Annotated in this window: 42 protein-coding genes (1 of these 42 cut by a window edge); 30 read left to right on the top strand and 12 right to left on the bottom strand. The window is 70.2% G+C overall.

Annotated elements, in window-relative coordinates; all coding sequences use genetic code 11:
* On the bottom strand, positions 1–760 hold the start of the coding sequence (locus JDV09_RS05965; protein ID WP_221368174.1) for an AMP-dependent synthetase/ligase. It extends 1,043 nt beyond the left edge of the window; 760 of the gene's 1,803 nt are visible here — the first part of the coding sequence; the start codon lies at positions 758–760; its stop codon lies off the left edge, out of view.
* A 108-nt stretch (positions 761–868) separates the two neighbouring features.
* Between JDV09_RS05965 and JDV09_RS05970 the strand changes: the two genes are divergently transcribed.
* The 5 genes from JDV09_RS05970 (at position 869) to JDV09_RS05990 (ending at position 4,328) form a co-directional block, all read left to right on the top strand.
* Positions 869–1,267 carry a polyketide cyclase / dehydrase and lipid transport gene (locus JDV09_RS05970; protein WP_221368175.1) on the top strand — a complete coding sequence of 133 codons (399 nt, stop codon included), beginning with the start codon at positions 869–871 and terminating at the stop codon, positions 1,265–1,267.
* A 103-nt stretch (positions 1,268–1,370) separates the two neighbouring features.
* Positions 1,371–1,808 carry an SRPBCC family protein gene (locus tag JDV09_RS05975; protein WP_221368176.1) on the top strand — a complete coding sequence of 146 codons (438 nt, stop codon included), beginning with the start codon at positions 1,371–1,373 and terminating at the stop codon, positions 1,806–1,808.
* Entirely contained in the window at positions 1,801–3,087 is a 1,287-nt protein-coding gene (locus JDV09_RS05980; RefSeq protein ID WP_221368241.1) for an ArsA family ATPase, read from the top strand. The genes JDV09_RS05975 and JDV09_RS05980 overlap by 8 nt, the downstream gene beginning before the upstream one ends.
* Positions 3,084–3,503: a hypothetical protein gene (locus tag JDV09_RS05985; RefSeq protein WP_221368177.1), complete on the top strand. Its 420-nt coding sequence runs from the start codon at positions 3,084–3,086 to the stop codon at positions 3,501–3,503. The genes JDV09_RS05980 and JDV09_RS05985 overlap by 4 nt, the downstream gene beginning before the upstream one ends.
* A 99-nt stretch (positions 3,504–3,602) precedes the next feature.
* A complete protein-coding gene (locus JDV09_RS05990) occupies positions 3,603–4,328 on the top strand; it encodes a lysophospholipid acyltransferase family protein (RefSeq protein ID WP_221368178.1) in 726 nt (241 codons plus the stop codon).
* Positions 4,329–4,388: 60 nt separating this feature from the next.
* Here JDV09_RS05990 and JDV09_RS05995 read toward each other — a convergent pair whose 3' ends face one another.
* A complete protein-coding gene (locus JDV09_RS05995) occupies positions 4,389–5,669 on the bottom strand; it encodes a glycosyltransferase 87 family protein (RefSeq protein WP_221368179.1) in 1,281 nt (426 codons plus the stop codon).
* 84 nt (positions 5,670–5,753) lie between these two features.
* Between JDV09_RS05995 and JDV09_RS06000 the strand changes: the two genes are divergently transcribed.
* From JDV09_RS06000 to JDV09_RS06010, 3 genes are all read left to right on the top strand, one after another.
* A complete protein-coding gene (locus JDV09_RS06000) occupies positions 5,754–6,638 on the top strand; it encodes a hypothetical protein (protein WP_221368180.1) in 885 nt (294 codons plus the stop codon).
* Position 6,639: 1 nt separating this feature from the next.
* Positions 6,640–7,119 (top strand): polyadenylate-specific 3'-exoribonuclease AS, encoded by a 480-nt coding sequence (locus tag JDV09_RS06005; RefSeq protein WP_221368181.1) that lies wholly within the window; start codon positions 6,640–6,642, stop codon positions 7,117–7,119.
* Between the two features lie 100 nt (positions 7,120–7,219).
* A complete protein-coding gene (locus tag JDV09_RS06010; RefSeq protein WP_221368182.1) occupies positions 7,220–8,620 on the top strand; it encodes a class II 3-deoxy-7-phosphoheptulonate synthase in 1,401 nt (466 codons plus the stop codon).
* A gap of 21 nt (positions 8,621–8,641) precedes the next feature.
* Here the strand turns inward: JDV09_RS06010 and JDV09_RS06015 are convergent, their stop codons facing one another.
* Positions 8,642–9,865 (bottom strand): protein kinase domain-containing protein, encoded by a 1,224-nt coding sequence (locus tag JDV09_RS06015; protein WP_221368183.1) that lies wholly within the window; start codon positions 9,863–9,865, stop codon positions 8,642–8,644.
* Positions 9,866–9,930: 65 nt separating this feature from the next.
* Between JDV09_RS06015 and JDV09_RS06020 the strand changes: the two genes are divergently transcribed.
* Positions 9,931–10,332, top strand: coding sequence for an Rv2175c family DNA-binding protein (locus tag JDV09_RS06020; protein WP_221368184.1), 402 nt, complete (start codon positions 9,931–9,933; stop codon positions 10,330–10,332).
* Here the strand turns inward: JDV09_RS06020 and JDV09_RS06025 are convergent.
* The 4 genes from JDV09_RS06025 to JDV09_RS06040 all read right to left on the bottom strand — a co-directional run bounded on the left by JDV09_RS06025 (position 10,253) and on the right by JDV09_RS06040 (position 14,399).
* The gene (locus JDV09_RS06025; protein WP_221368185.1) at positions 10,253–11,857 is read right to left on the bottom strand and encodes an alpha-(1->6)-mannopyranosyltransferase A; all 1,605 of its coding nucleotides are present in this window, start codon (positions 11,855–11,857) and stop codon (positions 10,253–10,255) included. The genes JDV09_RS06020 and JDV09_RS06025 overlap by 80 nt on opposite strands.
* 4 nt (positions 11,858–11,861) lie before the next feature.
* Positions 11,862–12,941, bottom strand: a complete 1,080-nt coding sequence (gene idsA2 / locus JDV09_RS06030) for a bifunctional (2E,6E)-farnesyl/geranyl diphosphate synthase (RefSeq protein ID WP_221368242.1) — start codon at positions 12,939–12,941, stop codon at positions 11,862–11,864.
* Positions 12,942–13,051: 110 nt separating this feature from the next.
* Entirely contained in the window at positions 13,052–13,672 is a 621-nt protein-coding gene (locus JDV09_RS06035; RefSeq protein WP_372452853.1) for an LppM family (lipo)protein, read from the bottom strand.
* 109 nt (positions 13,673–13,781) lie between these two features.
* Positions 13,782–14,399: a GNAT family N-acetyltransferase gene (locus JDV09_RS06040; protein ID WP_221368186.1), complete on the bottom strand. Its 618-nt coding sequence runs from the start codon at positions 14,397–14,399 to the stop codon at positions 13,782–13,784.
* Between the two features lie 208 nt (positions 14,400–14,607).
* Between JDV09_RS06040 and JDV09_RS06045 the strand changes: the two genes are divergently transcribed.
* The 20 genes from JDV09_RS06045 to JDV09_RS06140 all read left to right on the top strand — a co-directional run bounded on the left by JDV09_RS06045 (position 14,608) and on the right by JDV09_RS06140 (position 36,345).
* Positions 14,608–15,012: an SCO2097 family morphological protein gene (locus JDV09_RS06045; protein ID WP_221368187.1), complete on the top strand. Its 405-nt coding sequence runs from the start codon at positions 14,608–14,610 to the stop codon at positions 15,010–15,012.
* Between the two features lie 303 nt (positions 15,013–15,315).
* A complete protein-coding gene (locus tag JDV09_RS06050) occupies positions 15,316–15,750 on the top strand; it encodes a division/cell wall cluster transcriptional repressor MraZ (RefSeq protein WP_221368188.1) in 435 nt (144 codons plus the stop codon).
* Positions 15,725–16,846 (top strand): 16S rRNA (cytosine(1402)-N(4))-methyltransferase RsmH, encoded by a 1,122-nt coding sequence (rsmH, locus tag JDV09_RS06055; protein WP_221368189.1) that lies wholly within the window; start codon positions 15,725–15,727, stop codon positions 16,844–16,846. Before JDV09_RS06050 ends, rsmH begins: the two co-directional genes overlap by 26 nt.
* Before the next feature lie 2 nt (positions 16,847–16,848).
* Complete coding sequence (gene ftsL, locus JDV09_RS06060) at positions 16,849–17,949, top strand: cell division protein FtsL (protein WP_221368190.1); 1,101 nt, start codon at positions 16,849–16,851, stop codon at positions 17,947–17,949.
* Positions 17,946–19,871, top strand: a complete 1,926-nt coding sequence (locus JDV09_RS06065; RefSeq protein ID WP_221368191.1) for a peptidoglycan D,D-transpeptidase FtsI family protein — start codon at positions 17,946–17,948, stop codon at positions 19,869–19,871. The genes ftsL and JDV09_RS06065 overlap by 4 nt, the downstream gene beginning before the upstream one ends.
* 67 nt (positions 19,872–19,938) lie before the next feature.
* Positions 19,939–21,489 (top strand): UDP-N-acetylmuramoyl-L-alanyl-D-glutamate--2,6-diaminopimelate ligase, encoded by a 1,551-nt coding sequence (locus JDV09_RS06070; RefSeq protein WP_221368192.1) that lies wholly within the window; start codon positions 19,939–19,941, stop codon positions 21,487–21,489.
* Entirely contained in the window at positions 21,486–23,000 is a 1,515-nt protein-coding gene (locus JDV09_RS06075) for a UDP-N-acetylmuramoyl-tripeptide--D-alanyl-D-alanine ligase (protein WP_221368193.1), read from the top strand. Before JDV09_RS06070 ends, JDV09_RS06075 begins: the two co-directional genes overlap by 4 nt.
* Positions 22,997–24,076: a phospho-N-acetylmuramoyl-pentapeptide-transferase gene (mraY, locus tag JDV09_RS06080; RefSeq protein ID WP_221368194.1), complete on the top strand. Its 1,080-nt coding sequence runs from the start codon at positions 22,997–22,999 to the stop codon at positions 24,074–24,076. The genes JDV09_RS06075 and mraY overlap by 4 nt, the downstream gene beginning before the upstream one ends.
* A 40-nt stretch (positions 24,077–24,116) precedes the next feature.
* Positions 24,117–25,613 carry a UDP-N-acetylmuramoyl-L-alanine--D-glutamate ligase gene (murD, locus tag JDV09_RS06085; protein ID WP_221368244.1) on the top strand — a complete coding sequence of 499 codons (1,497 nt, stop codon included), beginning with the start codon at positions 24,117–24,119 and terminating at the stop codon, positions 25,611–25,613.
* Positions 25,614–25,636: 23 nt separating this feature from the next.
* Positions 25,637–27,151 (top strand): putative lipid II flippase FtsW, encoded by a 1,515-nt coding sequence (gene ftsW / locus JDV09_RS06090; RefSeq protein WP_221368195.1) that lies wholly within the window; start codon positions 25,637–25,639, stop codon positions 27,149–27,151.
* Positions 27,148–28,329 carry an undecaprenyldiphospho-muramoylpentapeptide beta-N-acetylglucosaminyltransferase gene (murG, locus tag JDV09_RS06095; RefSeq protein ID WP_221368196.1) on the top strand — a complete coding sequence of 394 codons (1,182 nt, stop codon included), beginning with the start codon at positions 27,148–27,150 and terminating at the stop codon, positions 28,327–28,329. The genes ftsW and murG overlap by 4 nt, the downstream gene beginning before the upstream one ends.
* The gene (gene murC / locus JDV09_RS06100; protein ID WP_221368197.1) at positions 28,326–29,804 is read left to right on the top strand and encodes a UDP-N-acetylmuramate--L-alanine ligase; all 1,479 of its coding nucleotides are present in this window, start codon (positions 28,326–28,328) and stop codon (positions 29,802–29,804) included. The genes murG and murC overlap by 4 nt, the downstream gene beginning before the upstream one ends.
* Positions 29,801–30,766 (top strand): cell division protein FtsQ/DivIB, encoded by a 966-nt coding sequence (locus JDV09_RS06105; RefSeq protein ID WP_221368198.1) that lies wholly within the window; start codon positions 29,801–29,803, stop codon positions 30,764–30,766. The genes murC and JDV09_RS06105 overlap by 4 nt, the downstream gene beginning before the upstream one ends.
* Positions 30,767–31,008: 242 nt before the next feature.
* The gene (gene ftsZ, locus JDV09_RS06110; protein ID WP_221368199.1) at positions 31,009–32,169 is read left to right on the top strand and encodes a cell division protein FtsZ; all 1,161 of its coding nucleotides are present in this window, start codon (positions 31,009–31,011) and stop codon (positions 32,167–32,169) included.
* Positions 32,170–32,218: 49 nt separating this feature from the next.
* A complete protein-coding gene (pgeF, locus tag JDV09_RS06115; protein WP_372452854.1) occupies positions 32,219–32,959 on the top strand; it encodes a peptidoglycan editing factor PgeF in 741 nt (246 codons plus the stop codon).
* The gene (locus tag JDV09_RS06120) at positions 32,956–33,798 is read left to right on the top strand and encodes a YggS family pyridoxal phosphate-dependent enzyme (RefSeq protein ID WP_221368201.1); all 843 of its coding nucleotides are present in this window, start codon (positions 32,956–32,958) and stop codon (positions 33,796–33,798) included. Before pgeF ends, JDV09_RS06120 begins: the two co-directional genes overlap by 4 nt.
* Positions 33,795–34,448, top strand: coding sequence for a cell division protein SepF (locus tag JDV09_RS06125; protein ID WP_221368202.1), 654 nt, complete (start codon positions 33,795–33,797; stop codon positions 34,446–34,448). Before JDV09_RS06120 ends, JDV09_RS06125 begins: the two co-directional genes overlap by 4 nt.
* A gap of 111 nt (positions 34,449–34,559) precedes the next feature.
* Positions 34,560–34,850, top strand: coding sequence for a YggT family protein (locus tag JDV09_RS06130; protein WP_221368203.1), 291 nt, complete (start codon positions 34,560–34,562; stop codon positions 34,848–34,850).
* Positions 34,851–35,079: 229 nt separating this feature from the next.
* Positions 35,080–35,895 (top strand): DivIVA-like cell division protein Wag31, encoded by an 816-nt coding sequence (gene wag31, locus JDV09_RS06135; RefSeq protein WP_221368204.1) that lies wholly within the window; start codon positions 35,080–35,082, stop codon positions 35,893–35,895.
* A gap of 39 nt (positions 35,896–35,934) precedes the next feature.
* Positions 35,935–36,345 carry a hypothetical protein gene (locus JDV09_RS06140; protein WP_221368205.1) on the top strand — a complete coding sequence of 137 codons (411 nt, stop codon included), beginning with the start codon at positions 35,935–35,937 and terminating at the stop codon, positions 36,343–36,345.
* Positions 36,346–36,357: 12 nt separating this feature from the next.
* On the opposite strand, the gene JDV09_RS06145 is transcribed toward JDV09_RS06140, so the two are convergent.
* Entirely contained in the window at positions 36,358–37,032 is a 675-nt protein-coding gene (locus JDV09_RS06145; RefSeq protein WP_221368206.1) for a phosphoribosyltransferase, read from the bottom strand.
* A 124-nt stretch (positions 37,033–37,156) separates the two neighbouring features.
* On the opposite strand from JDV09_RS06145, the gene JDV09_RS06150 reads away from it, so the two are divergent.
* Positions 37,157–38,506 carry a TIGR01777 family oxidoreductase gene (locus JDV09_RS06150; protein ID WP_221368207.1) on the top strand — a complete coding sequence of 450 codons (1,350 nt, stop codon included), beginning with the start codon at positions 37,157–37,159 and terminating at the stop codon, positions 38,504–38,506.
* On the opposite strand, the gene JDV09_RS06155 is transcribed toward JDV09_RS06150, so the two are convergent.
* The 4 genes from JDV09_RS06155 to JDV09_RS06170 form a co-directional block, all read right to left on the bottom strand.
* Positions 38,488–39,219, bottom strand: coding sequence for a type 1 glutamine amidotransferase (locus tag JDV09_RS06155; protein WP_221368208.1), 732 nt, complete (start codon positions 39,217–39,219; stop codon positions 38,488–38,490). The genes JDV09_RS06150 and JDV09_RS06155 overlap by 19 nt on opposite strands.
* On the bottom strand, positions 39,219–40,451 hold the full coding sequence (locus tag JDV09_RS06160; RefSeq protein WP_221368209.1) for a serine hydrolase domain-containing protein: 1,233 nt from the start codon (positions 40,449–40,451) through the stop codon (positions 39,219–39,221). The genes JDV09_RS06155 and JDV09_RS06160 overlap by 1 nt, the downstream gene beginning before the upstream one ends.
* Positions 40,452–40,510: 59 nt before the next feature.
* Complete coding sequence (locus JDV09_RS06165) at positions 40,511–41,749, bottom strand: cytochrome P450 (protein WP_221368210.1); 1,239 nt, start codon at positions 41,747–41,749, stop codon at positions 40,511–40,513.
* 130 nt (positions 41,750–41,879) lie between these two features.
* The gene (locus JDV09_RS06170; protein ID WP_221368211.1) at positions 41,880–42,290 is read right to left on the bottom strand and encodes a CBS domain-containing protein; all 411 of its coding nucleotides are present in this window, start codon (positions 42,288–42,290) and stop codon (positions 41,880–41,882) included.
* Positions 42,291–42,663: the final 373 nt, after the last annotated feature.

Below are 42,663 nucleotides of genomic sequence, written 5' to 3' on the forward strand. Positions count from 1 at the left end.
AGCCGATCGTGACGCCGCTGGCGAAGGCGGTGAGGGACAGGGCGCGGGCCAGCACATGGGCCAGCGGCAGGAACACCAGCAGCCGCTCGCCCTTGCGCAGCAGGTCGGGGAAGCTCTCCGCCGCCCCGCGGGTCTCGTACAGCAGGTTGGCGTGGGTCAGCTGACAGCCTTTCGGGCGGCCCGTGGTGCCCGAGGTGTAGATCAGCGTGGCCGCGTCGCTGGATCGGATGGCGGCCAGTCGGCTGTCGAGTTCCCCGGGATCGGCCGATGCGCCCGACTCGGCGAGTACGTCCAGTGCCGAGGGCCCCGTGTACTCGATGACCTCCACCCTGCGCAGCGCCGGCAACTCGTTCAGCAGTTCCCTGACCATCAGCGCGTGCGCCTCGATCTCGACGAACGCCATCACCGCGCCGGAGTCCTCCAGCACCCAGCGGACCTGCTCGGGTGAAGAGGTCTCGTAGATGGGGACGGTCACCGCGCCGATCGAGAGGATCGCGTAGTCGAGGATGACCCACTCGTACCTGGTCGCCGACAGCAGCGCGACCCGGTCACCGGGCTGCACCCCCTCGGCGATCAACCCCATTGCCGCAGAGCGAATCTGGTCCGCAGCCTCCTTGCACGTCACGTCCGTCCAGCTGCCTCCGGTCAGCCGCTGGAAGATCACGTGGCCGGGATCGTCGCGCTCGTGCGAGTAGACAGAGCTGACGATGTTGTCGTGCTCGCCGATGGTGAATGCTGCGGGGACGCTGAACTCGCGCACGGTGTAGACCTCTCGTGATCGTCTGGCGGCTCGACAAACGTGGGCGCCATGTCCAGCGTAGTCGGCCGACATGGGCCGATGTATCGACATGTGTGAAGCTTGTCAGCCATGAACAGCATCCAGATCGCCGATGAGACGTTCGTCGCGGCCGACCCCGTCGCGGTCGGCGCCGCCGTCGCCGATCCGGCGAGCTGGTTGCGGTGGTGGCCCGACCTGCGGCTCACCGTGGTCGAGGACCGCGGTGAGGCCGGGCAGCGCTGGACGGTCACCGGCGCGCTGACCGGCACCATGGAGGTCTGGCTGGAGAAGGTCCGCGACGGCCCGGACGGCGTCGTCCTGCATTATTTCCTGCACGCCGAGCCCGCCGGGGCCGCCGCGTGGGAACTGGCGAAGATGAACCTGGCGAAGATGAACCATCGGCGCAGGGTCGCGGGCAAGAACATGGCCTTCGAGGTCAAGCGCACCCTGGAAGCCGATCGGCCGGTCGGGGTATCGCGGCCTGCCTAATCCGCATCCCGGGTACACGGGCCATCCGCCGGTACGGGGGCCATACCCATCGCAGGAGGGTAGATTTCTGGCCAGCGACAGACACCTAGCGGGGAAGAACTCAGTGGCGGACAAGACGGCGCAGACCATCTACATCGATGCCGATCGTTCGACGGTGATGGACGTCATCGCCGACATCGGCTCCTATCCCGACTGGGTGGCCGAGTACACCGACGCCGAGGTCCTCGAGGCTTACGACGACGGTTACCCGAAGGTGGCCCGGCTGGTTCTCGACGCCACTGTCCTCAAGGACAGCATGGTGCTGGCCTACGAGTGGCCCGCCGACCACAACTCGGTGACCTGGTCGTTGGTCTCCAGTACGCTGCTGAAAGCATTGGACGGAGCATATCGGTTGGTGCCCAAGGGATCTGGCACCGAGGTGACCTACGAACTCTCCGTCGACCTGGTGATCCCGATGATCGGCCTGCTCAAGCGCAAGGCTGAACGGCGGCTCACGGACACGGCACTGAAAGACCTGAAGAAACGAGTCGAGGCTGACTGAGCGCAACGATGCCGCCGACGCGGCCTGGGCGCCCGGGGAAACCCGGATCAGCCTCTTCGTCGGCAAGGGCGGCGTGGGGAAGTCGACGCTGGCGACCGCGACGGCGGTGCGCGCGGCGCGCGCCGGCATGCGGGTGCTGATCGTGTCCACCGATCAGGCGCACTCGACCGGTGACGTGCTGGGTACCCCGGTGACCCCGACCGGCCGGCGCGAACCGACCCGGGTGCTGGCCGACCTCGACACCGCCGATTCCGGGGGCGGATTCCTGGATGCGCTGGCCCTGGACACCCTGGCCCTGCTGTCCGAACGGTGGCGCCAGGTCGCCGGTCCACTGTCGGCGCGGTTCCCGGATTCCGATGTCGGAGACATTGCGCCGGAAGAGCTTTCGGCCTTGCCCGGGGTGCAGGAGGTGCTCGGCCTGCACGAGGTCGGCGAGTTGGCCGACTCGGGCCGGTGGGACCTCGTGGTGGTCGATTGCGCGTCCACCGCCGATGCGCTGCGCATGCTCACGCTGCCCGCGACCTTCGGCATGTACCTGGAGCGGGCGTGGCCCAGGCATCGGCGGTTGTCCAGCACCGACGACGCCCGCTCGGCGGCGGTCGTCGCGCTGTTGGAGCGCATCGCCGCGGGAACCGGGCAGCTTTCCACCCTGCTGACCGACGGGACGCGGGTCAACGCCCACCTGGTGATGACGGCCGAGCGGGTGGTCGCCGCCGAGGCGGTGCGGACACTGGGGTCGTTGGCGCTGATGGGGGTGCGGGTCGCCGAGCTCGTCGTCAACCAGATCCTGGTGCAGGACGAGTCGTTCGAGTACCGAAACCTGCCCGCGCACCCCGCGTTCGACTGGTACTCCGAACGGATCTCCGATCAGCGCGCGGTGCTCGACGAACTCGACCGGGTCATCGGCGACGTCCAGCTGGTGCTGGTGCCCCACCTGGCGGGCGAACCGATCGGCGCCAAGGCGCTGGCCGAGCTGCTGGACTGCGCGCGCCGCCGAGACGGCTCGCCTCCGCCCGGTCCGCTGCGCCCCGTGGTGGACCGGGAGTCCGGCACCGGGGTGGAGGCGGTATACCGGTTGCGCGTCGAGTTGCCACAGGTCGACTCGTCGGCCCTCTCGTTGGGTAGGGTCGACGATGACTTGATCATCGGGGTCGGCGGGATGCGGCGACGGGTGCGATTGGCGTCGGTGCTGCGCCGGTGCATCGTCATCGACGCCCAGCTGCGGAGCAGCGAGCTGACCGTGCGATTTCGACCGAATCCGGAGGTGTGGCCGGCGTGAGCGACCCCGGGGCCGGTGGACGGCATTCGGACATCGGGCCCGAGCTGCGCCAACTGGCCCAGTCGATCCTCGATCGTCTCGATCCCGCGGTGCGGCTGGCGGCCGCCCGGGTCCAGGGGGGCGGCCCCGACTCCGGCCGCTGTCAGCAGGTGTGGTGTCCGGTGTGCGCGCTGGCGGCGCTGATCTCCGGTGAGCAACATCCGCTGCTCGACGTCGTCGCCGAGCATTCCGTCGCGCTGCTGGCCGTGGTCAAGGCGCTCGTCGAGAACATCGACCCGGACGGCATGTCCCGGCCGCGGTCCGACGGTCCGCCGCCGGACGAGCCGCCGCCGCCGGACCCGGGCAGCCCCGATGGTCCGCCCGGTTCGCCGGGGCCGGGCCGCTACCAGCACATCCCGGTCACCGTGGAGGAGTGAGACGCACCTGTGGTCGCACGCACACGGCGTGGGTACAGTTGTCGCAGAGCACCGCGGTCGGGCATTCGCGTCGACGTGGTCGGGTGATCCGGAGGGTCCATGTGGTACTGGCTGTTCAAGTTCATCTTCATGGGGCCGCTGCTGACCCTGCTAGGCCGGCCGAAAGTCGAAGGGCTGGAGCATGTTCCGCAGTCGGGTGCGGTGATCCTGGCCAGTAATCACCTGGCCGTCGCCGACAGCTTCTACCTGCCGCTGGTGGTCAGCAGGCGGATCACCTTCCTGGCCAAGGCCGAGTACTTCACCGGCACCGGCATCAAGGGCTGGTTCACCCGCTGGTTCTACACGGTGGCCGGCCAGGTGCCGATCGACCGCACCGACGCCGACAGCGCGCAGAGCGCGCTGACCACGGCGGAGCGGATCGTCGCGGACGGCAAGCTGCTCGGGATGTATCCGGAGGGCACCAGGTCGCCGGACGGACGGTTGTACAAGGGCAAGACCGGGTTGGCGCGACTGGTGCTCACCACCCAGGTGCCGGTGATTCCGGTCGCGATGATCGGCACCGATGTGGTCAATCCGCCGGGCTCGAAGATGTGGCGGTTCGGCCGGGTGCAGGTCAAGTTCGGCGCACCGATGGACTTCAGCCGCTTCGACGGGCTGGCCGGAAATAGATTCATCGAGCGCGCGGTCATCGACGAGGTGATGTACGAGCTGATGCAGCTGTCCGGTCAGGAGTACGTCGACCTGTACGCCGCCGATGTCAAAGAGGGAAAAGGTGAGGGAGCGGTGAAACCGCCGGCGCGGCTCCCGGACGCGGCTGCCGGCTGAGCCGGCGATCAGACACCCGCCGGCTGAGCCGGCGATCAGACACCTGCCGGCTGAGCCGGTTCAGGCCTGCACAGCGGTGACGGGCGGTGCGTCCAGGGATGGCGCTTCCTCGTCGGCGGGGCGGGTCGACACGGTGCCGGCCACGACGATCACTGCCAGCGCCCACCACAGGTAGGAACCGCCGGCCAGTTGACGCCACAGTGAGGCCGCGGTCTCCTGGTGTTCGGGAAGCAGGGTGATCGGAGTCCAGATCATCAGCGCCAGCCCGATGGCCGCGACGGTCGCCAGCCCGCCGTGGCGCAGCCGCACCGCGAGCACGGTGGTCACCACCAGGGTGGGCAGCGCCCAGACCCAGTGATGCGACCACGACACCGGTGACACCGTCAGGCCGAACATCGCCACGCAGATCAGCGCGAGCACCGGCTGGCCGGCCCGCAGCGTCCGGCGCGCGGCCCAGACGGTGACGGCCAGCACCGCGAAGCATGTGGCGGTCCACACCACGAACCGGACGTCGGCGCCCAGTCCGAGGCGGGCCAGCGCCCCGGCGATGTTCTGGTTGGTGTTCAGCGTCGCCGTGCCGATCCGGTCGGTGTTGCCGACGGTTTCGGTCCAGTAGTCCCACGAGTCGCGCCAGGCGAGCGCGAAACCGGCCAGGGTGGCCACCGCCGCCGACGCGACCGCGGTCAGCAGCGCGCGGGTGTCGCGACGCAACAGGAAGTACAGCAGGAAGACCGCCGGGGTCAGCTTCAGGGCGATGGCCAGCCCCAGCAGCAGGCCGCGCGGCCAGGGCGTGCGGCGTGGCACGCAATCGGCGATGACCAGCGTCATCAGCACCACGTTGATCTGACCGAAGTCGAAGTTCGACCGGATCGGCTCGACGAAGATCACCGCGGGTGCGACGATCGCGGCGGCCAGCCAGCACCGCCGGACCCAGGCGGGTTCACCGGTGACGCCGGTGCTGGGCCACACGTCCAACCGGGTCAGGATGATCGCGGTCGAGACCAGCAGCAGGATCAGCGTGGTCAGCGTGATGGCCACGCTGGCCCCCTCCAGTGGCAGCAGCGCGAACGGCGCGAACGCCACCGCGGCCAGCGGTGGATAGGTGAACGGAAGATCGAGGCCACCACGGGTGTGGAACATCGCGCCGTCGGCGTAGAGGGGCCGGCCGTCCAGCCACGCCTGCCCGCCCATCCGGTAGACGTCGATGTCGATGCGGTAGGGCGTGTGGCCGAGGAGTCGCCACGCCGCCCAGGCCAACCCTGCCAAGGTCAGGAGCTGGAACAGCCGCCACGCCAGCGTGGGCACCCAACCAGCCCCACCGGGCGACCGCCAAGTACTCATCTCACCGTCCACCCTATCGGCACACTTCGGCGCGTCGGCGGGTATCCCGTCCATGACACGCGCAGGTCGGCGTAAGTTTTCTGGGTGCCCGCGTCCCTGGAGCTCGACTTCGGCTTCCCGCACTCCATCCCGTATTCGCGCCTGCCGCTCGTCTGCTGCCTGATCGCGTTCATCCTGACGTTCTTCGTGACCCGCACGATCGTGCGGTACATCCGCCGCAACGCGGGCAGCGACGCACCCCGCAGGTGGTGGCAACCGCGCAACATCTCGGCCGGCGGCGGGTTGCACATCCACCACGTGGTGATCGGTGTGATCTTGGTCATGGTCTCCGGGGTGACTATGGTGACGCTGGCGGTCGACGGGGGAGTACCCGAGTTCACGGCGGCGTCAATCTTTTTCGGAGTGGGTGCCGCGCTCGTGCTCGACGAGTTCGCGTTGATCCTGCATCTGTCCGACGTGTACTGGGAGGAGGACGGCCGGGCCTCGGTCGACGCGGTGTTCGTCGCGGTGGCCGTGGCCGGGTTGTTGATCATGGGTTTCAACCCGCTGTCGTTCTTCGACATCGACATCTGGCAGAGCGACCACTCGTTGGAGGCGCGTACGGCCGTGCTGCTGGGGGCGGCGGTGACGTTGCTGCTCGCGGTCGTGGTGCTGCTCAAGGGCAAGGTCTGGACCGGCCTGGTGGGGATGTTCATCACGCCGCTGTTGGTCGTCGGCGCGATCAGGCTGTCCCGGCCGCACGCACCGTGGGCGCGCTGGCGCTACACGTCCCGGCCGCGCAAGATGCATCGTGCGCTGGAGCGGGAACGGTGGCTGCGGCGCCCGGTGGTGCAGGCCAAGCTTTGGCTGCAGGATGCGATATCCGGTATGCCGAAGTTCCCCGACGACGCCACGGTCGACGAGCAGCTCGACCGCGAGATCCATGCCGCGCCGGCGCCCCGCGACCGGATCAAGCAGGAGATCGGCTGACGTGAAGTACTTCTACGACACCGAGTTCATCGACAACGGACGCAGCATCGAGCTGATCTCGATCGGCGTGGCCGCCGAGGACGGTCGTGAGTACTACGCCATCTCCACCGAATTCGATCCGGAACGGGCCGGGCGCTGGGTGCGCAAGCACGTGCTGCCCAAGCTGCCCTCGCCGGCCTCGCAGCTGTGGCGCTCCCGGCGGCAGATCCGTTCGGAGCTGGAGGACTTCTTCGGCATCGACGGCGACGAGCCGATCGAGTTGTGGGCGTGGGTGGGCGCCTATGACCACGTGGTGCTCTGTCAGCTGTGGGGCCCGATGACCGATCTGCCGCCGGCGATCCCGCGGTTCACCCGGGAGCTGCGACAGTTCTGGGAGGACCACGGCTGCCCGCGGATGCCCCCGCGGCCCCGGGACGCCCACGACGCCCTGGTCGACGCCAAGCACAACCTGGTCCGGTACCGGCTGATGACGGAGATGTGAGCCCGCCGCCGTACCCTCTTGGCGGCCCGCCGCCGTGCCCTCTTGGCGGCCCGCCGCCGTGCCGTGAAATGCGGTTTTGCGGCGCGGTTACCATATTTGGGTGAACTGGACCGTCGACGTACCCATCGACCAGCTGCCATCGTTGCCGCCGCTGCCCGAGGACCTGCGGCATCGTCTCGATGCCGCGCTGGCCAAGCCGGCGCTGCAGCAGCCGAGCTGGGACGCCGACCAGGCCCGGGCGATGCGCACGGTGCTCGAGAGCGTGCCGCCGGTCACCGTGCCCGCCGAGATCGAGCGACTGAAATCGCAGCTGGCCGATGTCGCCCGGGGCGAGGCCTTCCTGCTGCAGGGCGGTGACTGCGCGGAGACGTTCGTCGACAACACCGAACCGCACATCCGCGCCAATATCCGCACCCTGCTGCAGATGGCCGTGGTGCTGACTTACGGCGCGAGCATGCCGGTGGTGAAGGTCGCGCGCATCGCCGGTCAGTACGCCAAGCCGCGCTCGTCGGATGTGGACGCGTTGGGGCTGAAGTCCTACCGCGGCGACATGGTCAACGGGTTCGCGCCGGACGCCGCGGCGCGTCAGCACGACCCGTCGCGGCTGGTGCGCGCCTACGCCAACGCCAGCGCGGCGATGAACCTGGTCCGAGCGCTGACCGCGTCGGGCATGGCCTCGCTGCACCAGGTGCACGCCTGGAACCGGGAGTTCGTCCGCACCTCGCCGGCCGGTGCCCGGTACGAGGCGCTGGCGGGCGAGATCGACCGCGGGCTGCGCTTCATGAGCGCCTGCCGGGTGGACGACCGCAATCTGGACACCGCCGAGATCTATGCGAGCCACGAGGCGCTGGTGCTCGATTACGAGCGGGCGATGTTGCGCATGGACGTGGGTGATCCCACCACCGGTGAGACCACCCCCAAGCTCTACGACCTGTCTGCGCACTATGTGTGGATCGGCGAGCGCACCCGCCAGCTCGACGGTGCCCACGTCGCGTTCGCCGAGGTGATCGCGAACCCGATCGGTATCAAGATCGGGCCGACCACCTCGCCGGAGCTGGCCGTCGAATACGTCGAGCGCCTCGATCCGAACAACGAGCCCGGTCGGCTCACGCTGGTCAGCCGGATGGGCAACGCCAAGGTGCGCGATGTGCTGCCGCCGATCATCGAGAAGGTGCAGGCCTCCGGCCATCAGGTCATCTGGCAGTGCGACCCGATGCACGGCAACACCCACGAGTCGTCGACCGGGTACAAGACCCGCCACTTCGACCGCATCGTCGACGAGGTGCAGGGCTTCTTCGAGGTGCACCACTCGCTGGGAACCCACCCCGGCGGCATCCACGTCGAGATCACCGGCGAGAACGTCACCGAGTGTCTCGGTGGCGCGCAGGACATCTCGGACACCGACCTGGCCGGCCGCTACGAGACCGCGTGCGACCCTCGGCTGAACACCCAGCAGTCGCTGGAGCTGGCGTTCCTGGTCGCGGAGATGCTGCGCGACTGACCGTCGCAGGGGCGCTGCGGTTCAGAGCAGCGTGTCCAGGTTGGCGCCCAGCGTCCACGCCCCGGCGGCGGCCAGCCCGGCCAGGGTGATCACCGCGATCACCCAGAACAGCAGCACCCGCCGGGAACGTTGCCGCTCCCACTGGAACTCGGAAAGCTCGATGCCGGCGAAACACCCCTCCCGAGGCCGGTTCTCGTCATCATCGTCGGGCTGCTGGGGTTGCAGTTCGTCACGGCCGAACACCCGGGTCTGGCGGACCAGCGACGCCGCGGCGGCGTGCTTGTCGAGGTTTTCGGTGGGGCCGTGGCTTTCGCGCGCATCGGTGGGGATCTGCGCGGACTGGTGCAGCGCAGAGTTCCGCGGCGGGGGCACCCGGAAGTACGGTAGCCCGAGCTCGGCGGCGATGACGTCGAGCTGCTCGTCCATCTCCGCGGCGTCGGCGAAGCGGTGCGCCGGATCACGGGCGGTGGCACGGTGGACGAACTCGTCGAATTGCCTTGGCACACCGTGGATCGCCGTGCTGGGCGGGGGCACGTCGTTGTCCATCCGCTGGTAGGCCACGGCCAATGCGGTGTCCCCGGTGAACGGGGTGACGCCGGTCAGCAGCTCGAACACCAGCACCCCGACCGAGTACACGTCGCCGCGGGAGTCGGTCTCGCCGGTGGCGACCTGCTCCGGGGACAGGTACGCCGCGGTGCCCAGGATCACGCTGGTCGAGGTGATCTTGGCGTCGGCGAGCGCACGGACCAGCCCGAAGTCGGCAATCTTCACCTCGCCGTCGCCGCTGATCAGGATGTTCTCCGGCTTGACGTCGCGGTGCACCAGCCCGGCCCGGTGGGCCGCGGCCAGGCCGCCGAGCACCGGCCGCAGCACCGCGGCCACCGCGTGCGGCGGCATCGGGCCACGTTCGCGCAGCAACTCGCGCAGCGTGCCACCCTCGACGAGTTCCATCACCAGGAACGGGTGTCGGCCGTCAAGACCCTGGTCGTAGACCGCCACCAGGCCGGGGTCCTTCAGTCGCGCCACCGCGCGCGCCTCGCGCTGGAACCGGGCCAGGAAGTCGGTGTCACCCGCGTACCGGGAGTCCATGACCTTCAGCGCCACCGGTCGGTCCAGCCGCAGGTCCAGTCCCCGGTAGACCTCGGACATCCCGCCGGTGGCGATCAGTGTGTCCACCCGGTAGCGGCCGTCCAGCACCATGCCGGTCAGCGGCCCGGTCGCATGGTGGGTCGTCACCGGACACATGTTACGAGCCGTCCTGCCGGCGAAGCGCCCGTCCCCGCGGCCCCGGTGGACCTAGACTCGGTGCGGTGAGCAGCATTCCCACTGCCGACGACGTGCTGGATCCCGACGAGGCCGTATACGACCTACCCGCGGTCGCACGCCTGTTGGGAATCCCGGTGAGCAAGGTGCAGCAGCAGTTGCGGGAGGGGCATCTGGCCGCGGTGCGCCGCGCCGGATCGATCGTAGTGCCCCAGGTCTTCTTCGAGGGCGCCCACGTGGTCAAGAGCCTGCCGGGGCTGCTGGTCGTGTTGCACGACGGCGGCTACGGGGAGACCGAGATCATCCGGTGGCTCTTCACGCCCGATTCTTCGCTGACCATCCGTCGCGACGGGTCGACCGAGAGGCAGGCTAATGCCCGCCCGGTCGATGCGTTGCACTCGCATCAGGCCCGTGAGGTGGTTCGCCGGGCCCAGGCGATGGCGTACTGATCGGCGTCGCGGCCCGTTCGGGCGCCTTGTACAGCCAGTACCACGCACCCGCGGCGCAGGCCGATGCCAGCAGGACGTGCGGCCACGAGTACATGCCGTGCGCGCCGTCGGGTTTCCAGATCACCGTGATCCACGTCGACAGGCCGGCGATCAGCGCGATGGCGGGCCGGGACTGGGCCAGCGCGGCGACCACGGCCAGCGGCCAGGTGTAGTACCACGGCAGAGCGGCGGGCACGAACAACACCACGACGCCCATCAGCGCAGCGATGCCCACCAGTGCTTCGCGGTCGGTGTGGCGGAACCGCCACCACAGCAGTGGGGCGGAGATGGCGATCGCGGCGATGCCGAGGATCCGCATGGTCTCCAGCACGGCATAGAAGTTGACCGGGAAGAACAGCCCGCCGACCGCGTTGATCACATTGGCCGTGGCGGTGGGAATGGTCAGCCAGTTGATGATCTTCACCGAGCCGGCCAGCGCGGTCAGCCAGCCCAGCCCCACCCCGGCGAGCAGCGAGGTGGCGGCGAACACCACGACGAAGATCAGCAGCGAGGCCGCGGTCGCGGCCGCGAACGCCTTCACCGGTGGATAGCCGCGGCGCGCCCGCAGGCCCCGCATCCACACCCAGACCATGAACGGAAGGGCCAGCCCCGCTGTCGCTTTCACCGCAACGGCGACGGCGATCAGCGTCGTTCCCCACCCATTGCGGCCGCGGAACGACAGCGCGATGCCCGCCGTCATCAGGCCTACCATCAGCATCTCGTTGTGCACGCCGCCCATCAGGTGGATGATCACCAACGGGTTGAGCGCGCAGATCCACAGCGCGACGGCACCGTTGGCGCCGACATGGCGGGCGATCCGGGGCGCCGCCCAGATCAGCAGCGCCAATCCGGGCAGCATGCACAGCCGCAGCAGCATCGTTCCGGCCACGACGTCGTTGCCGACCAACATGGTGACGAACTTGGCCACCAGGATGAACACCGGTCCGTAGGGGGCCGTGGTGGTGGTCCAGATCGGGCTGACGTTGTCCAGCAGCGTGTTCGGGTTCTCGATGGGGCCGACGGCGTAAGGGTCGAACCCGTCCCGCAACAGGGCGCCCTGGGCCAGGTAGGAGTACGTGTCGCGACTGAACATCGGCACGCTGAGCAACAACGGGGCCAGCCAGAACCCGGTCGTCGCCACCATCGTGTACTCGGTCGCGGTGCGGTCGATGACGCGGCGGCCCAGCCAGAGCCAGGCCAACAACATCAGCGCCACCCCGCTCCACAGCAGCACCGAGGACAACACCAGACCGTGGCCGAACCGCAGCCAGGACAGGTGCATCGATTCCAGCACCGGGTCGTTGACCCGGGTGCTGCCCGCCCCGAGTCCACCGGCGGTGATCAGGGCGGCGCCGAAGGCTCCGACCAGCGCCGGCCGCCCCTGCGGTGACAGGATGAACTCCCTGAGTCGCTTCAGCTGCGGTACCAGTCGCTGCGAAAAACAGCCTGCTGGACCGGTTCTCGGACTCTGGGCCGGTGTAGTCATGCGCCTAGGCTGACCGGTTGGCGGCCAATCTGGCGAGGTCCGCGAGACCCGCCTTGGCCCTGATGTCGATCGGCGCCGAGTTGAGGATGTCCAGCGCCCGCCGGGTCAGCATGTCGATCCGGCTCTCGACGGCGGCCAGCGCGCCGACCGATTCGATCACCAGACAGACCTCCTTGACCTGTTCTTCGGTCAGCTCGGTGCCGATCGAGGTCCGGAGCAACTTGGCGCCCAGCGTGTCGTGCTGTTCGGCGAGTTCGACCGCCTCGGCCAGCAGCACGGTGCGCTTGCCGGAGCGCAGGTCGTCACCCGATGGTTTGCCGGTCACGGCGGGGTCGCCGAAGACCCCGAGCACGTCGTCGCGCAGCTGGAACGCCACCCCCAGGCTGGTGCCCAATTCGTGGAATGCCTCGAGGATCTCCGGGCAGTCCGCCGCCGCGGCGGCGCCGAGTTGCAGCGGCCGCGAGATCGTGTAGGACGCGGTCTTGTAGATGTTGACCGTCAACGCCGACGCGACCGTCTCGGCGCCGCTGGACTCGGCGACGATGTCCAGGTACTGACCGCCGAGCACCTCGGTGCGGATCGCACTCCACACCCGCTGCACCCGGCGGTGCGCATCGGCGTCGACCGCCGCGGTCGCGACGATGTCGTCGGCCCAGACCAGCGCGAGATCGCCGAGCAGGATCGCCGCCGAGAGCCCGAACTGTTCGGCGGATCCGTGCCAGTTGTTGGTGCGGTGGCGGTCGGCGAAGATCCGGTGCACCGTCGGCAGGCCGCGCCGGGTCGCCGAGGCGTCGATGACGTCGTCGTGTACGAGCGCGCAAGCGTGCAGCAACTCCAGTGCGGAGAACAGCCGGAGCACCTCGGGCCCGGGCTCGGTTCCCGCGACGGCGCGCCAGCCCCAGTAGGCGAAGGCCGGCCGGAGCCGTTTGCCGCCGCGCAGGACGAACTCCTCGACCCCCTCGGTCAGCACCGCGTAGTCCGCGCCGATGTATGCGGCGTCGCGGCGGCGCTCACGCAGGTAGTCCCGCAGCTGTTCGGTGACGGCCGTGGCCAGCTCGACGGCTGACGGTGCCGCTGCATCCAGGCTCAGCGGGCGCCCCTTTCTCGTCGTCAACTTGGCCCACCCGTTGTCATCAGCGTAGAGCCTGGGACCCGATATCGAGTAAGACAGTGCCTCTGGCGCCGCGTGGTCACCTACGACGGCTGCTCGGTCGGCTCGCCGGGGCGGGGTGACCGGTCGCGGCTGAGGTAGGCCAGCCCGCCGATGATGCCCGCGACGACGAATGAGGCCACCCCCAGCCAGATCGCCGCTCCGGTGAAGGAGCGGGCGCTGGGGTCGGTATAGCGGGCCTGGGCGTTCATCGTGCTCACCACGCCCGGACGCAGCTTCCACTCGACGACGTCGGAGGAGATCTGGTCACCGTTGGTGGAGGTCACCTCGCCGGGGAAGGAGACCGACAGCGACACGTCGGCGTCGGGGTCGCTGAGCGAGGTCAGATCGACCCGGCCTTCGAGGATGACCAGGTCACCGGCGCGCCGCAGCGAGATGTCGACACCGGCGGCATCCCTGTTCATGCCCGCCAGCTGCGGCAGTTCAGCGAACGTGAGGTCGGAGAACACCGCCTGCGAGCCCACATAGTCGTCGCGGCTGTACTCCGAGACCGCGACCTTCTGTGCGAACGGCAGGTTGTTCAGCAGTTGCGGACCCTTGTCGTTGTCGTCGCGGGGCTTGGCCGCGGCGACGATCTGTCCCGACACCCGATCGTCCGGCGATACGGTCAGCGAGGTCCTGATCCGCACGCAGCCGACCAGCATCGGCGCGGCCAGCAACAGCAGCACCGTCAGCGCGAACAGGCGTCTGCGGATGGGGTGACCGGTCGGCACCAGGTCATCGTGCCAGATGCAGTCCGGCGGTGCGGCGGCACTACAGGGGCAGCGACCGTCCCAGGATGGCGAACGCCCGGGGGTCGCCCGCGAAGTGGTAGCCGCGGATGACGTCGGTGAACCCGAGACGACGGTAGAGCCGCCAGGCCCGGTTGGCCTCACCGTTGATCTCGGGCGTGGACAGCAGCACATGGCTCTCGCGCCGGCCGTCGAGCAGTCGGCGGATCAGCGCCTCACCCAGGCCGCGACCCTGGGCGCGAGGGTGGATGTGCAGCTCGGTGAGTTCGAAGTAGCTGGTCATCAGCTCGGTGATGCGCGCGGAGTCGGTGCCGCTGCGGCGCAGCCCGGCGATCACCTGCTGTTGCCACCACTGGTCGGGAGCGCCACAGTAGCCATAGCCGACGCCGAGCAGGGGAGCGCTGGTCAGCGCGGTTTCCGGGAGGGTCGCGGTGCCGTCGGCACCGTCACCGGCGTCCGCAATGTCCTCAATGGCCGCAACGGCCTTCCAGCCCGCGCGCCGGGTGTGTTCGAGCCACATCGACGCCCGCTGATCCTCGGTGCCGCGCGGGTAGCGCATGGCGTCGACGTATACCGCCAGCGCATCGCCGAGTCGGCGCTGCATGTCGCTGGGCGACAGCTCGATGAGATGCGTCGCCACCTCTGTGGCACCTCCCGGCGGTGGATCGTGTGACGAGACCATTATCGGTGGGCGAGGCGGTGGTTCCCACCCGCGATGTGCGTCATAGAATCGGGCGGCGAAGTAGGTGGTACGGGTCAGATTCAGCTCGTATCATTATTGTTAAGTGTCCGTATACGCGGGCACATGTAACTTTGATTGACGCCCCCACGGCAAGAGGGAGGGACGAATGCCACTCTCCGATCATGAGCAGCGCATGCTCGACCAGATCGAGAGCGCGCTCTATGCCGAGGACCCCAAGTTCGCATCCAGCGTCCGTGGTGGCACCATGCGCGCGCCGTCCACCCGGCGCCGCCTGCAGGGTGGGGCGTTGTTCGTGGCCGGGCTCGCGATGCTGGTGTCCGGCGTGGCGTTCAAGGCCACCATGATCGGGAGCTTCCCGATCCTGTCGGTGATCGGTTTCATCGTGATGTTCGGCGGCGTCGTCTTCGCGATCACCGGTCCCCGGGTGACCGGCAATCGGGAGCGCACCGCCGGCGAGTCCGGTGGCACCCCGCGGCAGAAGCGCCCCAAGGGCGGTGGATCGTTCACCAGCCGGATGGAAGACCGCTTCCGCCGGCGCTTCGACGAATAGCAGTCAAGCCACTCCAGGGGCAGTCCGCCAGGGCTGCCCCTCTTTTTTGCCCCACCACGCCCCACCATGCCGCCACACTCGGCATTTCTGCGCTCTGACCTTGTCTGTTGGCCTGTTCCATCGCCCGACCGGTGGTGTGGGACGGAGCCCGCTCCCCCCGTACCCGTGCTCTGGGTGGGGGACTGTGCCAGAATCGCCAAAGTAATTGGAGCAAAGTGGGGAATTGTGGGGTAAAGTGGCGGACAGCGGAGCAACCGGGGTTCCGTACAGAGCGAGGCTTCAGTAGGTCTGCGAGGTGGCGAGATGTTCTTCGGCACCTACACGCCAAAGCTCGACGACAAGGGGCGACTGACGTTGCCCGCCAAGTTCCGCGACGCGCTGGCAGGAGGGTTGATGGTCACCAAGAGCCAAGATCACAGCCTTGCCGTCTACCCGCGCGCCGAGTTCGAGGAGATGATCGCCGAGATCTCCGGTCGGGCCAAACGCGGAAACCCGCAGGCCCGCGCGTACCTGCGCAATCTGGCGGCCAGCACCGACGAGCAGTACCCGGACGCCCAGGGCCGCATCACGCTGTCGGTCGAACACCGCCGCTACGCCAACCTCACCAAGGAATGCGTGGTGACCGGGTCGATCGAGTACCTGGAGATCTGGGACGCCCAGGCCTGGCAGAGCTACCAGGACCTTCACGAAGAGAACTTCTCCGCGGCCAGCGATGAAGCACTCGGCGACATCCTTTGATCTGGTCACCGGCCCGCAGGCCCGTGCAGTGTGGCCTCTGCCCGAACCGACCCTGACGTACTTCCCCGACGTCAGGTTCGCGATCTCGGACAGGGACCACATTGCAGGGGCCGTCCCGACCTCCCAGGGTGCTGCGATGGTGGATGACGAGCCCCATGTTCCGGTCCTGCTCGACAGGTGCGTCGACCTCCTCGCCCCTGCGCTGAGCCGTGTTGATCCCGACGGAACCGGGGCCACGTTGGTCGACGCCACGCTGGGCGCCGGTGGTCACGCCGAACGGTTTCTCACCCGGTTTCCCGGCCTGCGGCTGATCGGCCTCGATCGCGACCCCGATGCGCTGCAGATCGCCGGCGAGCGCCTGGCCCCGTTCGGTGACCGGGTGACGCTGGTGCGCACCCGCTACGACCGGATCGGTGATGCGATCCCCGCTACGGGCGTCGACGCGGTCCTGTTCGACCTGGGTGTGTCCTCGATGCAACTCGACCGTCGCGAACGCGGGTTCTCCTACTCGGCCGACGCTCCGCTGGACATGCGGATGGACCCGGATTCGGAGTTGACCGCCGCGGCGATCCTCAACGGCTACGACGAGAAAGAGCTGGCCCGGGTGCTGCGGGAATACGGTGAGGAGCGGTTCGCCGGACGCATCGCCGCCCACATCGTGCGTCGCCGCGCCAGCGTCCCGTTCACCACCACCTCAGAGCTCGTCGAGCTGCTGTACCAGGCGATCCCGGCGCCGGCCCGGCGCACCGGCGGACATCCCGCCAAGCGGACGTTCCAGGCGCTGCGGATCGCCGTCAACGCCGAGCTTGAGTCGCTGCGCCGGGCGATACCCGCAGCGCTGCAAGCACTTCGGCCCGACGGACGGATCGCGGTGATGTCCTATCAGTCACTGGAGGACCGGATCGTCAAGGCGGAGTTCGCCGCGGCGACGGCGTCGCGTACGCCGCCGGGTCTGCCGGTCGAATTGCCGGGCCACGGACCAGAATTCGTGGCGCTGACGCGTGGCGCCGAACGTGCGGACGCCGAGGAGATCGACCGTAATCCGAGAAGCGCGCCGGTGCGGCTGCGTGCGTTGGAGAAAGTTGGGGGAGCGTAGCGATGAAGGCGAAGCGGCGGTTTCGTGGCGGCACGGCGACCAAGAAATCCCAGCCCCGGCAGGGACGTAAGCCCGCCCGCGAGTCCACCCGGATGACGGCCGATCCGCAGGCCCGCGGTCGCAAGTCCACGCGCGACGCACGTCCGAACCGGTCGGCGCCGCGCACCACACCGATTCAGCGCCCCGCCGCCGCGCCGGCCAGGCCGAAGAACGCCAGTCAGGCGAAGGCCCGCGCCAAGGCCCGTAAGGCTAAGGCGCCCAAGGTCGTTCGTCCGCCCCTTCGGCAGCGGATCCTGGTCCGGCTGGCCGCCATCGACCTCAATCCGCGCACACTGGTCGCCCGGGTGCCGTTCGTGGTGCTGGTCATCGGATCCCTGGGCGTCGGTCTCGGCGTGACACTGTGGCTGTCCACCGATGCCGCCGAGCGGTCCTACCAGCTGGGAAACGCCCGTCAGCTCAATCAGGCTCTGCTGCAGCAGAAAGAAGCGCTGGAACGTGATGTGCTGGAGGCCCAGGCCGCCCCGGCGCTGGCCGAGGCGGCCCGCAACCTCGGGATGATTCCGTCCCGCGACACCGCGCACCTGGTCCAGGATCCGGCGGGCAACTGGGTTGTGGTCGGCACCCCGAAACCGGCCGAGGGCGTCCCGCCGCCGCCGCTGAACACCCCGCTGCCCGACCCCGTCCCGCCGGGTCCCCCCGCCCCGCGGGTGGTCGAACCGCTCGAGGTTCCCGTCCGGGTGCCGTCCGCGACATCCCCGCTGGCAGCCCCGGCGCCCGGTGTCCTCGCGACGCCGCCGGCGCCCGGTGTCCCCGCGGCAGCCCCGGTGCCCGGTGTCCCCGCGGCAACGGCCCCGGGCCTCGAGGTGCCACACTCGGTTGCCGGGCAGCTGCCCGTACCCGGCCCGGTTCCCGGCGCTCCCGCGCCGCTGCCGGTCGATGCGCCGCAGGTCGCGCCCCTCCCGCCCGCCGCGCTGCCGCCCGCCGCGCCGCCGGACGCCGGACCGGCGCACCTGGCGCCGGGGGCCGCGACCACGCCCGGTGAGCCGTTGAGCACCGACCAGCCGGCACCCGTTGCGGCGCCGGTCCCGGGCGCCCCGGCATGACCCGCGACTCCGGCCGGCGCGGCCGCACCGCGAAGGCGGCCGCACCGAACCAGGAACGGTCGGCCCGATCCCGGCGCACCCGGCAGGCGGCGCCGCAGAACGGCCTGCGCAGCGCGTCGTTCGTCTTCCGGCACCGCGCCGGCAACGCGGTGATCTTCCTGCTGCTGGTGATCGCCGCCGCGCAGCTGTTCACCCTGCAGGTCCCGCGCGCGGAGGGCCTGCGCGCCGAGGCGGCCGGCCAGCTCAAGGTCACCGACGTCGACCCCGCGCTGCGGGGGGCGATCATCGACCGCAATTTCGACAAGCTGGCCTTCACCATCGAGGCCCGGGCGCTGACCTTCCAGCCGGTCAAGGTGCGAGAGCAACTGCAGGAGGCCTACGAGAAGGCCACGGCCGAGGGTAGCGAGGCCACCAAGCCGGACGCGCGGCTGCGGGAGATCGCCGACGAGGTCTCCAAACGCCTGGGCGGCAAGCCCGACAGCGCGACGCTGCTCAAGAAGCTACGCAGCAACGAGACCTTCGTGTATCTGGCCCGCGCGATCGACCCCGCCCTCGCCGAAGCGATCACCACCGACTTCCCCGAGGTCGGTTCGGAGCGCCAGGACCTGCGCCAGTATCCCGGGGGCGCGTTGGCGGCCAACGTGGTGGGTGGCATCGACTGGGACGGCCACGGGCTGCTGGGGATGGAGGACTCCCTGGACTCGGTGCTGGCCGGGACCGACGGTTCGGTCACCTACGACCGCGGCTCCGACGGCGTGGTCATCCCGGGCAGCTACCGCAACCGCCACGACGCCGTGAACGGTTCGACGGTGATGCTGACCCTCGACGACGACATCCAGTTCTACGTCCAGCAGCAGGTGCAGCTGGCCAAGGACGCCTCCGGTGCCAAGAATGCCTCGGCGGTGGTGCTCGACGCCAAAACCGGCGAGGTGCTGGCGATGTCGAACGACAACACCTTCAACCCGGCTCAGGACATCAGCCGCCAGGAGGATCGCCAGCTGGGAAACCTGCCGGTGTCCTCCCCGTTCGAACCCGGATCGGTGAACAAGATCATCACCGCGGCGTCGGTCATCGAGTTCGGGTTGTCCAAGCCCGACGAGGTGCTGCAGGTACCCGGCTCGATCGACATGGGCGGGGTGAACGTGCGCGACGCGTGGAGCCACGGCGTCATGCCGTACACCACGACCGGGGTGTTCGGTAAGTCCTCGAACGTCGGCACCCTGATGCTGGCCCAGCGGGTCGGGCCGGAACGCTACGCGGACATGTTGGCCAAGTTCGGGCTCGGCCAGCGCACCGGAGTCGGGCTGCCGGGGGAGAGCGCCGGACTGGTTCCCCCGATCGACCAGTGGTCGGGCAGCACATTCTCCAACCTTCCCATCGGCCAAGGCCTTTCGATGACCCTCCTGCAGATGGCCGGCATCTACCAGACGATCGCCAACGACGGGGTGCGGATGCCGCCGCGCATCGTCAAGGCGACCATCGCACCCGACGGCACCCGGACCGAGGAGGCCCGCCCGGCGGGCGTGCGGGTGGTGTCGCCGCAGACCGCACGCACGGTGCGCAACATGTTCCGCGCGGTGGTACAGCGCGATCCGACCGGAGTCCAGCAGGGCACCGGCCCGCAGGCGGCCGTCGAGGGCTACCAGATCGCCGGCAAGACCGGCACCGCCCAGCAGATCAACCCGGGCTGCGGCTGCTACTACGACGACGTCTACTGGATCACCTTCGCCGGGATGGCACCGGCCGACGACCCGCGCTATGTCGTGGGCGTGATGCTCGACGCTCCGCACCGCGCCGCGGACGGATCGCCCGGGTCCTCGGCCGCACCGCTGTTCCACAACATCGCGTCGTGGCTGCTGCAGCGTGAGAACGTGCCGCTCTCGACCGATCCGGGTGCGCCGTTGACCCTGGTGGCCGACTGACCCGTCGCGCCGCCGGAGGCCGCTAATCCGGAAGCCGTGCAGCCCGGGCCGGTACTGTGTCAACGCCATGAACCTGCGCCCGAGCCATCCCGTCGGCCTACCTCTCGGGGCGGTGACCGACCTCGTCGCCCCGGTATCGGTGACGCCGTCGCCGGATCCCGAGGGGCCTGCCGTGCAGGTCACCGGCGTGACGTTGCGCGGCCAGAACGCCCAGGCCGGTGACCTGTTCGCGGCGTTGCCCGGCAGTCGCGCGCACGGGGGTCGCTACGCGCCCGACGCGGTGGCCGCCGGCGCGGTCGCGGTGCTGACCGACCGGTCCGGCCTCGCCGAGATCGATCACGCCTGTGCCGGCCGTCCGCTGGGCGTGCCCGTCCTGGTGCACGCCGATCCGCGGTCGATACTCGGGCGGGTGGCGGGCGCGGTGTACGGCAACCCGTCGCAGCACCTGCGCGTCATCGGGGTCACCGGGACGTCGGGGAAGACCACCACCACCTACCTGATCGAGGCGGGACTGCGGGCCGCCGACCGGATGGTCGGGCTGATCGGCACCGTCGGGGTGCGGATCGACGGCCGGGATCAGCCCGGCGGGCTGACCACCCCGGAGGCACCGGACCTGCAGGCGCTGCTGGCATTGATGCTCGAGCAGGGCGTCGACACCGTGGTGATGGAGGTGTCCAGCCACGCGCTGATCCTCGGCCGGGTCGACGGGGTGTCCTTCGCGGTCGGCGGTTTCACCAACCTGTCCCGCGATCACCTGGACTTCCACCCGTCGATGGAGGACTACTTCGAGGCCAAGGCGCGGTTGTTCGACCCCGGGTCGCCCACCCGCGCCGCCGAATCGGTGATCTGCATCGACGACCAGTGGGGGCGCGCGATGGCCGGGCGGGCCGACCGGGCGGTCACCGTCAGCGCCACCGGCCCCGCCGACTGGTCCGTGGAGGGCCTCACCGTCGCCGACGGCGGGCAGGAGTTCTACGCGGTGGACCCGGCCGGTGTCCATCACGGCCTGCAGATCGGGTTGCCCGGCCGCTACAACGTCGCCAACTGCCTGCTGGCGGTGGCCCTGCTCGACGCGGTCGGGGTGTCGCCGGACCAGGCCGCTCCGGGGCTGCACGACGCCACCGTGCCGGGCCGGCTGGAACCGGTCGACCGGGGGCAGCGCTTCCTGGCCCTGGTCGACTATGCGCACAAGCCCGGCGCGCTGTGGGCGGTGCTGCACACGCTGCGCCAGCAGGGCACGGGTCGGCTGGCGGTGGTGTTCGGCGCGGGCGGCAACCGTGACCGGGGCAAACGGCAGCCGATGGGGAAGGTGGCCGCCGAGCTGGCCGACCTCGTCGTGGTGACCGACGACAACCCCCGCGACGAGGATCCGGCGGCGATCCGCGCCGCGATCCTGGCCGGGGCCGGCGAGGCCGACGCCGAGGTGGTGGAGATCGGGGACCGCGCCCGGGCCATCGCGCACGCGGTGGCGTGGGCCCGCGACGGTGACATCGTGTTGATCGCCGGCAAGGGGCACGAGGCCGGGCAGACCAGCCGGGGACAGACCACGCCGTTCGACGACCGGGACGAGTTGGCCCGCGCGCTGGAGACGCTGGACACCGGGGGACCGCGCCGATGATCGCGCTGACGCTGTCGCAGATCGCCGACATCGTCGGTGGCCGGCTGGCCGACATATCCGCCGAGGACGCCGCCGCCACCCGGGTCACCGGCACCGTCGAGTTCGACTCGCGGGCGGTCGGGCCGGGTGGGTTGTTCCTGGCGCTGCCCGGTGCCCGCTCCGACGGCCACGACTTCGCCGCGGCGGCGGTCGCCGCGGGTGCGGTCGCCGTGCTGGCGGCGCGGCCGGTCGGCGTGCCCGCGATCGTCGTCGATCCCGCGCCCGGGCCGGCGGCGTCGGGCGCCGGCGTGCTCGAACACGACACCGACGGGTCGGGGGCCGCGGTGCTGGCGGCGCTGGCGCGGCTGGCCAAGGCGGTGGCCGCCGAACTCGTCGCCGGTGGACTGACCATCGTCGGGCTGACCGGATCCTCGGGCAAGACGTCCACCAAGGATCTGATCGCCGCGGTGCTGGCCCCGCTGGGCGAGGTGGTCGCCCCGCCCGGCTCGTTCAACAACGAGCTGGGACATCCGTGGACCGTGCTGCGGGCCGGCGAATCCACCGACTACCTGGTGCTGGAGATGTCGGCACGCCACCCGGGCAACATCGCCGCGCTGGCCGACATCGCGCCGCCGTCGGTTGCGGTCGTGCTCAACGTCGGCACCGCACACCTCGGTGAGTTCGGCTCCCGCGAGGCCATCGCGGCGACGAAGTCCGAGCTGCCGCAGGCCGTCCCGGCCTCCGGCGTGGTGATCCTCAACGTCGACGACCCGGTCGTGGCCGCGATGGCCGACGAGACCGCCGCGCGCGTCGTGCGCGTCGCGCGCTCGGCCGGGGTCACGCAGGCCGACGTGTGGGCCGAGGACGTGGTGCTCGACGGGCTGGCCCGGGCGGGCTTCACGCTGCACACCGGTGACTCGGCGGTGCCCGTCACGCTGGCGGTGCACGGCGACCACCAGGTGTCCAATGCGCTGTGCGCCGCGGCGGTCGCCCTCGAGTGCGGGGCCACCCCCGAACAGGTGGCCGCCGCACTCGCGGCAGCGGGGCCGGTGTCGCGGCAGCGGATGGCCGTCAGTGCCCGGGCCGACGGTGTCACGATCATCAACGACGCCTACAACGCCAATCCCGATTCGATGGGTGCAGGTCTCAAGGCGCTGGCATGGATGAGTCGGGCTGGCGCGTCCAAAGGCCGGAGCTGGGCGGTGCTGGGCGAGATGGCCGAACTCGGCGACGACGCGATATCCGAGCATGATCGCATCGGTCGGCTGGCGGTGCGATTAGATGTTTCTCGACTGGTCGTCGTCGGAACCGGGAGGTCTATGAGCGCCATGCTTCACGGGGCGGTCATGGAGGGATCCTGGGGATCCGAGGCCACCCCGGTCGCCGACGCCGACGCCGCGCTGGAGCTGCTGCGCGCCGAGCTCGCACCCGGCGACGTGGTTCTGGTCAAGGCCTCGAACTCCGCGGGGCTGGGCGCGCTGGCCGACGCGCTGGTCGACGACGTGCCCGCGGGCCCGGAGGGCGCTCGATGAGGCAGATTCTCATCGCCGTCGCGATCGCGTTGGCGGTGTCGATCCTGTTGACCCCGGTGCTGATCAGGCTGTTCACCCGGCAGGGGTTCGGTCACGAGATCCGCGAGGACGGTCCGCCGAGCCACAAGAAGAAGCGGGGCACCCCGTCGATGGGTGGCGTCGCGATCGTCACCGGCATCTGGGCCAGTTACTTCGGGACCCACCTGGTCGGGGTGGTGATCGACGGCAAGGGGCCGTCGGCGTCGGGACTGCTGGTGCTGGGACTGATCACCGTCCTCGGCGCGGTCGGGTTCACCGACGATCTGATCAAGATCCGGCGGGCGCGCAACCTGGGGCTGAACAAGACCGCCAAGACGGTCGGCATCCTGGTCGCGGCCGTGCTGTTCGGCGTGCTGGCGCTGCAGTTCCGCAACGGCGACGGGTTGACCCCGGGCAGCGCCGAGCTGTCCTACGTACGTGAGATCGCCACGGTGACGCTGGCACCCGCGGTGTTCGTGCTGTTCTGCGTGGTGATCATCAGCGCCTGGTCGAACGCGGTCAACTTCACCGACGGCCTCGACGGTCTGGCCGCGGGCGCGATGGCCATGGTGTGCGCCGCCTATGTGCTGATCACGTTCTGGCAGTTCCGCAACGCGTGTGCCACCAGCCCCGGAGTGGGCTGCTACAACGTTCGCGATCCTCTCGACCTGGCGATCATCGCCGCGGCCACCGCCGGCGCATGTATCGGCTTCCTGTGGTGGAACGCCGCGCCCGCCAAGATCTTCATGGGCGACACCGGTTCGCTGGCTCTCGGCGGGGTCATCGCCGGGCTGTCGGTCACCAGCCGCACAGAGATGCTCGCCGTGGTGCTCGGCGCGCTGTTCGTCGCGGAGGTGACCTCGGTGGTCGTGCAGATCCTGGCTTTCCGTACCACCGGGCGCCGGGTGTTCCGGATGGCGCCGTTCCACCACCACTTCGAGTTGGTCGGCTGGGCCGAGACGACCGTGATCATCCGGTTCTGGCTGCTCACGGCGATCGCCTGCGGCCTGGGCGTGGCGCTGTTCTACAGCGAGTGGCTGACGACCGTCGGTGCCTGACGACCTGGAGCCGATCAGGCCCGGCGCACGCGAGGAGCCGATGAGACCGGGCGCACGCGAGGAGCCGATCAGACCCGGCGCACGCGAGGAGCCGATCAGACCCGGCGCACGGGTACTGGTCACCGGCGCCGGCGTGACCGGCCGGGCGATCCTGGCGGCCCTGGCTCCGCTGGGGGTGTCGGCCACGCTGACCGACGACAGCCCGACCGCGCTGACCGAATACGCGCGCCGCGGGGTGGCCGTTCTCGACCCCGCCGATGCCCCGGCGCGGATCACCGACTTCGCGCTCGTGGTGACGAGCCCCGGTTTCCCCCCGACCAACGCGGTGCTGGCGGCGGCCGCGGCGGCGGGCGTGCCGGTGTGGGGTGACGTCGAGTTGGCGTGGCGGCTGGACCGGTCGGGCATCTTCGGCCCGCCCCGGCGGTGGCTGGTGGTGACCGGCACCAACGGCAAGACCACGACGACGTCGATGCTCTACGCGATGCTCGAGGCGGCGGGCCTGCGCGCGGTGCTGTGCGGCAACATCGGTGATCCGGTGCTCGACCTGCTCGACCGGCCCGCCGACGTGCTGGCCGTGGAACTGTCGAGCTTCCAGTTGCACTGGGCGCCGTCGCTGCGGCCGGAGGCGGGTGTGGTGCTCAACGTCGCCGAGGATCATCTCGATTGGCACGGCTCGATGGAGGCGTACGCGCAGGACAAGGCCCGGGTGCTGACGGGCCGGGTGGCCGTCGCGGGTCTGGATGACTCGATGGCGGCCCGGCTGTTGGCGCAGGCGCCGGCGCCGGTGACCGTCGGTTTCCGGCTGGGCGAGCCGGCCACCGGTGAGCTGGGTGTCCGGGCGGGAATGCTGGTCGACAACGCGTTCGGCCGGGATGTGGAGCTCGTCGCCGCCGCCGACATCCCGGTGGCCGGGCCGGTGGGTGTGCTCGACGCGCTGGCCGCGGCGGCGCTGGCCCGCGCGGTCGGCGTCCCCGCCGAAGCGATCCGTGCGGCCCTGTCCGGCTTCCGGGTGGGCAGGCACCGCGCCGAGGTGGTCGCGGTCGTCGACGATGTCACCTACGTGGACGACTCCAAGGCCACCAACCCGCATGCCGCGCAGGCCTCGATCGGTGCGCACCAGCGGGTGGTCTGGGTGGCCGGCGGGCTGCTGAAGGGCGCCTCGGTCGACGAACTGGTCGTGGCGGTGGCCGACCGGCTCGCCGCGGTGGTGCTGATCGGGCGCGACGCGTCGATCGTCGGCAACGCGTTATCGCGACACGCACCGGATGTCCCCGTTGTCGAGCTGGTGACGGGGGAGGATTCTGGGGTGCGTGAGCAAGATGAGTCAGGTGTTACTAGTGTGACTCGAGTGGTGGACGTCGGGGATCGCCCGGTTGCCGACGCCGTGATGACGGCCGTCGTCGCCACGGCGCGCGAGCTGGCCAGGGCCGGCGACACCGTACTGCTCGCCCCGGCCGGTGCCTCGTTCGACCAGTTCCAGGGCTACGGACACCGCGGCGACGCGTTCGCCGCGGCGGTGCGTGCCGCGACCCGGTAGCCGCGGACGCGAGGAGCATCCTGATGAACAGCAGCATCCTGACCCGGCTGCGCAACCGGCGGGCCAATCCGGCGGCCGCCGACCCGGCGCAACCGGCGGCCGCCACACACCAGGCCGCGCCGGGTCCCCGGACCCGGGTCGGGGCGTGGCTGAACCGGCCGATGACGTCGTTTCACCTCATCATCGCCGTCGCTGCGCTGCTGACCACGATGGGTCTGACCATGGTGCTCTCGGCATCGGGGGTCTACTCCTACGACCAGGACGGCTCACCCTGGGCGGTGTTCGGCAAGCAGGTGCTGTGGACGGCGATCGGGCTGGTGGCGTTCTACGTGGCGCTCCGGACGCCGGTGGCGGTGATGCGGCGGTTCGCCTTCGCCGGCTTCGCGTTGACGATCGTGCTGCTGGTGCTGGTGCTGATCCCGGGGATCGGCAAGGTGGCCAACGGTTCCCGCGGCTGGTTCGTGGTGGCGGGGTTCTCGATGCAGCCCTCCGAACTGGCCAAGATCGCGCTGGCGATCTGGGGTGCGCATCTGCTGGCGGCCCGACGCATGGAGCAGGCGTCGCTACGCGAGATGCTGGTCCCGCTGGTGCCCGCCGCGGTGATCGCGCTGGCACTCATCGTCGCCCAGCCCGACCTCGGTCAGACGCTGTCGATGGGTGTCATCCTGCTCGGCCTGCTGTGGTACGCCGGGCTGCCGCTGCGGGTGTTCGTCAGTTCGCTGGTGGCGATCCTGGTCTCGGGTGCGGTGCTCGCGGTGTCGGAGGGCTACCGGTCCGCGCGCGTGCAGTCCTGGCTGAACCCGGCCGCCGACTCGCAGGGGTCGGGCTACCAGGCGCGCCAGGCCCGGTTCGCGCTGGCCAACGGCGGGATCTTCGGCGACGGGCTGGGTCAGGGCACCGCGAAATGGAACTACCTGCCCAACGCTCACAACGACTTCATCTTCGCCATCATCGGTGAGGAACTCGGGTTCATCGGCGCCGCCGGCCTGCTGTGCCTGTTCGGGCTGTTCGGCTATACCGGCATGCGGATCGCGCGCCGGTCGGCCGACCCGTTCCTGCGGCTGCTCACCGCCACCGCCACGCTGTGGATCCTGTCCCAGGTCTTCATCAACGTCGGATACGTCGTCGGCCTGTTGCCGGTCACGGGGCTGCAGCTGCCGCTGATCTCGGCGGGTGGGACCTCGACGGCCACGACGCTGTTGATGATCGGCATCATGGCCAACGCCGCGCGCCACGAACCGGAGGCCGTCGCTGCGCTGCGCGCCGGGCGTGACGACCGGGTGAACCGGCTGCTGCGGCTGCCGCTGCCCGCGCCGTACGTGCCGACCCGCACCGAGGCGCTGCGCGACCGGCTCCGGTCGCGCCCGGCGCGGGGGGCCGCCGCGCCGGCAGCGAAGACGAAATCGCAGCTCGAGAAGCGCCCCCGTGCTGCGGCCAAGCAGCCGGTGCGAGCCGGTCGATCCTCGATCGGATATGGTGCTGGCCAGCGCAATCAGGGCCGACGGGCCCGCGCACTGGAAGGTCAGCGTTACGGGTGACGGGGATTTCGGTCCCGGCGGGGCAGGAGGTCTGGGGCCACGTGCGAAGCGCAGGGGACGACCGGGGGATATCGGTGGTTCTCGCCGGCGGTGGCACGGCGGGTCACGTCGAACCCGCGATGGCGGTCGCCGACGCGCTGACCTCGCTCGAACCCGACGTGCGGATCACCGCGCTGGGGACCGAGCGCGGACTGGAGACCCGGCTGGTCCCGGCCCGGGGATACCACCTCGAGCTGATCACCCCGGTGCCGCTGCCGCGTAAGCCCTCCGCCGATCTGGTCCGGCTGCCGGCCCGGGTGCGCCGCGCGGTCCGCCAGACCCGGGCGGTGCTCGACGAGGTGCAGGCCGACGTGGTCATCGGCTTCGGCGGCTACGTCGCGCTGCCGGCCTACCTCGCGGCGAACAGCGCCAGGAAGCGGCGCCGGGTGCCGGTGGTCGTGCACGAGGCCAACGCCAGCGCCGGCCTGGCCAACCGGGTGGGCGCGATCTCCGCCCGGCGGGTGCTGGCGGCGGTGCCCGATCAGGGGCTGCGGCACGTCGAAGTGGTCGGCATGCCGGTGCGGGAGACGATCACCACGCTGGATCGGTCGGCGCTGCGGGCCGAGGCGCGGAGCTACTTCGGGTTCGCCGACGACGCGCGGGTGCTGTTGGTGTTCGGTGGGTCTCAGGGCGCGCAGTCGCTGAACCGTGCGGTATCGGCGGCTGCGGAAAAGCTTGCCGGGGAAGGGATTGCGGTTCTGCACGCGCACGGCCCGAAGAACACGCTGCAATTGGCCGACCCCGCGCCCGGGGCCCCGCCCTATGTGGCCGTGCCCTATCTGGACCGGATGGACCTGGCGTACGCGGCCGCCGATCTGGCCATCTGCCGATCCGGAGCGATGACCGTGGCCGAGGTCACCGCGGTCGGTCTGCCCGCGGTCTACGTCCCGCTGCCCATCGGCAACGGCGAGCAGCGACTCAACGCCCTGCCGGTGGTCGAGGCCGGCGGCGGGATGATCGTCGACGATGCCGGCCTGACCCCGCAGTTCGTGGCCGACACGGTCGCCGGGCTGCTCAACGACACGACGCGGCTGGCGGCGATGACCTCGGCCGCCGCGCTCGCCGGGCACCGCGACGCGGCCCGCCGGGTCGCCGAGGTGGCCCTCGGCGTGGCACGGGACCGGAGATCCGGGCGGTGAGCGGAACGGATCTGCCCGAGGAACTCCGGCGGGTACACATGGTGGGCATCGGGGGCGCCGGCATGAGCGGCATCGCGCGCATCCTGCTGGATCGCGGCGGGATGGTGTCCGGCTCGGACGCCAAGGAGTCGCGTGGGGTCATCGCGCTGCGCGCCCGCGGTGCCACGATCCGGATCGGCCACGACGCGTCGTCGCTGGACATGCTTCCCGGCGGACCCACGGTGGTGGTGACCACCCACGCCGCCATCCCGAAGACCAACCCCGAACTGGTCGAGGCGCGCAGGCGGGGCATCCCGGTGATCCTGCGTCCCGCGGTGCTGGCCAGGTTGATGGACGGTCACACCACGCTGATGGTGACCGGCACCCACGGCAAGACCACCACCACGTCGATGCTGATCGTGGCCCTGCAGCACGGCGGGTTCGACCCGTCCTTCGCGGTCGGCGGCGACCTCGGGGAGGCCGGCACCAACGCGCATCGGGGCAGTGGCGCCTGCTTCGTCGCCGAGGCTGATGAGAGCGACGGATCGTTGTTGGAGTACCGCCCCGACGTGGTGGTGGTCACCAACATCGAGGTCGATCACCTGGACTTCTTCGGCAGCACCGAGGCCTACAGCGCGGTCTTCGACCGCTTCGTCGAGTGTCTGCGGCCCGGCGGTGCCCTGGTGGTGTGCGCCGATGATCCGGGGGCCCGCGCGCTGGCCGATCGGGTGGCGGCGCTGGACACCGCGCCCGGGGTCCGGGTGCTGCGCTACGGCACCGCGGGCAGCCACCCGGCACTGGACGCCACGCTCGAGGATTGGACCCAGCAGAGCACCGGGGCGGTGGCCCACATCAGCCTGCGCGGCGAGGCCCGCCGCCGGGTGATGCGGCTGTCGGTGCCGGGCCGCCACATGGCCCTCAACGCGCTCGGTGCGCTGCTGGCCGCGCTGGAGGCGGGTGCGCAGCCCGACGTCGTGCTGGACGGGCTGGCCGGCTTCGAGGGGGTGCGCAGACGCTTCGAACTGGTCGGCACGGCCAACGGGGTACGGGTGTTCGACGACTACGCCCACCACCCGACCGAGGTGCACGCGACGCTCACCGCGTTGCGGGAGCTGAACCAGCAGGGCGGAACCGGCCGGTCGATCGTCGTGTTCCAGCCGCACCTGTACTCCCGCACAGAGGCTTTCGCCGCCGAATTCGGCCGGGCGCTGGACGTCGCGGACGAGGTCTTCGTGCTCGACGTGTACGCCGCGCGCGAACAGCCGCTGGCCGGGGTGAGTGGCGCCACGATCGCCGAGCGGGTCAGCACACCGGTCACCTACATCGCGGACTTCTCCGCGGTGCCCGCCCTGGTCGCCGCGGCCGCCGAACCGGGTGACGTGCTGGTCACGATGGGCGCCGGTGACGTCACCCTGCTCGGCAACGAGATCCTGGCCGAGATACGGGCCAGGGCCAATCGCCGCGCTCCCGGCGGGCCGGGCGGGGTGTCGAGATGAGCGAACCCCGCGACGACGAACCGGCGGCCGGCGTGGCCGACGCCGCGGGGACCGAGGCCACCGGTGCGGACGCCGCGAACGAGCCGGCCGTCGACACCGCCGGTAAGCCGACTGCCGAGGCCGCGAACCCGCAGGCCGCCGAGGACTTCGAGGGTCCGCGCCGACGCGCCCGCCGGGAACGTGAGGCCCGCCGGGAGGCGCAGGCCCGGGCCACCGCGATCGAGGAGGCCCGCCGGGAGGCCAAACGCAAGGCGCTGGGCCGCTCGGCGCCCGAGACCGCGAAGCTGGGCCGTGGCGCGGTCCGCGGGCTGAAGCTGGTGATGTGGGCCGCCGCGATCGCGGTGCTGGTCGTCGGGCTCGGGCTGCTGCTCTACTTCACCCCGATCATGTCGGCGCGCAGCATCGCGGTGACCGGCCTCGGCGTGGTCACCCAGGACGAGGTGACCGCGGCCGCGGCGGTGCAACCCGGTACCCCGCTGTTGCAGATCGACACCGACGCCGTGGCGGGGCGGGTCGCCGAGATCCGCCGGGTGGCCTCGGCGCGGGTGCAGCGCGAATACCCGTCCACGTTGCGGGTCACGATCGTCGAGCGGGTGCCGGTGGTGGTCAAGGACTATCCGGACGGTGTGCACCTGTTCGACAAGGACGGTGTGGACTTCGCGACGGCGCCGCCGCCCCCCGGCGTGCCCTACCTGGACACCGAGCAGCCCGGTCCGACGGATCCGGCGACGAAGGCGGCCCTGCAGGTGATGACCTCGTTGCGCCCCGAGGTGGCGGCTCAGGTGGGCCGGGTGTCGGCCCCGTCGGTGGCCGCGATCACGCTGACCCTGATCGACGGCCGCACCGTGGTGTGGGGCACGACCGACCGGACCGAGGAGAAGGCACTCAAGCTGGGCGCGCTGCTGACCCAGCCGGGGCAGACCTACGACGTGTCGAGCCCGGATCTGCCGACGGTGAAATAGACGCCGGCCGGCCGGCCGGCGTCGGCGCAGGACCGATTCGGAAATTGTCGCGGTGTTTCTCGGCGCGCCTGCGCGGATCGCGGGCATCCCCGCCATACGTTCTTGTTCACGCGGAGCAACCTGACATAACTCTAAGCCTATGGTAGAGGTTGAGGGTTTCGAGCAGGGGGTTCCGGCGCACGACAGGCAACCACGCAGGAAGGGCGACCGCCAATGAGCGCTTGCGCGAAGAAGGTCGAGCGATGACCCCCCCGCACAACTACCTTGCGGTGATCAAGGTGGTCGGCATCGGCGGTGGCGGCGTGAACGCCGTCAACCGGATGATCGAACAGGGCCTCAAGGGCGTCGAGTTCATCGCGATCAACACCGACGCCCAGGCGCTGTTGATGAGCGATGCCGACGTCAAGCTCGACGTGGGGCGCGACTCCACCCGCGGGCTGGGTGCCGGCGCCGATCCCGAGGTGGGACGCAAGGCTGCCGAGGACGCCAAGGACGACATCGAGGAGCTGCTGCGCGGCGCCGACATGGTGTTCGTCACCGCCGGCGAGGGCGGTGGCACCGGCACCGGCGGGGCGCCGGTGGTGGCCACCATCGCCCGCAAGCTCGGCGCGCTGACCGTCGGCGTGGTGACCAGGCCGTTCTCGTTCGAGGGCAAGCGGCGCAGCAACCAGGCCGAATCGGGCATCACCGCGTTGCGGGAGAGTTGCGACACGCTGATCGTGATCCCCAACGACCGGCTGCTGCAGATGGGTGATGCAGCGGTGTCGTTGATGGACGCGTTCCGCAGCGCCGACGAGGTGCTGCTCAACGGCGTGCAGGGCATCACCGACCTGATCACCACCCCGGGCCTGATCAACGTCGACTTCGCCGACGTCAAGGGCGTGATGAGCGGCGCGGGCACCGCGCTGATGGGCATCGGCTCGGCGCGCGGTGACGGACGCGCGCTCAAGGCCGCCGAGATCGCGATCAACTCGCCGCTGCTGGAAGCCTCGATGGAGGGCGCCCAGGGCGTGCTGCTGTCGGTCGCGGGCGGCAGCGACCTGGGCCTGTTCGAGATCAACGAGGCCGCCTCGCTGGTGCAGGACTCCGCGCATGCCGAGGCCAACATCATCTTCGGCACCGTCATCGACGACTCGCTCGGCGACGAGGTGCGGGTCACGGTGATCGCGGCCGGGTTCGATGCCGCCGGGCCGGGCCGCAAGCCGGTGACGGGGGAGCACGGCGCGACCGGAACCACGCCGATCACCCCGGGCAAGGCCGGACGGGTCAACTCGTCGCTCTTCGAGCCGGCGGATGCGGCCAGCGTTCCGGTGCACACCAACGGCGCAACGGTGCGGATCGGCGGGGACGACGGCGGTATCTCCGACGATGACGTCGACGTGCCGCCTTTCATGCGTCACTGACACGTCGTACCGTCGCACCGTGCCTGATCGTGCGTCCTCCGGCGGCACCGTGCCTGATCGTGCGTCCTCCGGCCGCGCCGTCGACTTCCGGGTGCGGCGCGTGACCACCACCCGCGCCGGTGGTGTCTCGAAGCCGCCCTTTGCGACCTTCAACCTCGGCGACCACGTCGGCGACGATCCCGCCGCGGTGGCGGCCAACCGGCGACGGCTGGCCACCGCCACCGGGCTGGGTGACGGCATCGTTTGGATGAACCAGGTGCACAGCGCCAATGTCGGGATCGTCGACGGCGCGGGCGAAATCATCGACGGCACAGACGGTCTGGTCACCACGGCGCCGCGGCTGGCGCTGGCCGTGGTGACCGCCGACTGTGTCCCGGTGCTGATGGCCGACGCCCGGGCCGGGGTGGTCGCCGCGGTGCACGCGGGTCGCGTCGGCGCGCAGCGCGGGATCGTAGCCAACGCGGTGCAGACGATGCTGGACGTGGGTGCGCACGCCGAGGACATCTCCGTGCTGCTGGGCCCGGCGGTCAGCGGCCGCAACTACGAGGTGCCCGCGGAGATGGCCGCCGAGGTCGAGGCGGCGCTGCCGGGCAGCCGCACCACCACCCGTCGCGGCACCGTCGGCCTGGACCTGCGGGCCGGGATCGCCGCGCAGCTCGGCACCCTCGGTGTCACCGCGATCGACATCGACCCCCGCTGCACGGTCGAGGATCCGAACTTGTTCAGCCATCGCCGCGATGCACCCACCGGGCGGCTGGCGTCGCTGGTGTGGCTGGAGCCCGGAGCATGACCGCGGCCCGGGAAGAGCAGCTCTCGCGAGCGTTAACCGGGCTGCGTGAGCGGCTCGAGCGCGCCGCGGCGGCCGCCGGACGCGACGTCGCCGACGTCGAACTGCTTCCGGTCACCAAGTTCTTCCCGGCCGGTGACGTCATCGCGCTGTACAAGCTGGGCTGTTCGGCTTTCGGCGAGTCCCGCGATCAGGAGGCCACGCAGAAGATCGCGGCCGTGCGCGAGGTCGTGGGGGAGACCGCCATCCGCTGGCACATGATCGGCAGGATCCAGCGCAACAAGGCCCGTTCGGTCGCCGGCTGGGCCCACACGGCACATTCGGTCGACAGCGCCAAGGTCATCGCCGCGCTGGACCGCGGCGCGGCGGCCGCGCTCGACGACGGCCGCCGTGCGGCGCCGCTGCGGGTGTTCCTTCAGGTCAGCCTCGACGGCGACGAGGCGCGGGGTGGGGTGGACGTCGATGCCACCGACCGCGTCGACGAACTCTGCGCCGCGATGGACGGGGCGGCAGCGTTGCGGTTCGTCGGTCTGATGGCGATTCCCCCGCTGGGTGGGGACCCCGACCGGGCGTTCGAGCGTTTGGGCCGGGAGCGCGACCGGGTACAGCGTTTCTACCCTCAGCGGCTCGAACTGTCCGCCGGGATGTCCGGGGACCTCGAGGCGGCGGTGAAACACGGATCGACATGTGTGCGTGTCGGTACCGCGCTATTGGGAACGCGACCGCTAACGTCACCCGCAGTAGTCACTCCAGTCACACCTACATCATGGACACCAGAAGCTTCTGGAACGTCTTCGGGAACATCAGAATCTCCAGCACCGCAAGAAGGGTCCTCACAATGAGCACACTGCACAAGGTCAAGGCCTACTTCGGTATGGCACCGATGGATGATTACGAGGACGACTACTACGACGACGAGGACCGCGTGCCGGCGCGTGGCTACCGCCGGTCCCGCGAAGATCGCTTCGAGGACGACGGCTACTCGCGCGGCTTCGACGGACCCGGCGACGACCGGCGCCGTGACTACGACGAGCCCGGCTACCGCACGGGCATGGGGGGTGGATTCGAGGACTCGCGTTTCGAGCCCCGGATGCGTACACCGCGGGAGTTCGACCGCACGCCACCGCGATTCGGCGCGATGCGGGGCTCGACGCGGGGCGCACTGGCGATGGATCCGCGGGGAATGGCCGAGCTGTTCGAGGCGGGTAGCCCGTTGGCGAAGATCACCACGCTGCGTCCCAAGGACTACAGCGAGGCGCGCACCATCGGCGAGCGGTTCCGCGATGGCACCCCGGTGATCATGGACCTGGTGTCGATGGACAACGCCGACGCCAAGCGGCTCGTCGACTTCGCGGCCGGGCTGGCCTTCGCGCTTCGTGGTTCCTTCGACAAGGTTGCGACCAAGGTCTTCCTGCTCTCGCCCGCCGACGTCGACGTCACCGCCGAGCAGCGCCGGCGGATCGCGGAGGCCGGCTTCTACGCCTATCAGTAGCCGGCCGCGCGCCCGAGGGTAGGCTGACGGCGTCGCGTGGGAGCCATCGGCCCCGAACGACACTTCCGCTGAAACGCACGTCGTACGTCTGCCTGGAGTGAGGTCGCTCAGTTGGGGCTCTTCTTCGAGATCCTGGGTTTCGCGCTGTTCGTCTTCTGGCTGCTGCTGATCGCCCGGGTCGTGGTCGAGTTCATCCGGTCCTTCAGCCGTGACTGGCATCCGCGGGGGGCCACGGTGGTGGTGCTGGAGATCATCATGACCGTGACCGATCCCCCGGTGAAGCTGCTGCGCCGGATCATCCCGCAGTTGACGATCGGAGCGGTCCGGTTCGATCTGTCCATCATGGTGTTGCTGCTCGTCGCGTTCATCGGGATGCAGCTGGCGTTCGGTGCCGCGGTCTGAGTCGACCCCTCCGAACTGGGAAAACGTGCCCGCCGTCGACACCGTCGGCACCGCCGGGCGGACCGGTCGGGATGCCCGCACGGACTCGGCGATTGTTGAATTTCAATCTTATTTCCCGGCCTCGCCTGCAACCGCAGGGTCTGGTGTGACAGGATGGACGCCAGTTACCTTCCAGCACTGCTTTACACTTTGAGATCGGTTGACGGTCCAGACTCCAAGGGGGCAGACAATGCCGCTCACTCCCGCCGACGTGCATAACGTCGCGTTCAGCAAGCCACCGATCGGCAAGCGCGGCTACAACGAAGACGAGGTCGACGCGTTCCTCGACCTCGTCGAGAACGAGTTGGCCCGGCTCATCGAGGAAAACAGCGACCTGCGGCAGCGGGTCGCCGAGCTGGACCAGGAGCTGGCGTCGGCGCGCGCAGGCGGGGGAGTCGCGCAGCCCACGCAGCAGATGCCGGTCTACGACGCCGAGCCCGAGCCCGAGCCGGAACCGGCCGCGGTCGCCGAACCGGTCTACGAAGCCCCGCCCGTGGCGCCGGCGCCCGAGGACCAGCACCTGCGTGCGGCCAAGGTGCTCAGCCTGGCCCAGGACACCGCCGATCGCCTGACCGGCAGTGCGAAGGCGGAATCCGAGAAGATGCTCGCCGATGCCCGCGCCCAGGCCGATGCCATGGTCACCGAGGCGCGGCAGACCGCCGAGGCCACCGTGGCCGACGCCCGGCAGCGGGCCGATGCCATGCTCGCAGACGCGCAGACCCGGTCCGAGACGCAGTTGCGTCAGGCCCAGGAGAAGGCCGACGCGCTGCAGGCCGACGCCGAGCGCAAGCATTCCGAGATCATGGGCACCATCAACCAGCAGCGCACGGTGCTGGAGGGCCGGCTGGAGCAGCTGCGCACCTTCGAGCGCGAATACCGCACCCGTCTGAAGACCTACCTGGAGTCTCAGCTCGAAGAGCTGGGTCAGCGAGGCTCGGCAGCGCCGGTGGACTCCGGTGCCAACAGTGACGGCGGGTTCAACCAGTTCAACCGGGGCAACAACTAGTCTCGTGCCTCTCCGACTCGGGTCCAGCGGGGTTCGCCCGTGCTGATCATTGCGTTGGTGCTCGCCGTCGTCGGGCTGGCGGCGTTGGTGATGGCCGTCGTCACCAGCAACGAGCTGATCGCCTGGGTGTGCATCGGGGCCAGCGTCATCGGGGTCCTGCTGCTGATCGTCGACGGCCTGCGTGACCGCTCCAAGACCGCCGCGGCCGAGGGTTCGGCGGATTCCGGTGCCGATGCCGAAGAGCTCGAAGCCCCGGTCGAGGAGTATCCCGATGAGCCCTCGGTCGCCGACTACGAAGAAGAGGTCGTCGAAGAGGAACCGGTCGCGGCCGAGGAACCGGCCGAACAGGAATCGCCGGCCGAGGGCGAGGTCGTCGAGGAGGAACCGGCCGAGGGCGAGCCCGCCGAGACCGAGGGCGAACCGGACGGCGAGGACGCCCCCAAGAGCTGAGCGCGCGCCGGATCAGTCCGGCCCGGGCGCCGGTCCGACGGTCGGGGTGGCCAGCAGTTCACGTACCTCGTCATCGCCGACCTGGTGGAAATCCCCGAAGACCTGCCCGACCGCGTGGAAATCGTGTGGCATCGTCGAACAGACGACCTCGTCAGCCTCCTGGTGCAGCTGCCGGCACACCGATGGCGGCCCGACCGGAACACCCACGACGACCCGGCTGGCGCCGGCCTGACGGACCGATCGCACCGCGGCGACCATGCTCGCGCCGGTGGCGATGCCGTCGTCGACCAGAATGACCGTCCGGCCCGCGAGCCGCAACGGCGCCCGGTCCGCCCGGTAGGCGTGTTCGCGCCGCCGCAGCTCGGCGGTCTCCCTGAGGATCGCCTCGTCGACCGTGTCCTGGCCGATGCCGAGGCTGCGCAGCAGGTCGTTGTTGAGCACCACGCCCCCGCCGGTGGCTACCGCACCCATCGCCAACTCGGGCCACTGGGGCACACCCAGCTTGCGAACCAGGCACACGTCCAGCGGCGCGCCCAGGTAGGACGCGACCTCCCAGCCCACCGGGACCCCGCCCCGGGCCAGCCCAAGCACCAGCACATCGGCCCGACCGCGGAAGCCGGCGAGGTCGCGCGCCAAGACCTGACCGGCCTCGCGGCGGTCGCGGAAGATTCGCAGTGTGTGGCTCATGGCAGGTCACCGACTGTGACCAGTGTCTCTCAGAACCGGCGATGGCCGGGCCGCAACACGGGCAATCCATGAAAGCGGCCGCGCCGAATCACTACCGCCGACAGAAGGGGCCGGGTGAAGGACCATGGGGATCGATTACGAGAGCTGTCTTGCGCATCCGCTCGACGCGGTGTGGGGCTGGCACACCAGGCCGGGGGCCATGCGCAGGCTGGTGCCGCCGTGGCAGCCGATGACCGTGCTGTCCGAGGCGCAGTCGCTGGCCGACGGCGTCGCGGTGCTCGGGTTGCCGGCAGGGTTGCGCTGGGTCGCCCGGCACGACCCGTCGGCCTATCTCGAGGGCGGCAGGTTCGTCGACGAGCTGTCCACCCGTGGTCCCGCGTCCTGGCCGGCCCGGGTCGTCGGAAAGTGGCGGCACACCCACACGTTCGCCGACGCCGGCGGGCAGACCCGGGTGCACGACCGCGTCGACACCACGGTGCCCGCCGCGTTGTTGCGCTCGACCTTCGTCTACCGTCACCGTCAGCTCGCCGACGACCTGGCCGCGCACCGAGATGCGGCCGACGCCGGGTCAGGCCCGCTCGTCATCGCAGTCACCGGCTCGTCGGGCCTGGTCGGCACGGCGCTGACTGCTTTCCTGACCACCGGCGGCCACCGGGTCATCCGGTTGGTCCGTGCCGATCCGAGCGGCGAGGACGAGCGGCGGTGGGACCCGGAGGCTCCGGCCGCCGACCTGCTCAACGGCGTCGACGCGGTGATTCATCTGGCGGGCGCGTCGATCGCGGGCCGCTTCACCGAGTCACACCGCGCCGCGATCCGGGACAGCCGGGTGGAGCCCACCCGCCGGCTGGCGATGGCGGCCGCGGCCGCCGAAGACGGGCCGAGCGTCTTCGTCAGCGCGTCGGCGATCGGCATCTACGGCTACGACCGGGGCGACTCTCTGCTGACCGAGGACAGTGTGCACGGCGGCGGGTTTCTCGCCGACGTGGTCGCCGACTGGGAGGCCGCCACCGCGCCCGCCGCCGACGCCGGCCTGCGGGTGGTCACGGTGCGCACCGGGATCGTGCAGGCCGCTGCGGGCGGAACGCTGCGTCTGCTGCGGCCCCTGTTCGCGGCGGGACTGGGCGGCCCGGTGGCCGGCGGGCGCCAGTGGTTGTCCTGGATCGGGCTGGACGACCTGCTCGACATCTACTACCGCGCGGTCTACGACGAGCGGCTGGCCGGACCCGTCAACGCGGTCGGGCCGGAGCCGGTACGCAACTCCGAATACACCTCCGCGCTGGCCGGGGTACTGCACCGGCCGGCGGTGCTGCCGGTCCCGTCCCTGGGGCCGCGGCTGCTGCTGGGCGAACAGGGCGCCCGCGAACTGGCCGAGGCAAGCCAGCGGGTGCTGCCGACGAAGCTCACCGTGCTCGGTCACCGGTTCCGCCACCCCGATGTCACCGACGCGCTCGCCCATCAGCTGGGAGGGGACTGACCCGCCACGTGGGTGAGGAAGCCACCTACCAGGCGGTGGATGCGTTGCGCCACATCGTCGGCCAGTTCGATTGTCCGGGTGAGTAGTTCGTCGGACTCGAGGCCGAAGGCGGCCGCCTCTCCGTCATGATCCTCGGCCAGCCAGAGTTTGAGCAGGTCGGTGTCGACCTCCGGATGGAACTGCAGCCCCAGCACCCGGCCCAGCACGAAGGCCTGGGAGGCATTGGCCGTCCTGGCCAGCTCGGTGGCCCCGGGCGGCAGGGTCCAGCGGTCGAAGTGCCACGCGAACCACGGTCCGCCCGGCACGATGTCGGAGCGGTCGCTGTCGACGTGGTACCAGCCGATCTCGGGGTGCGGGGAGCGCGCCACGGTGCCGCCGAAGGCCTGTGCCAGTAGTTGGCCGCCGAAGCACACCCCGAGCAGCGCGGCCCCGGTGCTCGCGGCGTCGCGCAGGAACTGCATCTCGGCGCCCACCCAGGTGTCGCGCAGCGCCTCGTCGTACACGGACCACCGCGCGCCGAGCGGAACGATGGCGTCGTAGCCGGCCGGGTCGGGGAAACTCACCCGGCCCGCCGGGTCGTCGATGCGCTCGGGCGGTACCACCTCGAACGTCTCGACGTCGTACCCGTGATCGACGAACGCGTCGCCCAGCAGCGCTTCGGTCGCCAGGTGCTCGTTGCGCAGGAACAGAACCTTCGGTGCCACGTGCACCATTATCTCGGCGGCGGCATGGGTGGCGCATCGTCGGGAGCCATTTCCGCGCCGATCCTGCGGAACAGCAGCTCCGCCCCGTTCTCGTTGCCGCCCTCGGTGTCGAATGCCTCCGGGGCGAAGGTGGCGGCCACCGCGACGGCGATCTTGTGCGACGGCAGATAGCCCTCCGCGGCGCCGTACCCGCCGAACATCGGGTTCTGCATCAACCAGTTGCCGGAGATGATCAGCCCGAGTCCGTAGGTGTAGCCCTCGGTCATCGGCATACAGGTGGCGCATCCGGGTTGCGCCCGGGTCTTTCCGCGCAGGTCGGTCGAGACCATCTCGCGGTACGACTCGGGGCGCAGCAGCCGGCCGGTGCCGATCCCGACGGCGGTGGCCTCCATGTCGTAGATCGTGGTGGTCTGGATGGCGCCGTGGGTGATCGTCCAGGACGGGTTCCAGAACGTCGACTCCTCGTAGAACGGTGTCTTCGGTGGGATCTCGAATGCGGCCCGGCGTTCGGAGCTGAACGCGTGCAGAACCGGCGCCGGGATCTCGGCGGTCAGTGACGCGGTCGTGCCGGTCAGGCCGAGTGGGCGAAGAACCCTGTCGGACAACATCGTCGACATCTGCTCGCCGGTCGCCTTCTCCAGCGCCAGGCCGAGCAGCACGTAGTTGGTGTGCGAGTAGTTCCAGTTGGTGCCCGGCTCGTAGAGCAGCGGATGTCTCGTCGAGAACGACAGCAAGTCGTGGGTGGTCCAGGCGCGGAAGGGATTGGCCAGGAATTCGTCGTTCATCTCCGTGTTGCCGATGACGTAGTCGACATAGCCGGAGGTCATCTGGGCGAGCTGACGCAGCGTCACCCGGTCGGCGTGCGGCACCTCCGGCAGCCACTTCGACAGCTTGTCGTCCAGTCCGACCTTGCCGTCCTCGGCCAGCAGCAACAGCAGCGTCGCGACGTAGGAGATGGCCACTGCGCCGTTGCGGAAGTGCATGTTGGTGGTGGCCGGTACTCCGGTCATCGACTCACCGACGGCCTCGGTGACCACCTCCTGCCCGTCCACGGTGACCCGCACGATGACCGATCTCAGGTGCGAGGTCTTCATGGTGTCCCGGACGATCCGCATGATCGCGTCGGATTTCGACGAATCGGGTTCCGGGGTGGGCGAATCCGTGCTGACCGGGGCCGGCACGCAGGCGGTCAGCACGGACAGCGCGCAGACGGTGGCGGCGAGGCGATGCAGGGCGGGCATGCCCGGAGTGTGGCAGAGCCCGCGGGTTCCGGCAGAAGATTGCGGCCGCGCGCGGCCTCTCAGAGTTCGCGGCGTGGGTTCCGGTATCCGCAGTCGTAGGCGATGGGCAGCGTCGCGGGACCGCTGATGCCGGTGATCGGCCGCCAGGACGAGGGGCCGTCGCGCCGGATCGCAGTCATGCGCCGCGCCATCGTGGTCAGCGCCTCGGTCAGCTCGATGCGGGCCAGGTGCGATCCGAGGCAGTAGTGCACGCCGCCACCGAAGGTCAGCATGGCTGGAGCGTCGTCACGGGTGATGTCGAACCGGTCGGGCTCGTCGAACACCGACGGATCCCGGTTGGCGGCAGCGGTGTTGGCGATGACCAGCGCGCCAGCGGGCAGCAGGTGGCCGGCCAGCTCGACATCCTCGAGCGCGATGCGCAGCGTGTTGAAGATGACCGGCGAGTACCGCATGACCTCCTCGACGGCCCGCCCGGCCAACTCCGGGTGCTCGGCGAGCAGCGCCCACTGGTCGGGGTGGTCGCAGAACACCTCGATCGCGGCGGCGAGTTGGTTGCGGGTCGTGTCGGTCCCGGCCATCAGCAGGGTGGCCGACAGAGTCAACAGCTCCTCGTGATCGAGCCGGTCACCGTCGATCTCGGCGCGCATCATGTCCGAGAGCAGATCGTCGGTCAGGTGGTCGCGGCGGCGGGTCACCATGTCGTCGAGATGGGATTCGAGCGCACGCCATGCCGCCACGATCGTCGCCTCGTCGTCGACGACGTTCCAGTCGAAGATCTTGAAGATGTCGTCGGACCAGGCGGAGAACCGATGCCAGTCTTGGCGGCCGGTGCCGAGAAGCTCGCAGATGATCGGGATCGGGTAGGGGCGGGCGATATCCGTGACGGCGTCGCAGTGCCCGGTCGAGGACGCCCGGTCGACGAGCTCGGCGATGACCTCGGCGCAGGCGGTGCGCAGCCGCCCGGCCGACTTCGGGGTGAATGCCTTGGCGACCAGCCTGCGCTGGCGTTGGTGGGGCTCGCCGTCGAGGCTGAGCAGGCCGGACACCACGATGTCCCACAACTCGCCGGAGGTCACACCCTGGGCGGTCAGGCCGAGCCCCTGCGGCATCGCGAACCGGTCGTCCCGCAGTACGGTGCGGACCAGCTCGTAGGTGAGGATCTCGGGCCCGTGTGGACCCATCGCGATGGGACCCCGCTCGCGGGCCGCACGGATCAGCCGGTGGGCTTCCGCGGGGCCGGCCGCATGTTCGTAGTCCAGATGACGCGGTTCGGCGGTCTGGATGTCCTCGACGGTCATGTCGTGATCCCTCTCGGTGGTGTGGAGCACCTATCCGATGAGTTTGATCGCGACCAGGTAGCGAAGCATGCGTGGTCTGGTACGTAGTTTTCGGGGCCGGACCACGTCGACTACGTAAGTCCGGCCACCGCTAGTTCTCGCCGACGTCGGAGCTGTACACGCCCAGCAGGTCCCGGGCGGATACGACGCCGATCAGCGCCCCGTCCTCCTCGACGAGGACGTGCCGGATGTAGTGCTCCATCATGCGATTGGCGGTCTCGTCGACGGTGGCGTCGGCGCTGCACCACACCAGCTTGGTGCTGGCGATGTCGGCGGCGAGGACCGCAGCGGGATCATTGCCGGCGGCCACCACGCGGACGACGTCGCGCTCGCTGAGTACCGCCGCGGGCCGCTCGTCGTCGCCGACCACGACGACCCCGACATCTTGGGACACGAGTTCCCGCGCGGCGTCGGCGACCGAGGCGTTCTTCGGGACGCGCACGACCGAATCGCCGGTGAGGCTGGAGATCGGGGTCGAACCGACCAGGGGGATGTCTGTCATGTCCTCACTGTGGCACGCCGTCCATCTCCGGCCAAGTGACCTCGGTCCCCAGTCCGCTGGGCTGATCGGCCCGCCTGGGGTCCGTGATGGTTGCCGGGCTTGATGACACGCGGCGGTTATCCCCAATCGCGGGTTCATCCCCAGGTTTCGGGTGAAGCGGTCTTGACCGGCATCGCGGGCATCCGCCGCGACTAGACTCGCACACATGTTCGATGGTTCGCTTCCGGGTCCGGCCGCGGTGGCCGCCGCCTCGAATGCCGAGCTGATCGACGCGATCGCCGGCTGGGCCCGCACCGCGGCGGCGGCCGAGGCGCGCAAGTTCGCCGCGCTGGCCGAATGGAAACGCCGCGCCGACGCCGGAGAGCTGCACTCG

It is taken from the genome of Mycolicibacterium xanthum (assembly GCF_019710635.1).
Lineage (GTDB): Bacteria > Actinomycetota > Actinomycetes > Mycobacteriales > Mycobacteriaceae > Mycobacterium > Mycobacterium xanthum.

Coding starts and splice junctions, on each gene's coding strand:
- murD (WP_221368244.1), top strand. CDS start 24,117: ATGAGACCGGGCGCACGCGAGGAGCCGATCAGACCCGGCGCACGCGAG.
- JDV09_RS06065 (WP_221368191.1), top strand. CDS start 17,946: ATGACCCGCGACTCCGGCCGGCGCGGCCGCACCGCGAAGGCGGCCGCA.
- JDV09_RS05995 (WP_221368179.1), bottom strand. CDS start 5,669: ATGAGTACTTGGCGGTCGCCCGGTGGGGCTGGTTGGGTGCCCACGCTG.
- rsmH (WP_221368189.1), top strand. CDS start 15,725: ATGAAGCACTCGGCGACATCCTTTGATCTGGTCACCGGCCCGCAGGCC.
- JDV09_RS05990 (WP_221368178.1), top strand. CDS start 3,603: ATGTGGTACTGGCTGTTCAAGTTCATCTTCATGGGGCCGCTGCTGACC.
- JDV09_RS06160 (WP_221368209.1), bottom strand. CDS start 40,451: ATGCCCGCCCTGCATCGCCTCGCCGCCACCGTCTGCGCGCTGTCCGTG.
- JDV09_RS06125 (WP_221368202.1), top strand. CDS start 33,795: ATGAGCACACTGCACAAGGTCAAGGCCTACTTCGGTATGGCACCGATG.
- JDV09_RS06015 (WP_221368183.1), bottom strand. CDS start 9,865: ATGTGTCCGGTGACGACCCACCATGCGACCGGGCCGCTGACCGGCATG.
- JDV09_RS06120 (WP_221368201.1), top strand. CDS start 32,956: ATGACCGCGGCCCGGGAAGAGCAGCTCTCGCGAGCGTTAACCGGGCTG.
- JDV09_RS06170 (WP_221368211.1), bottom strand. CDS start 42,290: ATGACAGACATCCCCCTGGTCGGTTCGACCCCGATCTCCAGCCTCACC.
- ftsW (WP_221368195.1), top strand. CDS start 25,637: ATGAACAGCAGCATCCTGACCCGGCTGCGCAACCGGCGGGCCAATCCG.
- JDV09_RS06155 (WP_221368208.1), bottom strand. CDS start 39,219: ATGGTGCACGTGGCACCGAAGGTTCTGTTCCTGCGCAACGAGCACCTG.
- mraY (WP_221368194.1), top strand. CDS start 22,997: ATGAGGCAGATTCTCATCGCCGTCGCGATCGCGTTGGCGGTGTCGATC.
- JDV09_RS06070 (WP_221368192.1), top strand. CDS start 19,939: ATGAACCTGCGCCCGAGCCATCCCGTCGGCCTACCTCTCGGGGCGGTG.
- JDV09_RS06150 (WP_221368207.1), top strand. CDS start 37,157: ATGGGGATCGATTACGAGAGCTGTCTTGCGCATCCGCTCGACGCGGTG.
- ftsZ (WP_221368199.1), top strand. CDS start 31,009: ATGACCCCCCCGCACAACTACCTTGCGGTGATCAAGGTGGTCGGCATC.
- JDV09_RS06035 (WP_372452853.1), bottom strand. CDS start 13,672: ATGCTGGTCGGCTGCGTGCGGATCAGGACCTCGCTGACCGTATCGCCG.
- JDV09_RS06025 (WP_221368185.1), bottom strand. CDS start 11,857: ATGACTACACCGGCCCAGAGTCCGAGAACCGGTCCAGCAGGCTGTTTT.
- JDV09_RS06105 (WP_221368198.1), top strand. CDS start 29,801: ATGAGCGAACCCCGCGACGACGAACCGGCGGCCGGCGTGGCCGACGCC.
- JDV09_RS06075 (WP_221368193.1), top strand. CDS start 21,486: ATGATCGCGCTGACGCTGTCGCAGATCGCCGACATCGTCGGTGGCCGG.
- JDV09_RS06145 (WP_221368206.1), bottom strand. CDS start 37,032: ATGAGCCACACACTGCGAATCTTCCGCGACCGCCGCGAGGCCGGTCAG.
- JDV09_RS06165 (WP_221368210.1), bottom strand. CDS start 41,749: ATGACCGTCGAGGACATCCAGACCGCCGAACCGCGTCATCTGGACTAC.
- JDV09_RS05970 (WP_221368175.1), top strand. CDS start 869: ATGAACAGCATCCAGATCGCCGATGAGACGTTCGTCGCGGCCGACCCC.
- wag31 (WP_221368204.1), top strand. CDS start 35,080: ATGCCGCTCACTCCCGCCGACGTGCATAACGTCGCGTTCAGCAAGCCA.
- JDV09_RS06050 (WP_221368188.1), top strand. CDS start 15,316: ATGTTCTTCGGCACCTACACGCCAAAGCTCGACGACAAGGGGCGACTG.
- JDV09_RS06045 (WP_221368187.1), top strand. CDS start 14,608: ATGCCACTCTCCGATCATGAGCAGCGCATGCTCGACCAGATCGAGAGC.
- ftsL (WP_221368190.1), top strand. CDS start 16,849: ATGAAGGCGAAGCGGCGGTTTCGTGGCGGCACGGCGACCAAGAAATCC.